Source organism: Arsenicibacter sp. R0_47, assembly GCF_057652235.1.
The window spans coordinates 1-57,671 of sequence record NZ_JBYFCJ010000037.1; the positions used below are offsets into that span (position 1 = coordinate 1).

General features: G+C 51.0%; 50 protein-coding genes (1 of these 50 running past the window's edge). 23 read left to right on the forward strand and 27 right to left on the reverse strand.

All coding sequences use genetic code 11. The features are described from left to right. The first annotated feature begins 116 nt into the window (after window positions 1–116). The 4 genes from AC23NW_RS32115 to AC23NW_RS32130 are packed head-to-tail and all read left to right on the forward strand — an operon-like array spanning window position 117 to window position 3,390. Window positions 117–677 carry a hypothetical protein gene (locus tag AC23NW_RS32115; RefSeq protein ID WP_487454702.1) on the forward strand — a complete coding sequence of 187 codons (561 nt, stop codon included), beginning with the start codon at window positions 117–119 and terminating at the stop codon, window positions 675–677. Between the two features lie 5 nt (window positions 678–682). Then, window positions 683–1,174 carry a peroxiredoxin family protein gene (locus tag AC23NW_RS32120; RefSeq protein WP_487454704.1) on the forward strand — a complete coding sequence of 164 codons (492 nt, stop codon included), beginning with the start codon at window positions 683–685 and terminating at the stop codon, window positions 1,172–1,174. A 45-nt stretch (window positions 1,175–1,219) separates the two neighbouring features. Beyond that, window positions 1,220–2,968 carry a peptidase domain-containing ABC transporter gene (locus AC23NW_RS32125; RefSeq protein WP_487454706.1) on the forward strand — a complete coding sequence of 583 codons (1,749 nt, stop codon included), beginning with the start codon at window positions 1,220–1,222 and terminating at the stop codon, window positions 2,966–2,968. Continuing rightward, on the forward strand, window positions 2,902–3,390 hold the full coding sequence (locus tag AC23NW_RS32130) for an ATP-binding cassette domain-containing protein (RefSeq protein ID WP_487454707.1): 489 nt from the start codon (window positions 2,902–2,904) through the stop codon (window positions 3,388–3,390). Before AC23NW_RS32125 ends, AC23NW_RS32130 begins: the two co-directional genes overlap by 67 nt. A 104-nt stretch (window positions 3,391–3,494) precedes the next feature. Here the strand turns inward: AC23NW_RS32130 and AC23NW_RS32135 are convergent, their stop codons facing one another. From AC23NW_RS32135 to panC, 5 genes are all read right to left on the reverse strand, one after another. Beyond that, window positions 3,495–4,184 (reverse strand): zinc metallopeptidase, encoded by a 690-nt coding sequence (locus AC23NW_RS32135; protein WP_487454709.1) that lies wholly within the window; start codon window positions 4,182–4,184, stop codon window positions 3,495–3,497. 129 nt (window positions 4,185–4,313) lie between these two features. Continuing rightward, the gene (gene rfaE2, locus AC23NW_RS32140; protein ID WP_487454710.1) at window positions 4,314–4,793 is read right to left on the reverse strand and encodes a D-glycero-beta-D-manno-heptose 1-phosphate adenylyltransferase; all 480 of its coding nucleotides are present in this window, start codon (window positions 4,791–4,793) and stop codon (window positions 4,314–4,316) included. 11 nt (window positions 4,794–4,804) lie between these two features. After that, entirely contained in the window at window positions 4,805–5,863 is a 1,059-nt protein-coding gene (locus AC23NW_RS32145; RefSeq protein WP_487454712.1) for a lysylphosphatidylglycerol synthase transmembrane domain-containing protein, read from the reverse strand. Between the two features lie 145 nt (window positions 5,864–6,008). Beyond that, window positions 6,009–6,362, reverse strand: coding sequence for an aspartate 1-decarboxylase (gene panD, locus AC23NW_RS32150; RefSeq protein ID WP_293833663.1), 354 nt, complete (start codon window positions 6,360–6,362; stop codon window positions 6,009–6,011). Between the two features lie 95 nt (window positions 6,363–6,457). Beyond that, window positions 6,458–7,300, reverse strand: coding sequence for a pantoate--beta-alanine ligase (gene panC, locus AC23NW_RS32155; protein ID WP_487454714.1), 843 nt, complete (start codon window positions 7,298–7,300; stop codon window positions 6,458–6,460). Between the two features lie 182 nt (window positions 7,301–7,482). Between panC and AC23NW_RS32160 the strand changes: the two genes are divergently transcribed. The 3 genes from AC23NW_RS32160 to glmS all read left to right on the forward strand — a co-directional run bounded on the left by AC23NW_RS32160 (window position 7,483) and on the right by glmS (window position 11,654). Next, window positions 7,483–8,295, forward strand: coding sequence for a glycogen/starch synthase (locus tag AC23NW_RS32160; RefSeq protein ID WP_293833667.1), 813 nt, complete (start codon window positions 7,483–7,485; stop codon window positions 8,293–8,295). Next, window positions 8,240–9,676 carry a DUF4270 family protein gene (locus tag AC23NW_RS32165; protein ID WP_487454716.1) on the forward strand — a complete coding sequence of 479 codons (1,437 nt, stop codon included), beginning with the start codon at window positions 8,240–8,242 and terminating at the stop codon, window positions 9,674–9,676. The genes AC23NW_RS32160 and AC23NW_RS32165 overlap by 56 nt, the downstream gene beginning before the upstream one ends. A 139-nt stretch (window positions 9,677–9,815) precedes the next feature. Then, entirely contained in the window at window positions 9,816–11,654 is a 1,839-nt protein-coding gene (glmS, locus tag AC23NW_RS32170; protein WP_487454717.1) for a glutamine--fructose-6-phosphate transaminase (isomerizing), read from the forward strand. A gap of 46 nt (window positions 11,655–11,700) precedes the next feature. Here glmS and AC23NW_RS32175 read toward each other — a convergent pair whose 3' ends face one another. Then, window positions 11,701–12,642, reverse strand: coding sequence for a LysR substrate-binding domain-containing protein (locus AC23NW_RS32175; RefSeq protein WP_487454718.1), 942 nt, complete (start codon window positions 12,640–12,642; stop codon window positions 11,701–11,703). A 161-nt stretch (window positions 12,643–12,803) separates the two neighbouring features. Here AC23NW_RS32175 and AC23NW_RS32180 point away from each other — a divergent pair, with 161 nt between their 5' ends. From AC23NW_RS32180 to AC23NW_RS32190, 3 genes are read left to right on the forward strand one after another with little or no spacing between them, the layout of a single operon-like run. Continuing rightward, a complete protein-coding gene (locus AC23NW_RS32180) occupies window positions 12,804–13,598 on the forward strand; it encodes a hypothetical protein (RefSeq protein WP_487454720.1) in 795 nt (264 codons plus the stop codon). 38 nt (window positions 13,599–13,636) lie between these two features. Further along, the gene (gene hemH, locus AC23NW_RS32185) at window positions 13,637–14,701 is read left to right on the forward strand and encodes a ferrochelatase (protein ID WP_487454722.1); all 1,065 of its coding nucleotides are present in this window, start codon (window positions 13,637–13,639) and stop codon (window positions 14,699–14,701) included. A gap of 32 nt (window positions 14,702–14,733) precedes the next feature. Further along, window positions 14,734–15,321 carry a Uma2 family endonuclease gene (locus AC23NW_RS32190; protein WP_487454723.1) on the forward strand — a complete coding sequence of 196 codons (588 nt, stop codon included), beginning with the start codon at window positions 14,734–14,736 and terminating at the stop codon, window positions 15,319–15,321. A gap of 57 nt (window positions 15,322–15,378) precedes the next feature. Here AC23NW_RS32190 and AC23NW_RS32195 read toward each other — a convergent pair whose 3' ends face one another. The 3 genes from AC23NW_RS32195 to AC23NW_RS32205 all read right to left on the reverse strand — a co-directional run bounded on the left by AC23NW_RS32195 (window position 15,379) and on the right by AC23NW_RS32205 (window position 17,929). Then, window positions 15,379–15,969 carry a carboxymuconolactone decarboxylase family protein gene (locus AC23NW_RS32195; protein ID WP_487454725.1) on the reverse strand — a complete coding sequence of 197 codons (591 nt, stop codon included), beginning with the start codon at window positions 15,967–15,969 and terminating at the stop codon, window positions 15,379–15,381. A gap of 117 nt (window positions 15,970–16,086) precedes the next feature. Continuing rightward, window positions 16,087–16,641 (reverse strand): peroxiredoxin, encoded by a 555-nt coding sequence (locus AC23NW_RS32200; protein WP_293833678.1) that lies wholly within the window; start codon window positions 16,639–16,641, stop codon window positions 16,087–16,089. A 238-nt stretch (window positions 16,642–16,879) separates the two neighbouring features. Continuing rightward, entirely contained in the window at window positions 16,880–17,929 is a 1,050-nt protein-coding gene (locus tag AC23NW_RS32205; RefSeq protein WP_487454727.1) for a hypothetical protein, read from the reverse strand. Between the two features lie 251 nt (window positions 17,930–18,180). Between AC23NW_RS32205 and AC23NW_RS32210 the strand changes: the two genes are divergently transcribed. Next, complete coding sequence (locus tag AC23NW_RS32210) at window positions 18,181–18,918, forward strand: OmpA family protein (protein ID WP_487454729.1); 738 nt, start codon at window positions 18,181–18,183, stop codon at window positions 18,916–18,918. 15 nt (window positions 18,919–18,933) lie between these two features. On the opposite strand, the gene AC23NW_RS32215 is transcribed toward AC23NW_RS32210, so the two are convergent. The 4 genes from AC23NW_RS32215 to nadE are packed head-to-tail and all read right to left on the reverse strand — an operon-like array spanning window position 18,934 to window position 23,880. Continuing rightward, entirely contained in the window at window positions 18,934–19,809 is an 876-nt protein-coding gene (locus AC23NW_RS32215) for a DMT family transporter (protein WP_487454731.1), read from the reverse strand. A gap of 15 nt (window positions 19,810–19,824) precedes the next feature. Next, on the reverse strand, window positions 19,825–20,481 hold the full coding sequence (locus AC23NW_RS32220) for a hypothetical protein (RefSeq protein WP_487454733.1): 657 nt from the start codon (window positions 20,479–20,481) through the stop codon (window positions 19,825–19,827). Beyond that, window positions 20,478–21,764, reverse strand: coding sequence for an AAA family ATPase (locus AC23NW_RS32225; RefSeq protein ID WP_487454735.1), 1,287 nt, complete (start codon window positions 21,762–21,764; stop codon window positions 20,478–20,480). Before AC23NW_RS32225 ends, AC23NW_RS32220 begins: the two co-directional genes overlap by 4 nt. A 55-nt stretch (window positions 21,765–21,819) precedes the next feature. After that, window positions 21,820–23,880, reverse strand: a complete 2,061-nt coding sequence (gene nadE, locus AC23NW_RS32230; RefSeq protein ID WP_487454736.1) for an NAD(+) synthase — start codon at window positions 23,878–23,880, stop codon at window positions 21,820–21,822. A 441-nt stretch (window positions 23,881–24,321) separates the two neighbouring features. Here nadE and rpoN point away from each other — a divergent pair, with 441 nt between their 5' ends. Next, the gene (gene rpoN / locus AC23NW_RS32235) at window positions 24,322–25,773 is read left to right on the forward strand and encodes an RNA polymerase factor sigma-54 (protein ID WP_293833691.1); all 1,452 of its coding nucleotides are present in this window, start codon (window positions 24,322–24,324) and stop codon (window positions 25,771–25,773) included. Here the strand turns inward: rpoN and AC23NW_RS32240 are convergent. Beyond that, window positions 25,770–26,159, reverse strand: coding sequence for a hypothetical protein (locus AC23NW_RS32240; RefSeq protein WP_293833693.1), 390 nt, complete (start codon window positions 26,157–26,159; stop codon window positions 25,770–25,772). The two genes, rpoN and AC23NW_RS32240, sit on opposite strands and share 4 nt — an antisense overlap. Window positions 26,160–26,278: 119 nt before the next feature. Between AC23NW_RS32240 and AC23NW_RS32245 the strand changes: the two genes are divergently transcribed. Beyond that, window positions 26,279–28,639, forward strand: coding sequence for a penicillin acylase family protein (locus AC23NW_RS32245; protein WP_487454738.1), 2,361 nt, complete (start codon window positions 26,279–26,281; stop codon window positions 28,637–28,639). Here the strand turns inward: AC23NW_RS32245 and msrB are convergent. The 3 genes from msrB to fbaA all read right to left on the reverse strand — a co-directional run bounded on the left by msrB (window position 28,636) and on the right by fbaA (window position 33,242). Further along, window positions 28,636–29,148, reverse strand: a complete 513-nt coding sequence (gene msrB / locus AC23NW_RS32250) for a peptide-methionine (R)-S-oxide reductase MsrB (RefSeq protein WP_487454740.1) — start codon at window positions 29,146–29,148, stop codon at window positions 28,636–28,638. The genes AC23NW_RS32245 and msrB overlap by 4 nt on opposite strands. Before the next feature lie 62 nt (window positions 29,149–29,210). Further along, a complete protein-coding gene (locus tag AC23NW_RS32255) occupies window positions 29,211–31,937 on the reverse strand; it encodes a DUF5686 and carboxypeptidase regulatory-like domain-containing protein (RefSeq protein WP_487454741.1) in 2,727 nt (908 codons plus the stop codon). A gap of 225 nt (window positions 31,938–32,162) precedes the next feature. Next, entirely contained in the window at window positions 32,163–33,242 is a 1,080-nt protein-coding gene (gene fbaA, locus AC23NW_RS32260) for a class II fructose-bisphosphate aldolase (protein ID WP_487454743.1), read from the reverse strand. Window positions 33,243–33,357: 115 nt separating this feature from the next. Between fbaA and AC23NW_RS32265 the strand changes: the two genes are divergently transcribed. The 4 genes from AC23NW_RS32265 (at window position 33,358) to AC23NW_RS32280 (ending at window position 36,209) form a co-directional block, all read left to right on the forward strand. Beyond that, on the forward strand, window positions 33,358–33,555 hold the full coding sequence (locus AC23NW_RS32265) for a hypothetical protein (RefSeq protein WP_487454744.1): 198 nt from the start codon (window positions 33,358–33,360) through the stop codon (window positions 33,553–33,555). An 82-nt stretch (window positions 33,556–33,637) separates the two neighbouring features. Continuing rightward, window positions 33,638–34,219: a pseudouridine synthase gene (locus tag AC23NW_RS32270; RefSeq protein WP_487454746.1), complete on the forward strand. Its 582-nt coding sequence runs from the start codon at window positions 33,638–33,640 to the stop codon at window positions 34,217–34,219. A gap of 21 nt (window positions 34,220–34,240) precedes the next feature. Continuing rightward, window positions 34,241–34,771, forward strand: a complete 531-nt coding sequence (locus AC23NW_RS32275; RefSeq protein ID WP_293833705.1) for an AAA family ATPase — start codon at window positions 34,241–34,243, stop codon at window positions 34,769–34,771. A gap of 73 nt (window positions 34,772–34,844) precedes the next feature. Continuing rightward, the gene (locus AC23NW_RS32280; RefSeq protein ID WP_487454748.1) at window positions 34,845–36,209 is read left to right on the forward strand and encodes a sensor histidine kinase; all 1,365 of its coding nucleotides are present in this window, start codon (window positions 34,845–34,847) and stop codon (window positions 36,207–36,209) included. Here AC23NW_RS32280 and AC23NW_RS32285 read toward each other — a convergent pair whose 3' ends face one another. The 3 genes from AC23NW_RS32285 to AC23NW_RS32295 all read right to left on the reverse strand — a co-directional run bounded on the left by AC23NW_RS32285 (window position 36,210) and on the right by AC23NW_RS32295 (window position 39,644). Next, entirely contained in the window at window positions 36,210–36,773 is a 564-nt protein-coding gene (locus AC23NW_RS32285; protein ID WP_293833709.1) for a DUF4142 domain-containing protein, read from the reverse strand. A gap of 433 nt (window positions 36,774–37,206) precedes the next feature. After that, on the reverse strand, window positions 37,207–38,325 hold the full coding sequence (locus AC23NW_RS32290; protein WP_487454750.1) for a DUF4861 family protein: 1,119 nt from the start codon (window positions 38,323–38,325) through the stop codon (window positions 37,207–37,209). A 56-nt stretch (window positions 38,326–38,381) separates the two neighbouring features. Beyond that, window positions 38,382–39,644 (reverse strand): sugar MFS transporter, encoded by a 1,263-nt coding sequence (locus AC23NW_RS32295; RefSeq protein WP_487454752.1) that lies wholly within the window; start codon window positions 39,642–39,644, stop codon window positions 38,382–38,384. Between the two features lie 209 nt (window positions 39,645–39,853). Between AC23NW_RS32295 and AC23NW_RS32300 the strand changes: the two genes are divergently transcribed. The 4 genes from AC23NW_RS32300 to AC23NW_RS32315 all read left to right on the forward strand — a co-directional run bounded on the left by AC23NW_RS32300 (window position 39,854) and on the right by AC23NW_RS32315 (window position 45,729). After that, on the forward strand, window positions 39,854–42,385 hold the full coding sequence (locus AC23NW_RS32300; protein ID WP_487454753.1) for a DUF7133 domain-containing protein: 2,532 nt from the start codon (window positions 39,854–39,856) through the stop codon (window positions 42,383–42,385). A gap of 101 nt (window positions 42,386–42,486) precedes the next feature. Continuing rightward, window positions 42,487–43,551: a sugar phosphate isomerase/epimerase family protein gene (locus tag AC23NW_RS32305; protein ID WP_487454755.1), complete on the forward strand. Its 1,065-nt coding sequence runs from the start codon at window positions 42,487–42,489 to the stop codon at window positions 43,549–43,551. A gap of 47 nt (window positions 43,552–43,598) precedes the next feature. Then, window positions 43,599–44,384 (forward strand): SDR family NAD(P)-dependent oxidoreductase, encoded by a 786-nt coding sequence (locus AC23NW_RS32310; RefSeq protein WP_487454757.1) that lies wholly within the window; start codon window positions 43,599–43,601, stop codon window positions 44,382–44,384. Between the two features lie 28 nt (window positions 44,385–44,412). Further along, on the forward strand, window positions 44,413–45,729 hold the full coding sequence (locus tag AC23NW_RS32315) for an MFS transporter (protein ID WP_487454758.1): 1,317 nt from the start codon (window positions 44,413–44,415) through the stop codon (window positions 45,727–45,729). Between the two features lie 5 nt (window positions 45,730–45,734). Here the strand turns inward: AC23NW_RS32315 and AC23NW_RS32320 are convergent, their stop codons facing one another. Together AC23NW_RS32320 and AC23NW_RS32325 are read right to left on the reverse strand one after the other, a co-directional pair. Further along, a complete protein-coding gene (locus AC23NW_RS32320) occupies window positions 45,735–46,502 on the reverse strand; it encodes a hypothetical protein (RefSeq protein ID WP_487454760.1) in 768 nt (255 codons plus the stop codon). A 575-nt stretch (window positions 46,503–47,077) separates the two neighbouring features. Beyond that, a complete protein-coding gene (locus AC23NW_RS32325; RefSeq protein ID WP_487454762.1) occupies window positions 47,078–48,670 on the reverse strand; it encodes an ABC-F family ATP-binding cassette domain-containing protein in 1,593 nt (530 codons plus the stop codon). A 467-nt stretch (window positions 48,671–49,137) separates the two neighbouring features. Here AC23NW_RS32325 and AC23NW_RS32330 point away from each other — a divergent pair, with 467 nt between their 5' ends. Further along, complete coding sequence (locus AC23NW_RS32330) at window positions 49,138–50,739, forward strand: Na+/H+ antiporter (protein ID WP_293833727.1); 1,602 nt, start codon at window positions 49,138–49,140, stop codon at window positions 50,737–50,739. Window positions 50,740–50,786: 47 nt separating this feature from the next. Here the strand turns inward: AC23NW_RS32330 and AC23NW_RS32335 are convergent, their stop codons facing one another. Further along, the gene (locus AC23NW_RS32335; RefSeq protein WP_487454764.1) at window positions 50,787–51,524 is read right to left on the reverse strand and encodes an SDR family oxidoreductase; all 738 of its coding nucleotides are present in this window, start codon (window positions 51,522–51,524) and stop codon (window positions 50,787–50,789) included. Between the two features lie 58 nt (window positions 51,525–51,582). Next, window positions 51,583–52,185 (reverse strand): TetR/AcrR family transcriptional regulator, encoded by a 603-nt coding sequence (locus AC23NW_RS32340; RefSeq protein ID WP_293833731.1) that lies wholly within the window; start codon window positions 52,183–52,185, stop codon window positions 51,583–51,585. 102 nt (window positions 52,186–52,287) lie between these two features. On the opposite strand from AC23NW_RS32340, the gene fabF reads away from it, so the two are divergent. Then, window positions 52,288–53,532 carry a beta-ketoacyl-ACP synthase II gene (gene fabF / locus AC23NW_RS32345; protein WP_487454766.1) on the forward strand — a complete coding sequence of 415 codons (1,245 nt, stop codon included), beginning with the start codon at window positions 52,288–52,290 and terminating at the stop codon, window positions 53,530–53,532. Window positions 53,533–53,595: 63 nt separating this feature from the next. Here the strand turns inward: fabF and clpB are convergent, their stop codons facing one another. The 3 genes from clpB to AC23NW_RS32360 all read right to left on the reverse strand — a co-directional run. After that, window positions 53,596–56,241, reverse strand: a complete 2,646-nt coding sequence (gene clpB / locus AC23NW_RS32350) for an ATP-dependent chaperone ClpB (RefSeq protein ID WP_487454768.1) — start codon at window positions 56,239–56,241, stop codon at window positions 53,596–53,598. A 345-nt stretch (window positions 56,242–56,586) separates the two neighbouring features. Further along, complete coding sequence (locus AC23NW_RS32355; protein WP_293842949.1) at window positions 56,587–57,216, reverse strand: nitroreductase family protein; 630 nt, start codon at window positions 57,214–57,216, stop codon at window positions 56,587–56,589. A 148-nt stretch (window positions 57,217–57,364) separates the two neighbouring features. Next, a protein-coding gene (locus tag AC23NW_RS32360) for a DsbA family oxidoreductase (protein ID WP_293842967.1) crosses the window boundary here: on the reverse strand, window positions 57,365–57,671 show its 3' portion. It continues 404 nt past the right edge of the window; 307 of the gene's 711 nt are visible here — the last part of the coding sequence; the start codon falls outside the window, past its right edge — the gene reads right to left on this strand; the stop codon is at window positions 57,365–57,367.

Genomic DNA, 57,671 nt, shown 5'->3' on the forward strand with positions numbered 1-57,671 from the left:
GTCATCGTTTTGTAGTTTCGTCACCACAAAAATAGGACATACTGGTTCTTGCCTTTTTTTATGAGAAAGCCCTGGTTGTGCTTTATGGTATATACCTGCTTCTGGCATTACTACTGATGTTTTTATATAACCACGAAGTCTGGGGCGATGAGCTTTACCTGTCGGGGTTTGACGGTACGGCCGAAGCCGCCGCAAAAAAGATGGAATCAATACGGCGCATCGATAACTTCAGGTATGCGTTGCTGCCGGTTCAGATTGCCCTGAAAGTATTTGCCATTTATATCCTGATTTATCTGGGCGAATTGTTTCTGTCTGTTAAAGTAGACAACGTTCATGTTCTTAAAAGTATCATCATTGCTGAGTTCGCTTTTTTGCTGGAAAAGGCGGTAAGTGTAGTATGGTTTATTTTCTTCAACAATGCAGCGACAAGGAAAGAAATAAACTTTTTTTCGCCACTAGGTATTATTCCTTTTATTGATGATCAGGTGTTTATAAAGCAGTTCTCGTACCCGTTGAAGATACTAAGCCTATTTGAAGTATTGTTCGTTTTTTTATTAACCTATTGTCTTTCCTTAGCGGGAAAATACCGTTTCGGGGCAATGCTTAAATTAGTGTTATTAAGTTATGGAGTGGCTGTTTTTATATATCTGTTATTGCTGTTTCTTATAGCAGCCTGAGCCATATGCTAAGAAAACTAATTACCTTAGTGGTGCTCGCTATTTTTGCCTGTTTGCTGTTTGCCCTGTATAAAAAGAAAAGGCTTAACGATCAGGTAAGTAATTTTGTGCATATTGAAACGTTACGCCCAACCTATGTGAAAGGCCTCTTTGAAGAACCGTCAAAAGGTGCAAATGTTCTGGTAATTTTGTTCAGACCGGATTGCGAGTATTGCACAGATGAAGTAAACCAAATTGTCCGGAAATACAGCGCTTTTGAAAAGCACCGGCTATATTTCTTTACTGAGGTTTCGCGGCAAGAAACCGTAAGGTTTATTCAGGAACGAGGTTTGGCACCACTGCCAAATGTCGCTGTCGGTATTCTATCGCATGATGCTTTTTACAAAGCCTTCGGACCTACGAGTGTTCCTCATCTTTTTATTTATGGCCCTGATGGACAGCTACGCCATGAGTTTCGGGGCGAAACAAAGATTGAGACGATCCTGGAAGCGCTCTGAGTATTGGCTTTGTGATGGCTGTAAAGACACCGAACTGATCTTTTCATGAAACATATCCACCGTACCTTTGTCCGCCAACTCGATCAAACCGATTGTGGCGTTGCCTGTCTATTGTCTGTTATCCGTTTTTATGGCGGCGATGTCAGCCGCGAACGCTTACGTGAACAAAGCGGCACAAGCATTGAAGGAACCACGCTGATGGGCTTGCTCCAAAGTGCTTCGGCATTGGGGTTTGAGACAGAAGCATGGGAGTGCGAAGGACTTCATAACCTGGCCGAACTGACAGAACCCGTTATCCTGCATGTGGTTATCGATCAGCGGCTACAGCATTATGCCGTATTTTACCCGACTGCGTCAAAAACGCTGGAAAATCTGTTTGTAATCGGCGACCCTGCCCGTGGTGTTGTTACGATGACAGCCGATGAGCTAGCCACTATCTGGCAGTCGAAGGCATTAATGACCCTAACCCCGACAGACCGTTTTGTCCGTACAGCCGAAGCCCGTAAAACGCAATGGCAGTGGTTTAAGTCGATTATACACGACGATGTATCATTGCTGACAGCAGCGGCAGGTCTTGGCGTGGTAGTGGCTGTACTTGGTTTATCAATGGCATTGTTTTCGCAGCGCCTCATTGATGAGATTCTTCCTAAGCAGGATACCCGAAAGCTACTGATTGGATTATTCGCCCTGACGTTACTACTGGCGTTCAGGGCAGGCATCAGCTACCTCCGGAATCTGTTACTGCTCCGTCAAAGCAAGGCGTTCAATAGCCGCATTACCGGCAGCTTTTTCAATGATCTTCTGCGGTTACCCAAAGCATTTTTCGATAACCGGAAAACCGGTGATCTCATTGCGCGCCTGAATGATACCCGTCGGATTCAGTCAGTAATCAGCTATCTGACAGGGAATGTTGTAATTGATACCTTAGTCATCCTTATAACAGCTGCGTTTTTGTTCAGTTATTCGTGGCCTGTCGGGATCGTTGCTCTGGGGAGTATGCCATTATTTGCCTGGTTGGTATGGCATTTCAACAAGCCGATCATTACCGGGCAACGGGATGTCATGGCGGCATATGCCCGGACGGAAAGTCATTTTATTGATGCGATCAGTGGTGTGGGGGTTATCAAAGCAAACCGGAAAGAATCGTTTTTCGGGCGAATGACCTTGGCAGTGTACGAGTCATTTCAGGGAAAAGTGTATGATCTTGGCGCATTAGGTAACCGATATGCCTTATGGAGCGAGCTTGGCAGCGTAGGCCTGCTGGTAATGCTCGTTGCTGTAACGGGTTGGCTGGTACTGACCAAACAGCTGAGATTGGGTGAAATGATGGCCGTAATCAGTATGGCGAATACATTGATTAGCTCCGTGGCTAAATTATCGACGACCAACATTCAGTTGCAGGAAGCCCGTGTTGCATTTGCCCGTATGCGTGAGTTCACAGAAATAGATAAAGAAAACACGTCGGCAGTACAGGATACGAGTCTGCCCGGAGCGTTAGCTGCATTAAGGGTTGAAGGCGTTTCATTTCGGTTCCCAGGGAGAAAATCATTACTAAAGGATGTGTCATTTACGGCTCGGCGGGGCGAAATTGTGGGTATTATCGGCGAAACCGGTTCAGGGAAAAGCATGTTGCTACAGCTGCTAATGCGATTTTATACATCTGAAAAAGGTACTATTATGGTTGATTTTCAGCGAGATGGCATTGGTTTTGCTGGGGGTGGGGTAAAATGGCAGTTGCAGACATCAAACTGGACGAATGGCGGCGCCGGATTGCGTCGGTTCCGCAAGCTATAAAGATTTTTAATGGTACAATACTGGAAAATATCGCTCTCGGAAGTGTACAGGCCGAAGCAGAAGCCGTATTAGCAATGTGTAAACAGTACGGTTTCGACAGCTGGTTTCACAAGTTGCCGCAGGGATATTTGACGGTTGTAGGAGAGGAAGGCGTAAACTTGTCGGGCGGGCAGCAACAATTGGTGGGCCTTGCCAGGGCGCTTTATCAAAAGCCGGAATTGCTGTTATTAGATGAACCTACCTCTGCCCTTGACCGCCAAACCGAACAGTTTGTATTGACGTTGCTAAACCGGCTCAGAAATGAAATGGCAGTGGTAATGGTTACACATCGCAGTCAATCGGTGCGTATTGCCGACAGGGTGTATGCGCTGGAAGACGGTATATTGCTGGAAACCTCAATGGCTGGAAAAGAAAGCGTATGATTTGGGCAAAGTAATTTTGTTTTATCATCAGTACCTTACGTCAATAAATCAAGCCTTGCCGCTCAAAAACGACAAGGCTTGATTTATTGAATAGTCTATAACATTTAATCGCTCCGGCGGCTGGCACCCATCAGAATGCTAACGTAGTATAGCAAGGTGGCCAAAGAACCTACAGCGGCAACCACGTAGGTCATGGCGGCCCACCATAGAGCATCTTTCGCGTAGCCATATTCACGCTGGGTAACCACACCGCGGTTTTGTACCCAGGCCAATGCCCGGCGGCTGGCATCAAACTCAACCGGCAGGGTGACAAAGCTGAACAGGGTCGTTACCGCAAACAAGGCCACGCCAATCGCCAGCGGAATAGTAGTGGTGTTAATCAGCAGGATACCACCGAGAATAACCCACTGCATCCATTGCGATGAAATGGTCAGGAACGGTACCATGGCCGAACGGAATTGTAACGGGCCGTAGGCTGTTGCATGCTGCACGGCGTGACCGCACTCGTGGGCCGCTACCGCTGCTGCCGCTACCGAACGGCCGTAATACACATCGGCACTCAGGTTTACCGTTTTGTCCTGCGGGTTATAGTGGTCGGTCAGCATACCTTCTACCGAAAGCACGCGGACGTCATAGATACCGTTTTCCTGGAGCATCTTCTGGGCAATCTCGGCCCCGCTCAGGCCGTTGGCCAGCCCGATCTGTGAATACTCGTTAAATTTACTCTTTAACCGCCAGCTGACGATCCAGCTAACGATCATGACAATTATGCCAATTAAATAAGCACCAGCCATATTTTTATCTTCTTTTTAAGGTTGCAGTTAATGATTGACATGTTGGTTACTGCGTACAAATAAAACAATTGTTCGCCAGAAAACGTCCCAAACCGGCGTCCGTTTACATACCTTAACAACCGCTCAACCCTAAAAACTGTTCTTAATCCGGTCAATCAGGGCGGTTGTTGAGTAGCCCTTCACCAGGGAAATGGTCTGAACACTACCACCGTTGGCAATGACAAAGTCGGCCCCCACAATGGTATCGACGGTATAGTCATCGCCTTTCACCAGAATATCGGGGCGAACGGTTTCAATGAGTTCTTTGGGGGTCGGTTCGTCAAAAAGCGTGACCACGTCGACAAACGAAAGTGCGGCCATCAGCCGGGCGCGGGCATATTCGTTTACTACCGGCCGCAGCGGGCCTTTGATACGGCTGACAGACGCATCCGTGTTGAGGCCAAGCACCAGTTTATCGCCCAGCTGGCGGGCTTTTTCGAGGTAGTCAATGTGGCCGAGGTGAACAATGTCAAAGCAGCCATTTGTAAAGACTACGTTAAGGCCGTCGCGGTGCCATTGTGCTACCTGCTCAACAGCTTGCGGGCGGGTGAGAATTTTTGTTTCCGTCATCGGAGAAAAGGTTAAATGCCGGTATTCACTGACGAGTTTTCCAGAACAGGGGCGGTTTTGCGGGGAGCTTTCAGCATCACCACAACAAAGCTGATGCCGCCGAGAAGCAGAACCGAAATGGTCTGTACGGCCCAGACAAACGTGGCTAACAAACCGCCGTCTTTACTGTCGAGACCATAAAGTACCAACACACTGCCAACCAGAATCTGAAACGAGCCGGTACCGCCGGGGGTAGGGGTGGCCATCCCGATAGAGCCTACTACCAGAAAGGTTAACCCCGCGAGTAAGCCCAAATGACTGGTTTGCGGAATCGCAAAGAACAGGATGTATGACATCAGGTAGTATGTTGTCCAGATCAGTATCGTATGGAACACAAACAATCCCGGATTTTTCAGCTTCCGCACGCTGGTCAGTCCCTCGAGCAGGCCAATCGCAAATTTTTCAATTTTCTGGTAGAATGGTTTCTGCTGTAGTACGTCCTTGTATTTCTGAAATAATACCCAGGCAACAATTGCCAGACCCAGCAGGCCGCCGGCCAGATATAGCAGCACAGGCGAACTACCGGCAGGTTTGCTGCTGCCTCCACCTAATTTAGCTGAAAAAAAATCGATAAAAAACGTACTGAGCCGCTCAAACTCGAGCAGGAAAGTAGCGCCCAGCAGTAAAAGCAGCATCAACACGTCGATAATGCGTTCGGCCACAACGGTACCAAAACTCACATTGACCGGCACATGCTCCAGCCGGTTGAGCGTACCGCAGCGCGTTACCTCACCCAGACGCGGGACAAGGGTATTGGCAAAGTAACCCGTCAGAACGGCCAGAAATGCGTTGCTGCCGGTTGGTTTGTAGCCGACCGGTTCCATCAGCATACGCCAGCGGAGCGCACGGCTATAGTGCGCCACAATGGTAAGCGCGCCCGACAGCAGGACAACACGGTAATCGGCCTGCTGAAACCGTTCGACAATTTCGTCGACACGGATACCGCTGTACGTGAAAAATAACCAGAGCAGACCAACTGCCAGGCCGAGTGATATCAGAAGCTTGAGGATGCTTTTCAGATCAAATGTCATAACAAAAGGGGCGTCAGCCCGTCGGATAAACAAAGAGGGTAAGCAGTGAACGATGTTAATACAAGAAAAAGCCAAACCCCGTCGCAAAGTAACAGGGTTTGGCCAAATCTGTCGCGTTAATATTTCTGAGCGGAACGAATCCGGGCTACCCCTTTACCAGCCGGTTATTTTCATCGGGGAAAACTACGGTTGGCTTGTGCGAGCGGGCTTCTTCCGGGGTCATCATGCCATAAGCGATAATAATCACGATATCACCGACCTGAGCCCGCCGGGCGGCTGCGCCGTTGAGGCAGATAATTCCCGAACCCCGTTCCCCTTTGATAACATAGGTAATCAGTCGTTCGCCGTTGTTGTTGTTGACGATGTGAACCTGTTCATTTTCCAGGAGTCCGGCGGCGTCCATTAAATCCTCGTCGATAGTAATACTTCCGACGTAATTCAATTCTGCCTGTGTAACCTTAACCCGGTGCAGTTTTGATTTCAGTACGTTAAGAAACATGATTTGTTGTAGTTGGCGCGCAAAGGTAATGTAAAATCAGGCGCTCACCTGCATGCCGTCAGAACAGTAAACCACGTCCTGCGGGTTCCATTGTCTTAAAACACTAAATTATCAATTAACCGGACATTGCCCAGATTGGCGGCGATACAGATCGCCGTCTGACCGGGCGCCTGCACTTCGGGGACCGGTTGCAGCGTATCCGCATTGGCTACCTCTACATACTCCAGGGTGAAGCCGGGACGCTGGCTGAAAAAGCCCGTAACCGATGCTTTGGCTAAGCTCGGGCTCTGGCCTTCGGCCATCAGCTCATGGGCCATGGTAAGGGCTTCGAAGAGAGCCGGTGCAGCAGCACGGTCTTCCGGTGAAAGCAGCCGGTTACGCGATGACATCGCCAGCCCGTCGGCCTCGCGGACCGTATCGCACCGGATCAGTTCGACCGGGAAGCTCAGGTCACGGATCAGACACCGGATGACGGCTACCTGCTGGAGATCTTTCTGGCCGAAATAGGCTTTATCGGGCTGAATCAGATTGAACAGTTTGGCCACCACAATGCCGACGCCGTTGAAATGCCCTGGCCGGAAAGCACCTTCCATAACGGTTTCCAGATCGCCGAAATTTATCCTCAGCCTTGCCTGCTCGCTGTACATTTCCTGTGCAGACGGCGCAAAAACAAGGTCACAGCCGGCGGCTTCCAGCATCTGCTGATCAGCTTCCAGCGTACGCGGGTACCGTGCCAGATCGTCGGGATTATTAAACTGAATAGGGTTCACAAAAACACTGCAAACCACAAGATCGCATTCGTGGCGGGCACGGGTTACCAGGGCAATATGGCCTTCGTGCAAGGCACCCATCGTCGGGACAAGGCCAATCCGCTGGCCGGCTGCCTGAGCCGTGCGTATGTGTTGCCGGAGGTCGTATACCGTATGAACTGTGAGCATGTTGTCAAGTGTAAGTTCGGGGTCAAAGGTCGGGACAACATCCTCGTTTTACAAACACTACCGGATAAATCACGCCGCGCAGGCAATCTTTTTGCGCATTTCTTATTGAAATACGAGAAAAAATTGTATAATTTTGCAGGTTTTTTAGGTCAAGCGTTTGGACTTTTTCCCTCCCATTGTCTATGAGCAAACTTCGTATTTTGTACGTTGCCAGTGAAATTTATCCTTTTTTGAAGACATCAGAAGTCGCCGACTTTGTGCGTAAGTTACCCCAGGCCATGCAGGAGCGAGGAATGGAAATCCGGATTCTGGTGCCACGTTTCGGGCTTATCAACGAACGCAAGAACCGGTTACACGAAGTCGTACGCTTGTCGGGTATTAATATTTCGGTTGGTGACGAGGAAAAACCACTGATTATCAAGGTGGCATCTATCCCAAGCGCCAAGTTACAAGTTTATTTCATTGACAACGAAGACTATTTCCAGCGGAAGTACGTTTTCTTTGACAAAGAAGATCGTTTCTATGCAGATAACGATGAACGGGCTATTTTCTTCTGTAAAGGTGCATTAGAAACTGTAAAAAAATTAGGCTGGTCACCGGATATTGTTCATTGCAATGACTGGATGACGGCGCTGATTCCGTTATATCTGAAGACGACGTATAAGAACGATCCGATGTTTAAGGACACCAAGTCGGTGTTCACCATTTATAACAACAGCTTTGAGCACCGGTTCAATCAGGATGAGCTTATTGAAAAAGCCAAAATGATGGACATCGATGACGAGATGCTGGCTCATCTGAAATCAGCCGATTTCGAAGGATTTGTCCGTCTGGGTGCAACCTATGCGGATGCCGTTGTTAAGGCAGAAGATGAAGTAAGTGAAAGTTTGAATGCTATCCTCAATGACATTCCCAAAAATAAACTCGGTCGTACAGAAGATGACAAAGATGTTGCCAGCCGTTACTACAACCTCTACACGCAGCTTGCTGGCTAAGGCCACGCTGTTTGCAGGAAGTATCGTGGCGCTGGCTGCCTGCCAGGAACCGAAAGAAATTGGTTTAGACCCAACCACACCAGTGGGTGTTTTTTATACCGATACCTTAACGATTAACCGCTCAACGATTCTTTTCGATTCAGTTCGTACCAATAAGGCCGCCGCTTTGCTGGTTGGCCGTTATACGGATCCGGTATTTGGTCCGGTAACTGCCAGTGCCTACACACAACTGTCGCTGGGCAGCCAGTTTATCGTCCAGGATTCCCTTAAAGTGGATATTCCTGCAAGTCAGATTGTCCACGATTCTACCTTCCTGTTTTTGCAGTATACCTACGCGCCGGTCTACGGCGGTGATACCCTGCAAACGCATGAAGTAGCTGTTCACCGCCTGACAGAAGACCTGTCGCGTACCAAAAATTATAACTATAATTCCTCTATTGGCTATAGTGCACAGCCATTGGGAAAGTTAGCGTTTAAGCCTACACCGGGCAAGAGTGCGTACGTTAAAATTCCGATTGATGCGGCGTTTGGGAAAGAGATCGTAGCGGTAGCCAATAAAGACGCCGGTAAAGCAGACAGTATTTTCCAGCAGTCAGTAAAGGGAATTGCCTTGATTCCGGGTACCGCTAACCCGTCCGTACTGAACTTTGGCGCTATGGGTAGTTCTTCTGCCTATACAACTGTATTACAGGTATACTACCACATCCAGGGGAAAACGACTGCACTGAGCCAGACTCTGATGGTAAGTGGGGCACAGGGCCGTTTTAACCGGATTGTACCAAACCGCGCCGGTACACTGCTTTCGGGTCTTAAAGCAGGACAGGCTACTTCGTCAACTGCTACCAAAGGGCAGACGTTTGTACAGCCGGGTACCGGTGTAACGACAAAAATTCAGATTCCGGGCCTGGATGATCTGAAAAAGCGTCGTGTAGCCATTAACCGTGCCGATCTGGTGATTACGCCGGTAGCAGCACCTAGTGCACAGCTGGATCTGCCGCCATATCTGGTATTGGCAGAAGCCGGCGCCCAAAACCAGCTGCTGCGTTATCCGTCAACGGATCTTATACAGTTTGCGCCGATTGGTACTGCGGTTTTTAACCGCTCAATTTCCTCATGGTATTATCCGCAGGTAAGCAGTTATAATACGCGTAATAAGTCCTATACCTTTGACATGACGGCCTATTTCCAGACAATTATGTCGGGCCTGACGCCGAATAATGGTTTGTTGATGATGACACCAAGCACGGGTAATCTGGTGGATGTGAGCACCGGCTCGGCGGCTAATCAGGCGCCTTACTATCTGAACGACCGTCTGTGGCGGATGGTGCTGGATGGGAATGCAAGTGTTAAAGTCGTTGTGTTTTATACAAACACGCTGTAGGCTATACTGGTAGTAAAATATAAGCCCGGTACACCAGCTAAGGTGCACCGGGCTTATATTTTTAGGTCAAAATAGTACATCTTTTAGGCCATTTCACCGGATTGCTGTTACTTTACAGCGTCTACTTAACAAGAAAATCATGTGTGGAATTGTTGCCTATGTCGGGCCGCGCGAAGCGTGCCCGCTGGTGTTAAAAGGATTAAAGCGACTGGAATATCGGGGGTACGACAGTGCCGGGGTAGCCTTGCTGAACGGGGATGGCCTGAAGATATACAAGAAAAAAGGAAAAGTTGCTGATCTTGAACACGAACTGACCGGAAAAGACCTGCACGCTACAATCGGGATGGGACACACGCGTTGGGCAACGCACGGCGAACCGAACGATGTTAATGCACACCCGCACTACTCCTTTCACCGCGGTCTGGCCATTATTCACAACGGCATTATCGAAAACTACGCGGCTATCAAAAAAAGCCTGATCAAAAAAGGCCGTGAATTTCGCTCGGAGACCGATTCGGAGGTACTGATTCAATTCATCGAAGACATTCAGGAAAATGCCGGTTGCTCCCTGGAAGAAGCAGTTCGGTTGGCATTGCAGGAAGTCGTAGGCGCCTATGCTATTGTCGTCATGTCAGAAGATGATCCGACACAGTTGATTGCTGCCCGCAAGGGTAGTCCGCTGGTGATTGGCGTGGGCGAAAATGAGTTCTTTTTTGCTTCGGATGCCACACCGATTATCGAATATACGAAGGAGGTTGTGTATCTGAACGATTATGAAATCGCAATTGTACGCAACGGAGAACTCAAACTCCTGACGCTGGACAATACGCAGACCGTGCCGTATGTGCAGACAGTCGAGCTGGAGCTGGCAGCCATCGAAAAAGGTGGTTTCGACCACTTTATGTTAAAGGAAATCTTTGAACAGCCGCGCTCTATTGCCGATAGTATGCGGGGGCGTGTGCAGGCGGCCGAAGGCTACCTGCAGTTGGGCGGCCTGCGCGACTACATGGATCAGCTGGCGAATTCGCAGCGGATTGTGATCATTGGCTGTGGTACATCCTGGCATGCCGGTCTGGTGGCTGAATACATTTTTGAAGAGCTCGCCCGCATCCCGGTAGAGGTAGAATACGCCTCAGAGTTCCGGTACCGGAACCCGATTATTAAGGAACGGGATGTGGTTATTGCCATTTCGCAGTCGGGCGAAACGGCTGATACACTGGCTGCCATTGAACTGGCAAAGGCCAAGGGTGCCACAATTTTCGGCGTTTGTAATGTGGTTGGCTCGTCAATTGCGCGGGCAACCCATGCAGGAGCATATACACACGCCGGCCCGGAAATCGGAGTAGCCAGCACGAAAGCGTTTACCGCCCAGGTCACTGTGCTGACGCTGATGGCCCTGGCGGCTGCCGAACGGAAGGGAACGATCTCAAACAGTCTTTTGCGGCAATTACTGGCCGAAATGGACAGTATTCCGGCAAAGGTGGAGAAGGTGCTGGAAAGTGCGGCTAAAATCCGCGAAATCGCCCAGATCTTTACATACGCCCGGAACTTTATTTATCTGGGCAGGGGCATGAACTTTCCGGTGGCACTGGAAGGCGCCCTTAAACTAAAGGAAATCTCGTATATCCACGCGGAAGGGTATCCGGCGGCTGAAATGAAGCACGGTCCGATTGCCTTGATTGATGAGGACATGCCGGTGGTGGTTATTGCGACCAAAGACAGTTCATACGAGAAGGTTGTGTCGAACATTCAGGAGGTGAAGGCGCGTAAGGGCCGGGTTATTGCCATCACGACTGAAGGAGATAAACACCTGCCGGATATGGTCGATTTTGTCATCGAAATTCCGAAAGTGCATGAGGTACTGTTGCCGCTGGTGTCGGTTATTCCGTTGCAGATACTGGCCTATGACATTGCCGTTATGCGGGGCCGGAACGTTGATCAGCCAAGGAACCTGGCCAAATCGGTTACGGTAGAATAAAACAAAAAGGGGATTGACGGGTGCCAATCCCTTTTTTGTTTCAGCATTATTTTATAGCCACTACGTGGTTGCGTTTGGGTGTCAGCAACTCACGGGGAACATGGGCAATGATTTCGCGTTGCAGGGCATCAATCAGTTTCCGCTTCAGAAACCGGCGATGCACAACCAGGCTGACCTCCCGAACCGGTTGCGGGTCAAGAAAGGGGCGCAGTCGTTTTTTACGGGCAGGATCAAGATCTAACGTTGCCAGATAAGGCAGTAGCGTAAAGCCGTCCTGTTTGTCAATGAGTTTGATAAGCGTTTCGAGCGAACCCGTTTCGTAATGGAGCGAATGCGTATGCGCATTCGACATACGTTCTGTACTACAGAGATTAATGACCTGATCCCGGAAGCAGTGTCCTTCGGTCAGCAACCAGAGCCCTTCATTATTCAGATCATTGTCGCGCAGCACTTCTTTTTCGGCAAGCGGGTGATTATCTGAGGTATAGACAACAAACGGTTCATGAAAAAGCGGTTGTTCGTAAAGCCCTGATTCGTGTAAAGGCGTTACGACAAGGCCCACATCCAGCAGTCCGTTCCGCAGCTTTTCCAGAATCTGCTCGGTAGTAAGCTCCTGAATCTGAACCGTTACGGCTGGTCTTTTTTCGATAAAACTACCAATAAAGTAAGGGAGAAGGTAGGGGGCCAGCGTAGGAATAATTCCTAGCTTAAGCTCTCCGCTCAGATCATTATTCGCATCCCGTACGATTTCAGGTATACGGCGCGCAGCCTGTATCACTTCACGGGCCTGGGTAAGAATCAGCTGACCGGTTTCGGTCGGAACAACGGGCTGTTTGGAACGGTCAAAAATCAGAATACCAAGCTCATCTTCAAGTTTTTGGATTTGCATGCTTAAGGTAGGCTGGGTTACGTGACACGTTTCCGCAGCAGCAGAAAAATGGCGGTACGTGTCAACGGCAATAATGTACTCGAGCTGTGTAAGAGTCATACGAATGGCCCGGCAACGAGGTGCTCCTGCGGACAAGTTTTTGAAAAAGGGTGCGAAAAAAGAAAAAAATTCTTTACCTGCTTTGCTTAATGTTACAAAATAACCGATAAACGCAAAACAAAGTGCCACATTTGTTAATTTTAAAAGAAAAACTTCGTTCCATGAAGCCTGTTACGTGTATTCCTGTACTACTTTGCCTTTATTTTTGTAGTGTACTGACTGGTTTCAGTCAGTCAGATAAATCAAATCCGCCCGCTGAAGGTTTCGATCTGGCTGGTTCTGATGCTAAAGCCATTGAACTGGCAGACGGGGCCATGAAAGCCATGGGAGGGCGTAAAGCGTGGGATAATACGCATTTTCTTGCATGGAATTTTTTTGGTAACCGCCGTCTCATCTGGGATAAATGGCGTGGAAACGTCCGGATCGATAACCTGAAAAATGACCAGACTGTCATCCTGAATATTTTCACCGATAAAGGCCGTGTTTTTAAAAACGGAGCAGAACTCACTGATGCTGACTCGGTAGCGAAATATGTTAAACAGGGGAAAGCAGCCTGGATCAATGACTCGTACTGGCTGGTGATGCCCTTCAAACTCAAAGATTCCGGTGTGACGCTGAAGTATCTGGGTGAGGAAAATACGCAGGAGAATAAACCGGCCGACGTGATCCAGATGACCTTCAAAAGCGTTGGCAATACCCCCGACAATAAATACAAGGTCTGGATTGATAAAAACACGCATCTGGTTTGTCAATGGGCCTATTATCCCAAATTCACCGACGAAAAACCTGGTTTTATCCGTCCGTGGGGTGATTACCAGCGTCATGGCCAGATACTGCTGGGCGGCGACCGCGGTGATCGTGACATTACCGATATTATGGTATTTACCGGATTGCCGGGTGAGGTGTTTACGGATTTTCCGAGAACCGATCTTACGCGTTATCCGCAGGCAAAATAGTGAACTAATCGGCGCCTGGATACCTTACTTACATACGTATGGAAGCTACTGTTTTACAAAAACCTGCTGCAACTAAACAATTAGGAAAAACCGGCGTATTGCTGGTAAATTTAGGAACTCCCGATAGCCCGTCGGTGCCGGATGTACGCAAATACCTGCGTGAATTCCTGATGGACGGGCGGGTAATCGACATTCCGCTGATTCCCAGAACACTGCTCGTGAATGGTATTATTGCACCGTTCCGTGCCCCCAAATCAGCCAAAACCTATCAGGAAGTCTGGACCGAAAACGGTTCTCCGTTGAAATACTACGGTGAAGTGGCTGAGCGTGAACTGCAGCGCATGCTGGGCGATGATTTTGTGGTGAAACTGGCCATGCGCTATCAGAGCCCCGGTATTCAGACCGGTCTGGAAGCGTTTCAGAAGCAGGGCCTTACCAAAATAATTGTTATTCCGTTTTTCCCGCAATATGCTTCTGCCACGACCGGATCGATTCACGATAAGGTAATGGAAATTGTGCGGGGATGGCAGATTATTCCCGAACTTTCCTTTGTCAGCAGTTTTCTGGACCATCCGAAATTTGTCGAGGGGTTTGTCCGGAATGCACAGAAATTCATTCAGCAAACCGACTACGATCACTTTGTATTCAGCTACCACGGCCTGCCCGAGCGGCAAATCCGGAAAGGTGACGTGACGAAGGGCCAGGTCTGTAAGCTAGGCAGTTGCTGTGACTCGCTCAATGCCATGAATCAATACTGCTACCGGGCACAGTGTTTTGAAACAACACGCCGGCTGGTTAAGGAACTCGGCATTCCGGTGGGTAAGTACACTACCTGTTTTCAGTCGCGCTTAGGTAAAGACCCCTGGATTCAGCCGTATACCGAAGATCTGGTAAAGGAACTACCGAAAAAAGGCATGAAGCGGGTGCTGGCGTTTTCCCCGGCGTTCGTTGCCGACTGTCTGGAAACAACGATTGAGGTCGGAGAAGAATACAAAGAGCTATTCGAAGAACATGGCGGCGAACAGTGGGATCTGGTTGAAAGCCTGAACGATAGCCCGCTCTGGATCGAGCTGCTTGCCGATTTGGTTAAATCGCGGGTATGACGTTTATTTCAGGTCTGTAACTCGTATGAAGTATGGAAACTGCAATCAAAGACCGGAAAGCGTATATAAGCGTTGAGGAATACGTTTCCTTATTACGTGAATCGCAAACAAAATGGGAATATGTCGATGGTCAGGTATATGCCATGGCTGGCGGAACGCCGAACCATAGCCTCATTTCTGCCAATATTACAAGAGAATTAGGCAACACACTTAAAGGAACTTCGTGCCGTGCGTATAATGCTGATCTTGAAATTGCCATTTCATGGAGCCGGTACCTGTTTGCGGATGCCAGCGTGGTGTGCGGACCGGTAGAGACATTCGAGGTACATAAAAATGCCGTGAAGAACCCGACGCTTATTGTTGAGGTTATGTCGGACTCGACAAAAGGATACAATAAAGACAAAAAGTTTTTCCTTTATCAACAGATACCAACCCTTCGTGAGTATGTTCTGATTGATCAGGAGGAGCCAATCGTTATTGTTCACTACAAAACTGATGCCCATCTGTGGCGTTATTCTGCCTATCAGAAAATGGATGATCTGGTACTGCTGGAATCGATAGGGGTTCAGATTCCGGTATCGGAAATTTACGAAGGTATTGAGTTCAATACTTCTGTTTAGCTAAAAAATAAGGGCGGGTCGCAAGACCCGCCCTCTGCATATCTGTACCAATTGCCTTTACAGCACAGTAATCAATCCTTTAATCACGGCACCTAACCGGATCGCTTCGAAAACACGGGCCTCGCTGGCACCATGCTTCAGTACGCTTTCCTCGTGTGAACGAACGCACATCTCACAACCGTTGATCGTCGACACAACCAGGCTCATCAGCTCAAAGAACTCCTTGCCCAGCACCGGATTCATCATGATGCTCATCCGGATACCCGCCTGTGTGTTGTTGTAATAATCTTTACCAACAAAATGACGGAAACGGTAGAATACGTTGTTGGTACTCAGCAGCGATGTACAGGCGAGTGTTTCCGCAATCTGTGCATCTGTAGCACCTTCCTGCCGGGCAGCCTCGCTTAACGAGTCGATCAGCGGCTGGTGCTTTTCGTTGGCGGCTACCGATAACGCTAACAACCGGGCTTCCTGTTTGCTCAGTTGCTGGCTGCTGTTCAGGGCATTGCCAACGTTTATCTTCAGGTCGCGCAGAAACCGGCTGTCAGATTTGCTCAGCGCATCCAGTACCGGATACTCAGCCGCCGCTGCATCCAGACCTACCAGTCCCAGCAGTGATACAACCGTTTCGTTTTGTGTTGAAACCATACTTATTGAGTGATTGAGTAATTGGGCGAATGAGTGAACCGCCAATTACCACGTATCTTGAAATAGTGGAAGAGGTATATATACACCACTTAACGGTTACCATTCGCTCAATCGCAGTTAAACGGTAAGCGTTTCCTGACCTTTAACCCAGTTGCATGGGCAAAGCTCGTCAGTTTGCAGGGCGTCCAGCACGCGCAGGACTTCGTTTACGTTACGGCCTACTGACAGATCGTTAACCGATACCCAGCGAACGATGCCCTGTGGATCAACGATGTAGGTTACACGGTAAGCTACCTTCTCGTTTGCTTCCAGGATACCCAGTTCTTCCGCCAGTGACTTTGACGTATCAGCCAGCATCGGGAAACGCAGGCCACGCAGGTCGTCGTGGTCTTTACGCCATGCCAGGTGAACAAACTCACTGTCGGTAGATGCACCGATCAGAACGGCATCACGGTCAGCGAAGTCTTCGTACTTGCTGTTGAACTCTGCGATTTCTGTCGGGCAGACAAACGTAAAGTCTTTCGGCCACCAGAACATCACCAGCCACTGGCCGTTAGCTTTGTGGTCTTCAGAAGAGATTTCGTAAAACTCGTTGCCTTTTTCAAGCGAAACAACGGCTAATTTCTTGAACTCAGGGAACTGAGAGCCAACTGAAATAATGTGATTTTTCATAGTTATTTATCAGATTGTATTGAACTGAAGCATATTCGACTGTACAAAAATAAGTTATAACGAATTTTAAACCTTATTGGTTTTGTCTATGAGCGATAGATAAAATCAGTCAACTTTTAAAAATGAAAACGAATGTTCACAGAGTACCAGATTCGTCTGTTGAAATATGATTATTCATATATAAAAAAAATAGCCGGATGGTGTTTCCGGCTATAGTTCTGATAAGAATCATATTTGATTAAGCAGCCATTCTGGGATTAGACCGTCCGATTGCGTGCTGTTTCGGGCCGTTTTCGGGGTTACCCAATATCGGCAGGATGATCGACTGTAACCGCTCCCGCACAAAGTTTTCCTGTAAATAAGCAGGAAGCTTACTAATTAGCTGCTGGTATGCCTCCAGTCCGAGTGCCTTTGCAACATAGATTTCGTGTACGGCATTGATGTGCGAAACGATGTTCACCAGACTCTGATGAAACAGCCGTACATCAATGGATGAATCCACAAAACGTTCGATCTCGCGGTTATTCGATGAAATCCGCAACCGGCTGAGCATGTCAAAAAAGGTTGTGTACCCGATCTGACGCGCCAGCACCTTGTATTGCTCTACGCCGAACTTCTGAAGCACTTCGCCGGTCCGCTCACTCCGGAAGGCTGTTTTCGGGTTATTCTGAATAATGGTCCGCAGCGCCTTTACACGCTGGTCACGGGTTGTTTTCAGGAATTGAGCCACTTCAGCCTGTGCCTGATTGGCACGTGACGGCAAAGCCAGCTCCGGCTTGTATTTCGCCATCGGCAGCCGCTGGATCCGGTAGTTATTGTATGGTCCCAGGGCATAATAGCCAACCGAAGCGGGGTAGAAGCCACGCACCACACTACTGCCGATCCGCTTCCGGATCAGCTCTTCATTGCTGACGTTAATGCCCTGAACCGTTAGAAAAGCCCGTGCACTGAACAGTACACTATAATAAGCTTGTGGAAATGTCCAGTGCAGTGAGCTCTGTAAATATTGTTCGTCATTAACGACAGGCGTAATACGCAACGCATATTCAGCGCTCCAGCTGTTAAGCAGGAGTTTTTCGAGTGCCTTGCGCTGCTCATCCGAAACCGTCGAGGTGAAGTCCTGAAAAACGGGAAATTTCATCAGTTCAAACAGGTCGTTCTGATGCTGGATATGGTAATCCATGGCAAAAAAATGGTTCAGAAACACCTGTGCCGGTATGCTCTTCCGCCAGTTTTCGTCCATCATCTGACCGTTGGTCAGAGGCACTTGATTGTTTACTGTGTTCATCGCCAGAAGTATTGTTGTTTACCTATAAATTTAACAAAAAAACGCGGAATTCTGTTCGGTTTAATGTGATAAATATTGGTATGTAATTAGTTGATTTTTAGAGTATTATGATTAAGTTTTGCATATGAAAAAATCCGGTAAAACAGCCGCTGCCAGAAGACCGTTTTACCGGTAATTGCTGAGGTCCGGGAGCCGTTTACAGGCTCAATAAAAGCCGTATTGTGAGAGCCGGATACGTAAACGGTTTATCTTTGACTAACGGACTAATCTATGGGGCTATGTACACGGTAGGCGGGTGGCAAAAGGTATGTATTACAGGGTGGTTTTGTCTGTGGCTGCTGGGATGGGGGCAGGTATCCGCACAGACCGGGCAACCCGCAATGGCCTCCGTTGAGGGGTTTGTCGTGGACCGGCAAACGGGGCAGCCGATTGCCTTTGCCAACCTGTCGGTTCAGAATGAACAAGGCCAGACCGTTGCCCGTCAGCAGACTGCCGCCAACGGAGCGTTCCGTATGCGGCTAAATCCGCAGCAACGCTACACGGTTGAGGTACAGGCAGAAGGCTATCAAAACGGACAGGATGTGATTGATTTCACCGTTCCCTATGTCCGGCAGGTAACGGGAAAGCGCTTGCAACTCTCGCCAGTAACCGGAGGGAAAACGCAAGCTTCCGGCTCCTCGGCTTATTCTGTTTATTTTCAGGCCCGTAGTGCGGTATTGTCCCCGGCGGCGCCTCAGTTGCTGCAACCCCTGCTTAAACGCCTGACGGCTTCTAATGAGCGTCTGGTACTTACCGGTTTTACCGACGGCCAGGGTAACATAAGCCTGAATGAATTACTGGCTGGTGATCGTGCAGCAGCTGTAAAAACCTTTTTTCTCCAAAATGGCATTCGCAGTGAGCGGATTACTATTCGGAACGCCAACCTTGCGCAAACGGAGCCGGACGTACCCTTAGCGCAAAAACGGCGTGTAGACATTCGCATTGAGTAACTGCCCCGACACGTTTTACTTCTTTGCTGACCGCCCAAGCCATAAACCACCGATTACGAGTGCCGTGCCGGCGACCGTATATACCGTAATCGGTTCATGCAACAGGACTGATGAGTAAACAAAGCCAAAAATCGGGCAGAGGAACAGCCAGAGCGAAGCCTGTACTGCATCCTGCCGGACAAGGTAAAACCAGAGTTGCAGTGCCGCTACCGATACCGGCAGAATAAGCCAGAATACCGAAAGCCAGAACGTCGTATTAAAGTGACTCTGGCCGTAATCGGCGGTCAGGAGGGTGACGGGAAGGAGCAGGAGGCCGCCGATAAATACCTGCCAGCCATTGATGACTACGTTCGGTAACCGCCATTCGAAGCGGGCATAATAGACCGTAGCCAGCGATACCGACACCATGGCGAAAAGCAGAATCAGCAGCCCCTGCACGGTAGCATAGGCTTTTTCGAGCAGCGGATAAGTGGCCACCGCCACACCCAGCAGCCCGAGCAGTAACCCGATGCCTTCATTCAGCCGTAACGGCCGCCGCAGCCAGATGGCCGACATCACCGAGATAAACAGCGGATTGGTAGCCGTTGAGAGGCTGCCAATCCCTGCCGAAACCTGCTCGAGGGCCAGCACGTAGGCACCGAGGTAAATCGTTGTATTGAGTAAGGCGAAGATGGTCAGGCGTTGCCATTCCGTCCGGGTTGGCCACGCGTTTTCATACCGTTTGATGGCGTAGGCAAAGAGCAGCATGCCACCACCGGCAATGAAAAAGCGGACATTAGCCAGAATGAACGGGTGGGCCACCTTAACGCCGAACTTGGTAGCTGCCGATGCCGACGCCCAAAGGGCAGCGAAGAGCAGGCCGGGGAGCGTATATTGTACAAACTTGTTCATAAACTTGGCTTCCGGCTAGTCAAAAAAATCAGGAGGAAGGTTTTCAACTGCTTCTATAGAACGCATGAGCATTGTAAAATGACTTTCGCGGGATAATAGCTTCTTTAGCAGTAATTCTTTTGTCAGCAGTGTTTTGTGTGTGCTTTCTGTTAGTGAGCTATCTTGCTGCCCGGCGATTTTGTTTCTGGCATTGTACCATTCCGCCACGGCGTTGACAATTTCGTGATGTTTGTCTTTTATAGCAGGCTTAAGGTCTTTGTGGAGATTATTGAGTAGCTTCGCCGTGTTGACAGCTTTAATGTTTTGAGGGTTACGTGCTTTAAACAATGCATTTCCGCCAAACTCAACAACATATACGATTTCTTTTTCAACGTCATCCTCTGAGTTACAAGGGTCAAGATAGCCGCCTTCAGGTGTACTTTTCGGTCTTTGCTTGTTCGCTCGCTGGCTAATAGGGTACAGGTTTGTCCAATCATAAATTTTACCCGCGTCCTCACTTTGCGTAACAAAATGGTCAATCTCCATTTCTTCAGGATGATTGAAAAGACTTTCTGTTAAATAGCATTTTCCTTTAAAAATCCGGAAAAGTAAGTCAATTACGTCTTTGTTACGATAGGATTTTTGAAGTAAGAGCGAATCCGGAGCCGCTACATCACGTGTAACATTTATCATTCAGCCGCAGAGATGTTAGATTGATACTTCGCTAATAGTAACTCAAGCTCAATTTTTAACGTTGGTGATAGAAACTTACTGCTATCATCATATATTTTTTGAAGCTCTATATGGCGTATTGCCGGGTTAAGGCTGCGATTATTCAGAACAGTATTTACTTCTTTAATAATCTCATCAGCAATGTTAGAATACTCATTATCAAGTCCGAAATGAGTCATCATCAGGTCAGAATAGCTTCTTCCGGCAACTTCATCATTTTTGGCTTCTTTCGTTGTTAAGTCAAATATGGTAGCGTGTTTAATACTGGATATCACTGCCGGTGAATGAGTTGCGGCAATAAACTGAATATTTGGGAATAAGCTGGTTAATATTGGTAAAACCTGTTCTTGTAATTGAATATGTAAGTGTGTTTCGGGCTCATCAATCAGTACTATGCCACATGGGTCAACTAAGGGTGAATTACGTTGGCTTCTTATTAGATCAACTCTCATGAGTAAATCAATTATAACACTTAACAATGATGAAATACCATCAGATAATTCATTGAAGCTTACTGATCTGTTGTTAGATAGCTTGATTTGGAAATCAAAACTATCTTGAATAAAATCTAGTTCTAAACTATCATCTTCAAATACTTTTTTAAGTATGTTTTCAATATCATTGAAAAAAGAAGAAATTTTATTTATAGACTCATTGTCATTTTTTAATTGTGCAAAGGCTTGACTAATTTTTTTATTGACTAGGTATTGTTTAAATTTTTTAGTAAAATATTCGGTTGAGTTACTTGTTAAGAAAGATTCAATGAAATCCTGTTCTTTAGTTACACTATTTACAGCAGCTGGGTTGCTTTCTCGTTTAGCTATCAAGAAAGAATATAGACTTTTATATTTATTGTTAATCCAAAACTCCTGAGGGTTTTTGCTATATGATATTGTCAGCGCTTTAAACCTATCTAACTGATTTTGTAATTGAGTCACCTCTGAGTGCCCTTCGCCAAATTGTAAAAGTTTATTGGCTATTAAGTTCTGTAATGTATTAATGTGGCCTTCTATACTTCCACTAAGATAATAACTTTCATTTGACTTATTTGATCGCCAAGCTACGACCTGATTATCTATTGCCTTTAATATCGTACTCTTTCCCGATCCATTCTTTCCTGTCAGAATTAAATGGCTGAATGGCTTATCCGGATAGTCGAATAGATTGATATCGAAATTTTGATAAGTGTAACAATCGTTAACGTGTATCGACTTTATGTATGGGAATTCCTCCGGCGTTAGCATGACTTATGTCGTTTTACGAAACTTCTAAAAAGGCAGGCCCGCAGGCCTGCTGTGACTAAAATCCGATTTTCCCCTTGCGCCCTTTACCGCTTTCGCCCGCTGCCCATTCCTTCATCTGCGCAATTTCCTTATCGAAACCGCCCGACAGAATCGGGAAACGGCACCAGGTCCGCGGATCAAGGTTATGGTCGTCGAGATGGAACGATGGCGCGTAACGCTCCCGTTTCCATTGATTGCGGCTCCACAGCCGGAAAAAACGCTCTACCCAGAGCATCAGCCGGTCACGCGTATAGACCCCATCGAAATGTACTTCCATCAGTTTCAGGACATCAACCGGCGGCTGCTTGTCACGGATAGCCGCATTTTCGATCTGGTTCAACACGTCATACGGCATCAGGTCATCTTCGTCGGTTTGCTTTTTGTCAAGCGGGCGTAGTTCGGCCGTTGGCTGGAGGTTGTTCACACGGTGCAGACCGGCCAGCCTGATGGCCGTTTCTGCCGACGGGGTGCTGGCAATATTCAGGCCCGTTGTTTCGAGCCAGCGCAACCACCCGCGCAGAAAATGCTTGTCGATACCGGTAATCGGGCTGATACTGCCTGCCGTATCACCATCCATAGTCGCATAGCCGACAGCGGCTTCCGACCGGTTCGAAGTCGACAGCAGCAGCGCGTTCTGTATGTTGGCCAGCATCCAGACGCCCGGAGCACGTACCCGCGCCTGAATGTTCTGCAACGCCAGATCGTCGGTGTCCCAGCTTAGCTTACGGCCCAGTTGCGCTTCGATTAACCCGCGGTAGGTTTCGACCAGTCCGTTAATGTTGATGTTGTAGAACGTTGCACCGATGCTCTCCGCGAGCTCTTTTGCCGACAGATATGTATCATCCGACGAATTTTCGGTACCCTGATAAATTACCGTCAGCAGTTTCCCGACCAGTTCTTCGGCCGTCTGGCAGTCCTGTATTGCGTTAATGTAGCTCAGTTTGCGCTTGATGCCGTCAAGGCCAATGTTTTCGATTGCCATCCGGACCATCAGGAACACAGTGGCGGCAATGGCCGATGAGTCAGCGCCACCGCTCAGGGACAGTACATAGCCGTGTGACCGGCTTTTGCGGAGATAATCGAACAGGCCGAGCGCCACGGCACGGGCAAATTCTTCTTCTTTGATGTAGCCGCCCCGTTCCCACGACTCGAGTTCGGCGCGTTGCAGGACCGGCCGTACGTCAGGGAAATGAAACAGCGACTGTACTTTCAGATTCGGGTAGGCCATGGCCATGTTGACCCGGTTCTGGGTCTGACTCAGCCGGGTATTGTCGACATCAATAACGGCCGTAACAATATGGTGATCTTCATAGCTGAGGCGCGGACTCGATACCAGCAGCTCACCGTTAGAAGCAATCATCGCATCGCCGTCGTAGATCGCCCGGCCGGATTCGTTGCCCAGCATATTGGTATAGACGTAGCTGACACCGAACGACCGCGAGGCATCGATCACAAACCGCTCGCGGACGACCGATTTATTAAAGCCGAAATGGCTGGCCGACGGGTTCATAATGATATCGATACCGCGTTCATACAACGCCCGTCCCGGACGGCTCGCAATCCAGGCGTCTTCGCAGATTTCGAAGCCGATCCGGATGCCTGACAGGTCAAACACAAGGTCGCCGATGGGGTACGACATCTCGCTGTGGCCGGGAGCCGACAGCCGGATTTCGTCCCGGAAGCCTAATGTCCAGGGCTGAAACCAGCGGGTTTCGTAATGGATGCCGTTATTGGCCAGATTCTGCTTACAGGCAAAGCCCAGAATCTGTTTGTTAGCCACCAGACAAACCACATCATACGTCCGGTTGTTATAGCGTAAGGGAAGGCCAAGGGCCACGGCCATGTCATGCGTGTGCTCCGCAATCTCGAACAGTGAAGCAACCGACTGGTCAATGGTATTCTGCGCAAAAAAAGCGTCTTCGCAGCCGTAGCCGCAGATGCTGAGCTCAGGCAGACACAGAATACTGACCGCTTGCTGACGGGCCGTTTCGATGGCCGCAATGATATTTTTCTGGTTATGTTCCCACGCCAGCGGAGTCTGATTCAGTACGCCGGCTGCAACTTTTATCAATTTCATACGTAACCCCAACGGGTGTTTGGCAGTTAATACAGCGTTATAACAAGCCTGTCTGCAAAAAAAGCACAGAATTTAATCCTGTGCTAACGATTCAGTGATTCCCGGCAAACTATCCGCACAAGAATAACCAAAACTACAGGGTTGCCCTGTTACTATTACCGTTTGAGTTGTATTAATCAATCGGTCTATAGGTATACTTATTTTTGAGTACCATTCGATCAGAAAATAAAACGATGGCAAAAGGAATAATGTGACGTAAATCAGGAAGTTGAGGTCTATTACAGGCTACAGTGTCAGCTATACACAAAAAGATATTTAGAGATAATTTTTCGCAGCAACCAAAAAAAACGTAAAATTGGTCTAATAATTGTGGATGGGCGTAAATGCAGCCCGCTTCATACGACTCAACGTTCGATAAGACCTTAATCCCGTTTATGTACTATGCAGAAATTGAGCCTAAACCAGTCGTTGCAACAGAAGCTGTCCCCCCAGCAGATACAGTTTATCAAACTGTTGCAAATACCGACGGCCGAGCTGGATGCGCGAATTGAGGAGGAATTAGAAATTAATCCAGCCCTGGAGGAAGGCGCAGACGATTACGACGACAATAGCCAGTCGGATGATCCGTTCGCGGATGATTATGATGATGATTACAAAGACCGGTCCGACGATTTAGACATTGACAACTACCTGCATAACGAAGATTATACAGGCTACAAAATGCAGGGTGATGCTTACGGTGATGAAGACCGTGAAATGCCTATTGCCATGCGGTCAACGCTGTCGGATTCACTGATTCAGCAATTCGGTTATCTGGGCTTGGGTCCTGAGCAACATGCAATCGGATTGCAGCTGATCGGCAGTATCGAGAGCGACGGTTATATCCGGCGGTCGTTGCAGGCAATTGTCAATGACCTGGCGTTTGCGCAGGGCATTTATACCGATGTCGAGGAGCTGGAACTGGTGTTGAGAAAGGTGCAGACCTTTGACCCGCCCGGCATTGGTGCCCGTACCTTGCAGGAGTGCCTGTTGCTGCAGCTGGACCGCAAAGACCAGACCGACGAATGTGTACGGCTGGCGAGCAAGATCATTCATGAGAGCTTTGATGAATTTTCGAAAAAACACTTCGATAAGATTCAGAAGCGGCTTAATATCAGCGATGAAACGCTGAAAAAAGTGATTGCCATCATCACCAAACTGAACCCGAAGCCGGGCTCAGTAGAGGGGGAGGACGGAACGGCACAGTACCTGATTCCGGACTTTATCCTGACCAATAGCGGTGGTAAGCTCGAACTGACCCTGAACTCGAAAAACGCGCCCGAGCTGAAAATCAGCCGTTCGTTTGCGGAGATGCTCGATACGTATGACAAGAGCACTAAGAATAACAAAAACCTGCGCGAAACGGTAACCTTCGTTAAGCAGCGCCTGGATGCAGCCAAGTGGTTTATCGACGCCATCAAGCAGCGCCAGCAAACGCTGCTGAAGACGATGAACGCCATCGTGAAGTTTCAGTACGATTTCTTCCTGACGGGCGATGAATCGAAACTGCGGCCAATGATTCTGAAGGACATTGCGACGCTGATCGACATGGACGTGTCAACGGTTTCGCGGGTGGCAAACAGCAAATCGGTGCAGACCGAGTTTGGCATCTATCCGCTGAAATACTTCTTCTCGGAAGGGATTTCGACCGATTCAGGCGAGGATGTCAGCAGCCGCGAAGTGAAAAATATCCTGAAGGAACTGATTGATAACGAGCCGAAAGTTAACCCGCTGTCAGACGATAAGCTGGAGAAGATGCTGAACGACCGGGGCTACAACATTGCCCGCCGGACGGTGGCTAAATACCGCGAACAACTGAACATTCCGGTAGCCCGCCTGCGTAAACAACTTTAAGTCGACGAATCATTTTGCTGATACCAATGGCGAATCACTACTTTTTGTAATTCACGTTTAATAATCAATTCTGCGATCACTGGTAAGGTATCGCCCTGATGGTTATGCAGGGCCTGCCTTACCAGTTTTTCTGTTAAATCAACCCGGTAAAAAACGTTCTGGAGCTGAGCAGAGTGCGGTGCCTGATCGCGCAGGGTGTCGGCAATAACCTGCCTCAGCCGTTCAAATGAATAGGCCTCTTCACAAGCGACGGGCAACTGCACACGGGCCATCGAAAAATCCTTGATCAATTGTTTTAACAATGCCTGTAGCAGCGCAGGCGTATGCAGATAAGGTTGCAGATCGCTACCGGAAAGGGGCGTTATGTCGTCTGGCTCGGAGGTCATACAGCAGTAAATAGCCGGTTAATACTAAGGCTTTTTTGCTGATTTGCCAAGCGCTAATGCCGAACGGTAGGTATTTATCGGCTGAATTTTATCTTTACAACAGACAACTGCTTCATCCGATGCTGAACCGCTACCTGCTCCTGTACTTACTCTGTTTTGCCCTGACAACCGGTGTTGCACAAAAGCTTCCCGGTCTGCAACAACCGGTCGAAATCATCCGCGACAAATGGGGCATTGCGCACATTTACGCCCAAAACGAACACGATCTGTTTTTTGCCCAGGGCTATTCGGCCGCTCAGGACCGGCTGTTTCAGTTTGAGCTATGGCGCCGGCAGGCGACCGGTACCGTGGCCGCACTACTGGGCCCGCAGGAGCTGAAACGCGACATCGGAACGCGGCTGTTTACCTTTAGAACCAATGATCTGGATGCTGAATTACGGCACTATCACCCGCACGGGCCGGTCATTGTCCGGGCCTTTGTCGAGGGGATCAATGCCTATATCCGCGAGATACTGAAAACGCCGGAGAAGCTTCCTTTCGAATTTAAAGTGCTGAACACTAAGCCTGGTTTCTGGACTCCTGAAGTGGTAATCAGCCGGCATCAGGGGCTGCTGAGCAACATCCGCGAAGAGCTGAACTACGGGCGGCTGGTGCACCTGCTGGGTGAAAAAAAAGTAAAGGAGCTGCAGTGGTTTCATCCGGTTACCAGAGACGGTGAGCCTGACCTGAAGCTGCATGTCGACGGCGAGGCTCTCTTCCAGCCGATTCTGGAGCTTTACGAAGCGTTCCGGCTGCCGCTGAAGTTTCAGAAAGAGCAGGGGAAGGTAGGGTTATCAGCGCAGGAAGTACAGGAATGGTTCGATACCGAAAAGCAATATGTGGGTTCCAACAACTGGGTGATCGACGGAAACCAGTCGGCGAGCGGGTATCCGATGCTGGCCAATGATCCGCACCGCACCCAGTCGACGCCCTCGCTCCGGTATTGGGTGCACCTCGATGCCCCGGGCTGGCATGTAGTCGGCGGGGGAGAACCTACGCTGCCGGGTATCTCTATTGGCCACAATGACTACGGTGCCTGGGGGCTGACAATTTTCGATACGGATAATGAAGACCTTTACGTATATGACATTAATCCCGGCAATCCGGCGCAGTATCGCTACAAAGGCAGGTGGGAAACCATGCGGGTACGGAAGGAAACCATTCAGGTAAAAGGCCAGCCGGATGTATCGGTCGAACTGAAATATACCCGCCACGGACCGGTTGTGTTTGAGGATAAAGCCCGCCATAAAGCATATGCCGTGCGGGCAGGATGGCTCGAAAAGGGCTGCGCGCCCTATCTGGCCAGTCTGCGGATGAATCAGGCGAAGTCGTGGACGGAGTTCCGGCAGGCCTGTCTGCTGAGCCGGATTCCGGGCGAAAACATGATCTGGGCCACACGGCCTGCGGCGGGGCGCAAGCCTGAAATCGGCTGGCAGGCAGTAGGGCTGGCTCCTGTCCGGAAAAACTGGACGGGACTGGTGCCGGTGCCGGGCGATGGCCGCTATGAATGGTCGGGCTACCTGCCCATCAGCCAGTTACCGCATAAGGAAAATCCGGCCGATGGCGTAATCGTTACGGCCAATAACAACCTGACGCCGGTAGACTATCGGCACCGTAATGCCGTGGGCTGGATCTGGTCGAGTCCGTCGCGGGCGCACCGGATCGAAGAAGTCCTCAAAAACGGGCAGCGTAAAACCATGGCCGATTTCATGCAGCTACAGTCCGACTACCTGTCGCTGCCTGCGCGGACGCTGGTGCCGTTTCTGGCCCTGCTGTCGTCATCCGACGATAAAACCGAACGGGCGTTGAGTTATTTGCGCCGCTGGGATTACCGGCTGGAGCCGAATTCGGTACCGGCTGCGATGTATGTAGCCTGGGAGGGTCAGCTGCGGCGGTTGCTGTACGAAGAAGCGGTGCCGGAAAAGGCCCGTACCTATTTTACAAGCCTGCCCACTAAACGGATGATTGATTGGGTGGTGGCGGCTCCGGTCGCCCGCCGCGACAGCCTGCTGTTAACCAGTCTGACACGGGCCACGGATGAGCTGGCCAAACGGCTTGGCCCCGATATGGAGGAGTGGCAGTATGGCCAGACCAAAAACAAACACATTACGCTGACCCATCCGCTAAGTGGTCTGGTGGATGCGGAGATGCAGAAAAAAATCAATCTGGGACCGGTGGCGCGGGGAGGCTATGCCGAAACGCCGAACGTGACGGGGCCGGCGCTGAACCAGACCCACGGCGCGTCGTTCCGGATTCTGGTCGATACCGAAGACTGGGACCGGACAATGGGTATTAACACGCCCGGGCAGTCCGGCGATCCCGACAACCCGCACTACCGCGACCTGTTCGGGCTGTGGGCCGAGAACGGGTATTTTCCGGTGTATTTCTCGCGGGAAAAAGTGCAGTCAGCCGCCGAAAAAACAATCCGGCTGACCCCTTAGCGGGCGGGTTTGAAGGTCAGGGCGATTCCGTTCATGCAGTACCGGAGTCCGGTAGGGGCGGGGCCTTCCTGAAAAACATGGCCCAGATGCGCATCGCAGACCGAACAAAGTACCTCGGTGCGGCGACCGTCGAAGTCGGTATAGATGGCATTCGGGACGATGGGGGCATAAAAGCTCGGCCAGCCGGTGCGGGAATCAAATTTGGTCTGATCGCTGAACAGCGGGTTCCGGCAGCAGACACAGGCGTAAACGCCTGCCTGATGCAGTGGCGTGAGCGGGCTGCTGTTACGGCCTTCGGTACCTTTCTCCCTTGTTACATAAAACTGCGGAGCCGTCAGGAGTTCTTGCCATTCTGCATCCGTTTTCACAATGCGGCGACCATCGGGCGGCACCACGCCGGAGCGCTCGAACGCCGATTTGCGGACCGGTTCCGGGTGTAGCCACCGCCAGCCAAGTATCCCGCCGATCAGCAGCAGGCCGGCAATAAGAAACAGGTGATTGGCTTTCATGCTTAGGTAATTGTTTCAACTCCCCGAAAGTTCAAACCTTTCGGGGAGGTATGGCAGTCTACTTAATTCCTGCCAAACTTCAGCGTTGTCCCCACCCGGAAGCCGAGGCCTTTGTAGGTCGTATTTTGCCACTGGCTGATGACCTCAACGCGGAAGAACGGCAATACGCCCGGAATCAGGCCGTCTAGTCCGTAACCGACTTCGGTGTATTGCGGTGAACGTGGCGTCGCCAGATAATGCACAAACAGGTTTTCTTTCAGGCCGACCAGACGGGCCACGGTCAGTTGCGTAATCAGGAATTTGCGGTGCTCGCTCAGCACGTGGGCTTCGAAAAAGCGTTTGCCGGTGCTGTACTGGTAATACGGCAGCATCCGGAATACACTGACCGGGTCACCCTGTTGCAGGAAAAACTCATTGCCCATGAAGTGCTTAAAATCCGGTGCGTATACCCGCTGGCTGGTCAGGAAGGCACCGGCGCTCACATCATAGCTCAGGCGGCTGCGGATACCCGTCTCGAACGAGTGGCCGATACGGGCCTGCAAAAAGTCGTAATTTGAGGCTTCGCTGTTGAGCAGGCTGCCAAACGAGCGGCGGTAATTGACCGTCAGTTCAGGTGCGTCGCGGTTCGTCCGGGTAATTTTCCGGCCGTTGCGGATGTAGTAGTGCGGAGACGCCAGCCGCATGGTAGCCGAAAGGTTCAGGACCAGGGCCTCATGGTTCGGGAAGGCCGTGGTGCCGATTTCGTTATTCGGGACACGGTTCGGCGTATAGGCGTAGTTTTTCCAGTCGATCCAGGGTTTCAGGTTTTCGCGGTAATTGGCAACTTCCGTGCGGTTGGCATATTCCAGGCTACCGTTCAGTTTAAGCCGGCCTTCCATCGGTTTGACCGCCACATTGAGCTGGACATAATCCTTTTGGTAGAGCTTCATCAGGTTCCGCTCAAACAGCAGTGTGGTAAACGAGTTCATCTGCGGACTGATCGGATTTTCCGGATTCAGCTGCGACATGAACCGCCCGCCTGTCAGGTCAACCGTTGTGTTTTTGAACGCATAACCAGCCTTTCCGTAGCCGACAAGCTGTTCACGGCCAAACTGGTAACGGGCATTGCCGCCTATATACCAGCGGGGAGTATTAATGGCAGGGTAGACCGTCTTGCCGTTGATTTGCCGCCCTTTTGTTGAATCCACCCGTATACGGCGGTAATTCAGCTGTAAACCGGCCGTAGCGTGGTAGCCTTCAACCGTGTTGTAGTTAATGGTGGTCAAAATGTCTTCCCAATGCAGCGAAGTCGTTTTACTCAGCCGCCAGGTATTGCCGGTCACCAGGTCAAACGGCGAAAACTTGTGTTTACGGTTCGGGTTTTTTATGCCCGGATTTTCTTTTTTCACGCTGTCGGTTTTAGCCTTTACCTCGCGGACAATCCGGACACTGTCGCTGCGGACATAACTTTTCAGTTCGGCCGTCGTCAGCGGCACCGACCGGAGTGAGTCCCAGAACGAACTGGCCCGTTTGTAGGCCAGCGTGTCAATGCTGACAGAGTCATTCCGTGTTACGGCCACATCTTCCTTCTTTTCTTTCCGTTCCTTGTACTCCTGTTTTTCGTACTCACGGACCATTTTTCGCAGGTTCTTTGTCGAAAACTCCTTTTGTTTGGCTACGAGTTCATCCAGCTTTTTGCCCTTGATGTCGCGGTTAGCCAGCACGTTCGCCGGTTTGTCGATCTTCTCGTCAATCACCTGTACTTCTTCCACAAAAGCCGGATTGATGGTAAAGTCCTTGTAGGTCAGGTTAATGACATACTGACCGGTAAACTTAGCGCCATAGAACGACCCCTTGGCATCATACCGCTGATTGGTCGGCATCCAGACATTCCGGACAGGGTTGTAAATCTGCTTGATGCTCAGGTTGATTCCCGGCGGGATATGTGTTTCCAGCTGAAGGCTGTGAATGGCCCAGGTGTTTTCGATGATGTAAATAAAGCCTCTGAACACCCCTTCGCCGTATGACCGCGGGATGACGTTGATGCGGCTGATATCAACGCCCTGCTCGCGGAATGTACCTTCGTATTCAAACTTGTAGTAGGCAAACGCTTTAGGGGAGAGCGGCGATACCACATTGGCTACTTCAGGCTGGTAAAAGCTGCTCTGGTAGAAGCCATTGACAGCCACCTTAACCCCCTGTGTATTACGGTTGGCAATCACATGCTCGCGGTAGGTATTCGGTTGTTTAAACGTCACTTCCGACACCGATTCGTTCAGGATCGGGACCCCTTTTTTGAAGTTGGCTTCAGTTTCGGCTTCCTTCAGCTGCTTTTTATACAGGAATTCCATCGGCAGCTCCGTTACGGTTACCGATGCCTTGGTATAGACGCGGGCGGTATAGCTCTGCACCTGTAGCTGGTGAAATTTCGCCTTGGCAATGGCCCGGCGCATGATGGTGTAGGCCGGGTCTTCGTTGCTTGTTTTGGCGTTAACTTCCTGTAGGGTGTACACCTGCTCTTCCAGGATGATATCCAGGTTAACAAATCCGTTTTCGATCTCAATAGCTTTCTGCTGACTCTGAAAGCCAAGGTACTGGAACAGAAGCTGATATTTGCCCGGCGCAAGGGTCAGCTCATAACGGCCTTCTGCATTGGAGATTGTTCCGTTCTGGGTGCCTTTTACCGCGATGGCGGCGTAGGGCAGCGGATCACCGCCCTTGGTTTTAATCGTGCCCCGGATACCGGTCTGGGCAAGAGCAATGGTTTGAATAAACAGGCAAATACATACGATCGTTAAACGCTGAATCATGTTATGCGGTGTTAGTGCGATGACAAAATACGACAGAATGATGGTTAAATCATCTACTTTTCAATGAAAGGACGCAGCCCATGGTTGAGCGGAGTCCTTTATCAATAGATGCTGATTTAGCCACGCGGGTTGTCTGGAGCGGTTCTTAAAACATGTTAAAAAAAAATCCCCGTCTCGGTTAAGACGGGGATCCTGAAGCGGACTATGTAGCCGCTTATATGCCTGTTAGGCCAGACGGTTGATGCAGTTCAGGTCTTCGAAAGCAACTTTCAGACGCTTAGACATGCTTTCTTCGCCTTTACGCAGCCATACGCGCGGGTCGTAATATTTTTTATTCGGCGAATCCGGACCTTCAGGGTTACCCAGCTGCGATTGCAGATACGCTTCTTTAGCCTGATAGTAATCCTTAATGCCTTCCCATGTCGACCACTGCATGTCCGTATCGATGTTCATCTTGATGGCACCGTACTCAATCGCCTCGCGGATTTCTTCGCGGCTTGAGCCTGAACCACCGTGGAATACGAAGTTAACCGGCAGCGGGCCTGTTGCGTATTTCTCCTGGATGTAGTCCTGTGAGTTTTTCAGGATGATCGGCGACAGTTTCACGTTGCCTGGCTTGTATACACCGTGTACGTTACCAAACGCAGCAGCAATCGTAAAGCGGTCAGAGATTTTCTTCAGCTCTTCGTAAGCATAAGCCACTTCAGAAGGCTGTGTATAGAGTTTTGAATCATCGACGTCAGAGTTATCCACGCCGTCTTCTTCGCCACCAGTTACCCCTAATTCGATCTCCAGCGTCATACCCATTTTCGCCATGCGCTCGAAATACTGGCAGCAGATTTCGATGTTTTCGTGCAGCGGCTCTTCCGACAGGTCGATCATGTGCGACGAGTACAACGGCTTACCGTGCAGGTCAAAATATTTTTCGCTGGCAGTCAGCAGGCCGTCAAGCCACGGAAGCAGTTTTTTGGCGCAGTGGTCTGTATGCAGAATCACCGGAACACCGTAGTATTCAGCGATATTGTGTACATGCAATGCACCTGAAATGCTACCGGCGATAGCTGCCTTCTGGCCTTCGTTTGACAGGCTTTTTCCGGCGTAGAAAATCGCGCCACCATTGGAAAACTGAATGATTACCGGTGAATTTACCGCTTTCGCTGTTTCCAGAACAGCATTTACCGAGTTCGTACCCACGACGTTTACGGCCGGTAACGCGTAGTTGTTTTCGTTAGCGTGACGGAAGATTTCAGAAACGCCATCACCCGTAATAACGCCAGGTTGGAAGCGCGGAGTTACTTCGCTCATAGTAGGTTATTATTGTAGAATAAAAAGAAAAACTTTACTAATGTATAGAACGGTGGCTGATGAAGGGTAAATCACTGCAAAGTACTATTTTTTGGATTACCCCGCTAATTGTACTTTGTTTACTGTCATACAAAGATTGACTTTTACCTTTGCTGTTCCGGATTGTTCCGTGTTGCCGGATGGTTCCGGTTGTTCTGAGTTGCTGAATGGTTCTGGTGGTTCTGAGTTGCTGAATGGTTCTGGTGGTTCTGAGTTGCTGGATGGTTCCGGTTGTTCTGAGTTGCTGAATGGTTCTGGTGGTTCTGGTTGCTGAATGGTTCTGAGTTGCTGGTGGTTCCTGATACTGGATGGTTCCAGGTTGCCGTCGCTCAATCACACAATCGCTCAATAGAAATATGTATTACCTGATTTATAAGCCGTACCTGATGATGTCGCAGTTTAGCCGCGAGGGCGATAAGCCGACGCTGGCCGACCTGCCCTTTGCGTTCGGCAAAGATGTGTATCCCGTCGGGCGGCTGGATGCCGACAGCGAGGGGCTGCTGCTCCTGACGAGCGATAAACGCCTGAATCACCGCCTGCTGGACCCTAAGTTTAAGCACCAGCGTACGTATTACGCGCAGGTTGAGGGTGAAGTGACTGACGACGCTTTGCAACAGCTGTCGGCAGGCGTAACGATTTCGGTCGACGGTAAGGCCTATCATACCTTACCGGCCCGGGCAGTGCGTATCGGCGAGCCGGACTTGCCGGAGCGGAATCCCCCCATCCGGTATCGCGCCAATATTCCCACCAGCTGGATTGCCCTGACCCTGCACGAAGGCAAAAACCGGCAGGTACGCCGGATGACGGCGGCCGTTGGCTTTCCGACCCTCCGGCTTGTGCGCTGGGCCATCGAAGGGGTAACCGCCGCCGGAATGCGTCCGGGCGATGTGCAGGAGGTCGGACGCAGTGCGCTTTTACAGACCCTGCACATTCGATAATGATTTATAACAACCTGATTAATGGCTATTGATAAACCTGTATTGATCTGTCTGTACGGTCCGGAAAGTGTTGGTAAAACTACGTTGGCCCGTCAGCTGGCCGAACACTACCAGACTATTTTTGTGCCCGAGGTTGCCCGCGATCTGATTACGTCCAACGACCTTACCCCCGACGATTATGTCCGGATCGGCGAAGCACAGACCGCTGCTGTAAAAAACGCAATACCGCTGGCGAATAAATTAGTAATTTGTGATACCGATCTCATTACAACCGAATTGTACGCAGAGATTTATCTGGATGAAGTACCGCCGGTTTTGTATGAACTGGAGCAGGAGATTACCTATGACCGGCATTTTCTGCTCAATGTAGATGTCCCCTGGATTGCCGACGGGCTGCGTGATCTGGGGCACCGCCGTCAGGAAATTTACAGGATGTTTCAGGAGGCGTTAATCCGGCGGGGTATCAATTACGTAGATGTTTCCGGAAGCTGGGAAGAACGCAGGACAATCGTGACGGGAGAAATTGACAGGTTACTCAACAAAGACAGGTAGAAATTGCTGTTTGTCCGCCGGATCATACAACCGTTTCTACATTGATCTTGTCTGATATTGAAAGCAAGTAAAGATGAAGGAGGTATGGCATAGCTATGCGCAGTTGCGGATACTGCTGGATGGGATGCTGATCATGATGGTGCTGTACGGCTTGCTGTCGTACTGGCAGCAGCGCAAGGCTATTTACTGGCAATATGCGCTGTACATCGTCTGCATGATGGTAACGTTCCGGCTGCTGGACGGGGATTACAGCAAGGCAGAGTACCTGCCGGGTATGAACTATAAGGTTGTGTTCATGGAAACATTTGCCTTTAGTTTTTACATGCAGTTTGCCATCCTGCTGATGAATATCCGTGAAAACGACCGGTTCAGTTTCCTGTTGCTGCGGGGCATGATCGGTGTGTTGGTGGTGCATCTGTTTATCGACAGTATACTGGTGCTGGCCGGGGTGCCGGATGCAATCCGCAGTGAGATCTACACGATTGACCGATACCTGCTCGGGATCGGTGCACTGGTGATTGTGCCGCGGATTATCCGGTTGCGGCATCAGGTCATGGTCTACTTCATCGTTGGCTCCTTTTTCTTTATTTTTGCCTGCATTTTCGCCCTGTCTACCAACTTCTTCCCGACGGTGTTTATCCGCCGGCCTGAGTTGCCGTTCGGGTATCCGGTAACGTACATTGAACTGGGCGTGGTGGCGGAGGTGCTTTGTTTTACGCTGGGAATTTCGCGGCTGAATCACCTGACCGAGCTGGAAAAAATCAGTGTACAGGCGCAATTGATCGATCAGTTGCAGGAGAATGAAAAGAAGCAGCAGAAAATCAGCCGGATACGGGATGAGATTGCGCGTGATCTGCACGACGAAGTGGGTTCTGACCTGAGTGCGATCACGATGCTGAGCCGGTCGGCCCGGAAGCTGGTGTATGATCAGCCGGAGCAGGTCAGCGAAACGCTGCACACCATCGGCCAGACCTCGAAAAAAGTATTAAGTGCCATCCGCGACATTGTCTGGAGCCTTAATTCGTCGCAGCGGACCTACGAAAACCTGACGTTCCGGATGCGCGAAATGGCGTATAGTCTGTTTGAAAAGACCACTACCTCGCTTTACTTCGATTTTATGGCCATTGCGCCGGATGAGCTTATTCCGGTTGACCAGCGGCGTGACATTTTTCTGTTTTACAAGGAGTCACTGCATAACATCCTGCGGCATGCCAGGGCCGGCACCGTATGCATACGGCTCTCATTGACTGACGATAAGCTGGTACTGGAAATTACTGACGACGGGGTCGGGTTTAATGCGGCTGCACAACGCGGGGGCAACGGACTTCTGTTTCTGCGGCAGCGGGCGGATTCACTGGGTGGTGTGCTGGAAATTAATTCGGTAGCCGGGCAGGGAACGTTGATTGTGCTCACCTGCCCGGTTGGTATTCCGGCCTGATTACATCGCTTTATCGATGTTTTTGATCGCATCGTAATGCTTCTGCAAGGTCGGCAGTGTTTTAGCGGCAAATGCCTTGATTTCCATATCTTTGGCATCGTCGGCTGCTTCCTTGAAATGGTCGATGTCTTCTTTGTGATCGTCCACCATCATTTTTACGTATTTCTTGTCAAATTCAGCGCCCGACAGTTTGCTCAGCTCATCGACATGTTTCTGGTGATCTTCGCCCATAGTCGACGGCAGAATGATGTTTTTGCTGGTTGCCAGTGTTTTGAGTTCTTCGTTTGCTTTTGAGTGGTCTTCCACCATCATGGCACCGAAGTCTTTGACGGCCTGGCTCTGCGCTTTTTGCTGCGCCAGACGGCCCAGTTCAACTTCCATCATACCGCCGCTGGCTGCCTTCACGGCAAATTCAGCGTCATCATCATCTTTAGTCGGCTCGTTGGCCTCGTTCATGTCTTCAGCCTGTTCGACACTATCTTCGTTTTTCTTTGATTCTGAACTACATGCCTGGAATGTGAAGACACCAAGCGAAAAAAAGAATAAGAGGGTCACTCGTTTCATGGTCATATCTGTTTTGTTGAGTCTTGAATCAAAACAGCCTATCGGGTAGATAGTTTTTTTGCCACCGGTTAATTGAGTGAACGGGAAAGGGGGAAACAAAAATAGCTACCGCTAAGGACCCGGTAGCTATTATGAAACACCTAAAAATCTATAACCTGAATGATGATTCGTTTGTAAAAGAAAAAAAATAGCCACCTGGAAACGCCAGATGGCTATTCAAATCAGACAGTAAGTAAATAGACGTGTTACCGGTGTTTACCACTGTGCTAACCATATTGCTAACCACCTATGTACGAAGTCTATACGGCACTATATCCTTCGTTTAGAATGCATGGTACAAGATTACGGCATCAGGGTTAGACCGTGATTACAAAAGAATTAGAAATAAATTAGATTTAGGCTTCGTCGGGGAAATGTGGTTTTCCGGCCTGTTTCAGGGGGTAACCTGCACCAGCAGTGGCGTCTGTAGCTGTTGGCTGAAGCTATGGAGATACGCCATCCACGCCTGACCGGACGTAATCTGGCCGCCCTTATCCCAGGCTCCACCCGAATAGTAGGTAACTGTTTCGCCCGACGGAATGCTTACCTGCGCCAGTCCGTGCTGGTATTGCCTCCGCATCGGGACGCTCCCTTTGGTGAATACGCAGCCAACCCCGATGGTCCCGTCTTTGTTGTGCTGTGGTTCCCAGTAGGCCAGAAAACCGGCCTGTTCGTTCAGCAACAATTGCCCTGGTTCGGGACGCAGCGTAATGCCGGCCACCAGCGGCAGGGGCTTGCCGTAGGTGTGCTGCATGGCGACCACAATTTTGCTGAGCTGCGAACCGGCGTCCAGTGAAATCGTTTTGGTGGTATTCACCGTCACGCCCTTGAAGACATACGGCGCATAGGTAACGCGGAATGTTGACCGCAGCGGCCCGTTGTCGAGCACTTCCCAGGTTTGGTAGTTATGCACAAACTGAATCGAATCGTTCAGGAAAACACCGATGTCACCCGCGCCGAGGGTCAGGCCAACGTGATAGTAGTCAAGGCCTTCGCCGTGGTCTTTGTGGTAGTCGTTTTGTTTATACCACTTGTTAAGGATGAGCTGATCGGTACGTTTGGCCCAGATGTCGCTGCCATAGGCATTGTCGGAGCGGCCGTTCAGGGCTTTGCCGTAAATCCGGAACGCCACCTTGTCGTTTTCCCACGCAAAATCATCGTAGCGTTCGGGAACATAACGGCAATAGGTTTTAGCGGTCACCGGTGCCGGTTTACCCTTGCGGAAGGTCAGCGTAACGGTTTGCTTCGGGGCTACCGAGAGTTGCACGAGCAGATTCTGTACAGCGGTTGTCCCTTTGCGTTCAAACTGATAAGGAATGGCCTTGTCACCCAGCAGTACCTGTAACTGACTGGTGTCGGCCTTCGGGAAAGCGCTCAGCACGGCCGGCCACGGAATGTCAACGACGGCGTCGGTAAAGGCAGCATCGCTGTTGTTGGTAATGGTTACCGGCTTTTGCGCATAGACAGTCAGCGCGCAGACACTGGCTAACAGGAGAGAAAAGAAACGTTTCATAGGCGTAAAAAACGTGCTCCCGTTGAGGAGAGCACGTCCGGAGCAGGAGGGTTAAGTTATTTCGATTTCGAGAATTTGGCGCCGAACAGGAAAATAACGGCGTAGCAGATAATCGGCAGGTAGTAGGCCGTTGCTACATCGGTTTCGGCTACGCGGCCCATCAGCGGCGGGAACAAGGCTCCGCCGACAACCCCCATCACAATAAACGAGGAGGCTTGCTGTGTGTGTTTGCCCAGGTCTTTCAGCCCCAGACTGAAAATTGTCGGGAACATGATACTGAAGAAGAAGTTGAGCATCAGCAGTGCGGCAAACGACGGCCAGCCCCAGCTTTGGGCAATGATCACGCACATGATGATGTTGGCCAGCGCAAAGCCCGCCAGCAGACGATTCGGTGCGATAAACCGCATCAGGTACGTACCGACAAACCGGCCGATCATCATCATGATCATGCTGGCCGAGAAATAGTAAGCCGCAGATGTTTCGGGCAGCCCCATTTTCTCAACTCCGTAGTTGATAAAAAAGGCCCATGTGCCACCCTGAGCCGCCACGTTAAAGAGCTGCGCAATGGCAGCCCAGATGAAATGCCGGTGCTGGAACAGTCCTTTCGATGCTTTCAGGTCGTCGGGAGTCGTCGGAACAGCATAGGCATCGGCTTCTGCCGGTTCGACCGCATGGGCGTCCTGTACCGGCGGCACTTTCACAAACGTAAAGGAAACGGCAATTGCCAGAATAACGGAGCCGATCACTACATAAAGCAATTTAACCGAACCCAGATCGTCGGTACCGGTTGTATTACCGCCGAGGATAAAATAACCACCGATGGCGGGCCCGATTACGGCACCCAGTCCGTTAAAGGCCTGCGCAAAGTTGATCCGCTGATCGCTGGTACGTACATCGCCGAGGCCGGCCACAAACGGGTGCGCCACGGTTTCAAGCGTAGCCAGACCGCAGGCCAGAATAAAGAGCGCGATCCGGAAAAAACCGAACGATTCGGCATTTGCCGCCGGAATGAACAGGAACGCACCGGCCGCATACAGCGTCAGGCCGAGCAGTACTCCGTTCTTGTACCCGAAACGCTTCATAAATAAACCGGCGGGAATACCCATCACGGCATAGGCGCCGAAAATCGAAAACTGCACCAGGCCCGATTCGGCTTTGCTGACGTGCAGTACGTTCTGGAAGTGCCGGTTCAGCACATCCCCCATGGTAATGGCAATGCCCCAGAGCATAAACAGGGACGTGACAAACACGAGGGTGGTGATGTATTTTTTTTCGGTAAAAGCGGCCGGTTGGCCGACCGCAGCAGGCGTTGCTTGCATGGAAGAATCGGGTTAAGCTTTAATTAGTGTTACAAGGTCAATCTAGTATAGGCAAAAAACAGGATAATATACCCTAACCAGACAGGTATAATCCGAAAAACAACCGGAAATAGTGTAAATAATTGTAAATTTTGTAGAAGAATTAGGAGTATCCGGCCCCTTGCCTGCGCTTTATCCGGTAATGTGTCATGTAGCCTGACTGATATGGCATGATCAAGCCTGTAGTATCACTTACGTTATTAGGTATAGGGCTGGGCTCGCTGCTGAGTTTCGCCCCGAATTTCCGGACAGTATCCGGCGACGAACTGTCGCCCGTACGGACACCGGCTGACGAATTGGCGACGTTCCGGCTGGAACCCGGTTTAGCCGTGCAGCTTGTTGCTTCGGAACCCATGATACAGGATCCGGTGGGGATCAGTTTCGACGCCGACGGCCGGCTGTGGGTGGTGGAAATGCGTGGGTTCATGGCAACCATCGACGGCAAGGGCGAAAACCTGCCAACGGGCCGGGTATCGGTACTCGAAGACCGGAACGGCGATGGCCTGATGGACAAAAGCACCGTTTTCCTGGATAGCCTCGTCATGCCCCGGACGCTTGCCTTTGCCAAGGGTGGGGTACTGATCGGCGATTACCAGTCGCTCTGGATTGCCGAAGACCTGAATAATGATCTGAAAGCCGACCGGAAAACGCTGATCGACCCGAAATACGCGGCGGGTGGCTTGCCCGAACACGCCCCGAACGGCATGTGGCGGAATATCGACAACTGGTATTACAACGCTAAATCACGAATCCGGTACCGGTTGTCGGCTAACGGTGAGTGGCAGCGTGATACTACTGAATTTCGTGGCCAATGGGGAATCAGTCACGACAATAAAGGACATCTCTACTATAACTACAACTGGTCGCAGCTGCACGCCGATCTGGTGCCGCCCAACTACCTGAACCGGAATAAATACCATACGCCGACGACAGGCATTGATTACGGCGTGACTGCCGAACGCCGCGTGTATCCGATCCGTGCCACACCGGCCGTCAACCGCGGATATATTCCCGGAACGCTGGACAAAGAGGGACGTTTGCAGGAGTTTACTGCTGCCTGCTCGCCGCTTATCTACAGGGGCACGGCCCTGCCCGCCACCTTTCAGGGGAATGCATTTGTGTGCGAACCGGCGGGTAATCTCATAAAACGGAATATTATTAAAGAGGCTGGTCTGTTTCCGGCGGGACACGATCCGCATCCGAGGCGGGAGTTTCTGGCCTCAACCGACGAACGCTTCCGGCCGGTGCAGCTGGCAACCGGCCCCGACGGAGCCTTGTACGTAACTGATATGTACCGCGGGTTGATTCAGCACGGTGCTTACATTACGCCCTACCTGAAAGAACAGACCCTTGCCCGTAAACTGGATGCACCGGTGCACGGGGGCCGTATCTGGCGCATTGTTCCGGAAAACCGGCAACCGGTAGCCCCGAAAAAACTGTCGTCGGTGTCGTCCGGCGAACTGGTGCGTGAACTGGCTAACGCCGACGGCTGGCACCGCGACATGGCCCAGCGGCTGCTCATTGAGCGGGCCGATAAAAGCACTCAGGCCGCGCTGGTACAGCTGGCGCAGAAAGGGACGAATGAATACGGACGGTTACAGGCGCTCTGGACACTGGATGGTCTGGGCCTGAGTCAGGCCCCGGTACTGATCCCGCTGCTGACTGATAAAAGTACCCTCATTCAGGCAACGGCCCTGCGGTTGCTGGAACCACTGGCAAACGCAAATGCTGCCGTGAAAGCTCAGGTCGCCGGCCAATTAATGAACCGCGTGAAAGCAATGCCGGTTGATGTGGCGCTTCAGGTAGCACTGTCGGCGCGGTCGCTGGATACTAAAGCCGCTCATGGCCTGCTGGCGGAGCTTGCGGCCCGGTTCAACGATCAGGCCCTGATCCGGGATGCGGTCATGAGCAGTTTGCAGGATCAGGAGCTGGTGTTTCTGCGGAAACTGCGTGAATCGCCGTACTGGCGGAGCCGCGAAGCCGGTAAGGAGATCCTGCTGGAGATGCTGACCTCGGCCATTATCCGTAAGGCAGATGCTGCTGAAATGTCGGCCATGCTGCGTCTGCTGGAAACGACTACACCGGCAACCGGCTGGCAGCAACTGGCTATCTGGAGCGGTATGAGCGCCTATGCTAATGATAAACAACGCAAACCGACAAAACTGGCAACGGCGCCTGCCTTACTGACGCAAAAGCAAAAAAAACTTACGACCGAACAGCAGGCTGCGCTGAACGGCCTCTTTGAATGGCCGGGACACACGGCACAGGAAAGACGGTCGGCGAAGCGGTTTGCCTTGTCGGCCGAGGAGCAGAAGTTATTTGTGCTGGGTCGCCAGCATTACCTGACTACCTGTGCAGGTTGCCACGGCAGCGACGGTAACGGCCTGAAGCGGTTTGCGCCCCCGCTCAATGGCTCCGACTGGGTAACCGGCGACGAAAAGCGGCTGGCCCTGATTGTGCTGCATGGTCTGGAAGGACCGATTGAGGTGGCGGGCAAAACATACGATTCGCCCGATATTCTGCCGGTCATGCCCTCGCTGGCAACGATGGACGATGCGGCAATCTCGGCCGTACTGATGTACATCCGGAATGCCTGGAGCAACGACGGCGGCCCGATCAACCGGCGGACCGTAAGCATGACCCGCGTATTGTCGCAGGGCCGCGTAATGCCCTGGACCGCCAAAGAATTAAACAACCAATAACCCGTACGGGCGACCCCACGTGGTCGCCCAATTAATACACGTGGTCGCCCTTTGGAATTAAAACACGGCATCGCCCCCAAAAACAACAACCCTGAAACCCGATGAATAGACGGACGTTTTTGCATCAATCAGCACTCGGAGCAGCTGCGTTCTCGGTGCCCGCATGGCCGACGGCAGGCTTTGCCAAAGAAGTACCGATGGGGGTGGTAGTTCATTCCTACGGCTTTCGCTGGAATTCGAAAGCGGATAGCCGGACATACCCGGGGTTTACCAACGCCATTGACCTGCTGGAGCATTGCCACGACATCGGGGCCGGTGGCATTCAAGTAGTGGTCAAGGACTGGAGCGCCGATTTTGCCAGTAAAGTGCGTGACCGGCGCGAAAAACTCGGCATGTACCTCGAAGGGTCAATCGGGATGCCGAAAAAAGCGGAGGATGTCCCTGCCTTTGAACAGGATGTACAGCGGGCTAAAGAGGCTGGCGTGCAGGTGTTGCGGACAGTCAGTCTGGGCGGCCGCCGGTATGAGACCTTTAAAACGCTTGATGAATTCCGGCAGTTTCAGAAGGCCGGTCTGGCAGCGATGCAGCTGGCCGAACCGGTGTTGCGGAAACACAGGGTAAAACTTGCGGTCGAAAACCACAAAGACTGGCGGGCACCTGAGCTGGTGGCCGTCCTGAAACAGGTCAGCAGCGAGTATGTGGGCACAACGATTGATTTTGGCAACAGCATCGCGCTGCTGGAAGACCCGATGGAGGTCATGCAGGCGCTTGCGCCCTACGTGATGAGTACCCACATTAAAGACATGGCTGTAGCCGAATATGCTGACGGCTTCCTGCTGTCGGAAGTACCGCTCGGCACCGGTATCCTTGACCTGCCGAAAATGGTCGCCCTGTGCCGGCAACATAATCCGTCGGTAACCTTTAATCTCGAAATGATTACCCGCGATCCGCTCGAAATACCTTGTCTGAAAAAAGAATACTGGGCCACGTTTGCCGATGTGCCGGGGTCAGCGCTGGCACGTACCCTGCACATGGTCAGGACACATAAGCCGGCGCAGGAACTGCCGCGTACGACACCATTGTCGCCGGAAAACCGGCTGGCCGCCGAGGAAGCAAACATCGTTTCCTGCCTGACCTACAGTAAGAATCAGCTGGCCATGCGGTGATGGCAGACACATTATACATTTTTCATTACTCATTATTCATTAAAACAATGCCCCACGAACCACTGCCCGGACTAAAACAATTTGATCTGACAGGACGGGCTGCCATTATTACGGGCGGCTCAAAAGGCCTTGGCCTGGCGATGGCCGCCGGACTGGCTTCCGCCGGTTGCCGGATTATGCTGGTAAACCGGAATGCTGCCGAAGGAGAGGCCGCTGCCCGGCAACTGGCCGATGACTTTGGCGTTGATACCCGCTCGTTTGCCGCCGATATCACCGATCAGGCTCAGACAGAGGCCATGGCACAGGCGGCTATGGATGCGTTTGGCCGGATCGACATTCTCATTAATAGTGCCGGTATCAATATCCGGGGCGCCATTGATGAGCTGACGCAGGATGATTTTAACAAAGTCATGCAGGTGAACGTGAATGGCACCTGGTTGTGTAGCCGGGCCGTAACGCCGTTTATGAAAGCACAGCAACGGGGACGTATCATTAACCTGGCCAGTACGCTTGGGCTGGTGGGGTTGTCGAACCGGACACCCTACACGGCCAGTAAAGGCGCCGTGGTGCAGATGACCCGCTCACTGGCGCTTGAGCTTGCCCCGTTCAACATCAACGTGAATGCCATCTGTCCAGGCCCGTTCCTGACCGAGATGAACCTGCCCATTGCTGATACTGACGAGGGGCAGCGGTTTGTGGTTGGTGCAACCGCGCTCGGACGTTGGGGGCACATGCGTGAAATCCAGGGTGCGGCCATTTTTCTGGCCAGCGACGCGGGAAGCTACATGGTTGGCTCCATGCTCACCGTCGACGGCGGCTGGACGGCGCGGTAGGAAGGAAATGTAAAATGCATAATGTAAAATGAACAATGTAAAACCGATAATGGGCGGGCGGACCCGTGTACGTTACGGCATGTTGGCACTGGTGTTTGTCAACGTTGTCATCAATTACCTCGACCGGACGAATCTGGCCGTGGCGGCTTCGTCGCTGAGCAAAGACCTGCAACTCGACAAGGTCGAAATGGGGCTCATTTTTTCCGCCTTTGGGTGGGCCTATGCGTTGTTACAAGTCCCTGGCGGCTTACTGGCCGACCGGGTGCTGCCGAGGATATTATATGCCTTCTGTTTGATTACGTGGTCATTAGCCACGATCGGGCAGGGGTTTGTGCGTGGGTTTGCCAGTCTGTTTGCGTTGCGGGTAGCAACGGGCACCTTCGAGGCACCCTCGTATCCGATCAATAACCGGGTCGTAACGAGCTGGTTTCCGGAGCATGAGCGCGCATCGTCGATTGCGTTGTATGTGTCGGGACAGTTTATCGGTCTGGCCTTTCTGACTCCCGTACTGGTTACGCTGCAAGCCTACGCCGGCTGGCAGGGACTGTTTGTGGTGACGGGGCTGGTCGGGATTGTCTGGGGTGTTGTCTGGTACCTGTTTTACCGCGACCCGCTGGATCATCCTAAGGTTAATGAAGCCGAATTAACGTACATCGAAGACGGCGGCGGCCTGTTTCGCGGCCAGAAAAAAGGGAGTGCATCGGTCTGGAGCTGGCATAACCTTCGGCAGGTGTTCAGTAACCGGACGTTGTGGGGCGTTTATACCGGGCAGTTTGCCGTCAATGCTACCCTTTGGTTTTTCCTGACCTGGTTTCCGACGTATCTGGTGGAATACCGTGGCCTGAGTTTTATCAAATCCGGTTATCTGGCGTCGGTGCCGTTTTTGTCGGCCTGTGCCGGGCTGCTGCTATCCGGCTTTTTATCCGACCATTTTACCCGCAAAGGCATGTCGGTGAGTGTTGCGCGTAAAACACCGGTTATCGCCGGTTTGCTGTTATCCGTGAGCATCGTCGGCGCCAATTATAGCGACGATACCGGAATGATTATTTTCTACATGGCACTGGCGTTTTTCGGGTCTGGTATGGCCTTGATTTCGTGGGTGTTCGTATCAATTCTGTCGCCAAAACACCTTATCGGCCTGACGGGCGGCGTATTCAACTTCATGGGCAATCTGGCGTCTATCGTGGTACCGATTGTGATCGGGTTTCTGGCTAAAGACGGTGATTTCAAGCCTGCGCTGGTATTTATCGGTGCCCTGGGACTGCTGGGTGCGTGCTCGTATATTTTCCTGGTCGGTAAAATTGAGCGGGTACAAGTTCGGGAAGAGCCGGTTGCAGTGGTCTAACCAGATTACCGTCTGGCTGGCGCATAGATGCGGGCCGCTGCAACGTTGATCAGCGCATTTACCAGAAATGCCAGTAAAAACGAGACACCTACCGGAAATTCACGGAGTAGAAACGCCTGCAAAAACAGAAAGGTGGTAAAGCCCAGCAGGCCGATGACAATACCGCGCATAGTGGCTACAGTAGCGTCGCTGCCTTGCAGAATGTGGGAAAAAATCGCCAGAATAGACGTCAGAATCGGGAAGGGCGTTAGTACACCGCTCCAGGTCGGGCCCAGTAACTCAGCCAGACCGGTAATGACCAGCGTAAACAGCGTGGCCACTACCATGCGGATCAGGATGTCGTATTTCAGGCGTTTACCCGCTTTGGGAATCCCTGACGGAACCGGAAAAAAATAAAGCGCGGCGACAATGCTGAGCATGGTAACGGCATAACTGGCCGCTAACGGCAAGGCAAGGTAGTTGAGCGACAGGGCTGTGAGCGTATAAACAAGGTACGACAGCGTGAGTGTCATTACCCATTGGTACCGGCGGGAAAACCACGCATAGCTGAAACAGAAGGCCAGTAAGGCAACAATGCCCGTCATAATGCCCTGAACGGCATTAATGCCGAATTGAACACCTTGCTCCAGAATGAAGAACAGCAGGATGGCCCCTGCTACCCACGGCATACTGCCGATCAGGCCGCCGATCTGGTGCCCCCAGCGCCGGATTGCCAGCGTAATCAGGGCGACAACCGAAGGCATTAAGGTGAGTTTGAGCAGGAGAACAGGCATGAAAAAACAGGATAAAAGAGCTCCCGCCATGTAGCGTGGGCCGATTAGCCTGCAAAATAAAACAAATTATTCAGCAGTAAGGAATATTCACTGCGGGGGGGCGGCATAGTGCAACCCAATAAACAAAAAAAGTCAGACTCAATATGGTCTGGCTTTTTTAGATTACTTGCTTATTCCCTGTAAGCAGTGGTGGTTAACAAATCGACAAGTTGAGGATGTTTTGCATTGCCTTATGTTTGGTCCACAGTGAGAGGATCTGGATTAATGTCAATTTGCTTAACTACTTGTTAGGGAGTGTAAGTATGTAAAATATATATGAAAGTATAATTATATATATGAAAATTATTTGTGTATATCATCTTTACTGCGCTCATTAGTAAAAAAAACAGCATGAATAGAGTATGTAAATATCTGAAAAACATGGGTATGTTGCTTGTTTTTGTCTGTTGGTGTAATTTTTTTCTATGGTTTGTTGGCTGAACTTGCTTTTGTAGGGAATGGTGTGGCCGAAAAACATTTTACGGGATATATATTCTATATTTTTCAGCGTAGAAAGCTTTAGGAAGTACATAAAATCAGAGGAGCTTTATGGCTGATTGTATATCAATCTCCTCAATAAAATGCTGATCATGCGAAATCACCAGCAGCGTTCCGGTAAAGCCTTTAACCGCATGAATCAGTACATCCTGACTCTGGCGGTCCAGATTGTTGGTTGGTTCATCCAGAATCAGCAGCCCGGGGGTGTGGCGGTCAATGATCAGACAGCAGAGGGCGAGTTTCATTTTTTCACCTCCGCTCAGGTCAGCGCATGGCCTGTCCCACTCCTCCCTGGTAAACTGATGATAATGCAGGAGCATTTTCAGGTCATGTTCCGGTAAGAGCCGTGTATTAAATTGCTGCACCTGTTCAATGACCGTCAACCCGTTCTGAATAAGTGAGTATTCCTGATCCAGATAGGCATACGACACCGGTGCAAGCGTCAGCTGGCCAGACACCGGCGTTAACTGTCCGGTCATGAGTTTGAGTAAGGTGGTTTTACCTGAGCCGTTGTTTCCTTCGATCCGGATGCGGTCGCCGGAGCGCACCTGAAATGTAAGCGGCTCCGGCCAAAGTTCGCGCTGGCCAAACCGGAACTGAACCGCCTGTGCATCAATGAGCAGCTTGCCGCGATGCAGTTCTGAAGGCCCGAACCCCGTTTTGAGCACCTGCGAAGCCTGAATTTGTGCCTTTAGCTGCCGGCGGCTATCGGCCAGATCCTGTAATTTATCGCCATGTACTTCTTTCAGCCTGGCCGTACTCTGTTCGGCGTGGCGTTTCAGGTGACCGGCCACAATGCGGGGCAGCCCCTGCGTCTGGCCCTGAGCTTTGCCGCGGATTTCCTGCCGCTGGCGCTGTTCAGCCAGGTCCTGCGCTTTTTGCTTTGCCTGCTTGAGCTGCTTTTCCTGTTCATCGAGCTGGTTATGCAGCGCATTGAGTTTTGCTTCTTTTTGTTCGCGGTAAAACGCATAGTTGCCGCCGAAGACTTCGATACCCGACGGGCTGAGTTCAAGAATCTGGTTCAACTGATTCAAGAGTACGCGGTCGTGGCTGACGACCAATACCGTACCTTTAAACTGTTGAATCATAGTGTAGAGCAACTGCCGGCTACCCGCATCCAGGTGATTTGAGGGTTCATCCATAAGCAGAATGGAAGGCGTATGAATGAATACACCGGCCAGCAGAAGCTTTGTCTTTTCGCCGCCCGATAAGGTACTTACCGGCTGATCCAGCGCCAGATGCTGCAAGTGCCAGTAAGCCAGGGCAGCGTCAATACGTTCTTCGATATCCCAGTCGTCATTCAGGGTGGCAAAATGGTGCTCTGCTGCGTCGCCGGCCAGAATGGCCTGCAAAGCCTGTAATGCCGGCTCTACACCAAGCAGACCGGCAATCGTCAGGCCGTCGAACTGGCCGGTATGTTGCGGGATATACCAGTATGGTCCGGTCAGCGAAATGGTACCGGCCGTTGGCGGGAGCGTACCCGCAATCAGCTTCAGCAGTGTAGATTTGCCGACGCCGTTATTCCCGACAAGAGCCGCTTTATCACCGGCATTAACGACAACCGTCAGACCGTCAAGCAGTAACTCCCGGTCGGGATGAGTATAGGTAAGTGCGTTCACGATAATGGACATAATCGTAACGGAAAATAGAATGGAACAAATGGACTATAGCTGTGCCGCACTGAACGGGCAGCAAAGGGGAGTGCAGGCTCCGGAAAAAGGTTGGATTACATGACTGTTAAGTAATTGCCGGTTAACACACGTATGCGTTAACGGCGGTTGACCATTGTTTGTCAAAACGTTCTGAGGTAGCCGAACGCCGGATAAATCCCTGTTTACTTAATTCTCACATGCGGAAGGATGTCTTTATGCACTTGCCCTGACCCGACTCGTAGTGGTAAAAGATGGTGGCAAGCTATCTGGAATAGTTAAAACAGATGCGGAAAGTTCCCGAAAGCCTGATTTTGACGAGCTGAAAAAGACACTCCAACGGGTCATTAAGTGACAAACCGATTTGGGGTACTGCTTTTTTGCCGCTAATGCGGTATCTTCGGGGTTGTCAAATACCACTGTTGTAGCAAGCTGATTCCCACGCACGTATGCACGAAACGTTACTACTCTGTTTATCGCTCCTGTTATTGGTAATGGTGCTGGTTATGCTGGCCCAGCGCCTGCGGGTGTCTTATCCCATTTTTTTAGTCCTTGGCGGCTTGCTGATCAGCTTTATCCCGGGCGTTCCGGTCATTAAAGTTGACCATGAATTAATATTCCTGATTTTTCTGCCGCCGCTGCTCTATGAAGCGGCCTGGTTTACGTCCTGGAAGGCCTTCTGGAAATGGCGGCGGGTTATTTCGACCAACGCCTTTCTGCTGGTCATGCTGACGTCCTGTGTGGTGGCGATTGTAGCACAGGCGTTTTTGCCGGGCTTCACGCTGGCACTGGGCTTTTTGCTGGGCGGGATTGTCTCGCCACCCGATGCGGTGGCCGCTACATCGGTGACCAAAGGGCTGAAGGTACCAAAGCGGGTCGTGACGATTCTGGAAGGCGAAAGCCTGGTTAATGATGCGTCCAGTCTGATCATTTTCCGGTTCGCGCTGGCAGCCGTGCTGTCCGGAACATTTATCTGGCAGAAGGCGGCGACCGACTTTGTGCTGGTGACCGGCGTCGGGATCATTGTCGGGCTGGTGATTGCCCACATTTTTTATGTCATCCACCGCTGGCTGCCGACCACGCCCAGCATTGATACGGCGCTGACGGTCATCGCACCGTACCTGATGTATCTGGTGGCCGAAGAATTTCATTTTTCAGGGGTAATGGCGGTGGTCAGCGGCGGGTTATTCCTGTCGTACCGGAACCATGAGATTTTCTCGTACCAGACCCGGATGCAGTCATACAGCCTGTGGGCCACCCTGGGGTTTGTGCTCAACGGGACGGTATTTATCCTGATTGGCCTTGAACTGCCGGTTATCGTTGATGAACTGGGTGAATATTCGAAATGGGAGGCAATCGGCTATGGAGTGCTGATTACAGGCATTCTGATTGTGACCCGCATGGCGGTGGCGATGGGCACGTCGCTGTTTACCCGGTTTATGAGCCGGTTTATCTGGGTAAATGACGCGAATCCCGGCTGGAAATATCCGCTGGTAATTGGCTGGGCCGGTATGCGGGGTGTGGTGTCGCTGGCATCGGCGCTCTCTATTCCGCCGTTGCTCGATAATGGTCAGCCGTTTCCGCAGCGAAACCTGATCCTGTTTATCACGTTTGTGGTAATTCTGCTGACGCTGGTTGTACAGGGATTGACCTTACCGGCGATCATCAACTTTGTGAACCTGAAAGAACAAGATATGGCGCCGGAAGAAGAACAGGAGGCCGAAATCCGGGTGCGGCTGGTGAAAGTGGCGATTGAGGCGCTGGAATCACAGTACGCCGACGAAATGGCAAGCAACGAGTGGGTGAAAAACCTGCGCCGCCGTATGGTGGCCGACCACGGGCATGCGGAGGGCTATCTGGCGGCCGTGACCTGTATTCCGGAGCAGAAAGAGGCCGTAAGCCGGTACCGCGAAATCCACGCAGACCTGCTGAAAATCCAGCGCCGTGAGCTCTACAAAATGCGTAAGCGGACCGAACTCGACGACGAGGTAATCCGCAAGCAGGAAGCCCAGATGGACCTCGACGAAGCCAGTCTGTCGATGCTGCACTGAGGTGATCAGTGGTGGCACGACTGCCAGTCGTGCCACCACTAAACAACTTACGCGTTCAGAGCGGCGAAGGCCTGGGCGGGAGCCGACCGCGACAAAGCATATACGGCAGCCGTGTCGCCAATGTGTACTTCGTAGGTGTCGCTGGCAAGGGCGTTGAGCAGTTCCTGTGCCACAACTGCCGGTGAGATACCTTTTTCGCCGCCAATATCCTGCGAAAAATCTGTGTTTACGAGCGGCGGCATTACGTCAAATACCTTAACGGCCGATGTGCGACTGAGCGCAAACCGGAGCGATTTTGTGTAGGAATGCAGCGCCGCTTTACTGGCCGAATAGGTCGATACCTGGCTGATGGGCACAAACGCCACAATAGACGATACATTGACAATGGCCGCTTCCGGCTGCTGCTTCAGGACCGGCAGGAGCTTTTCAGTTAACCGGATGGCAGAGAGGTAGTTGGTCAGCATTTCTTCACCGGCTTTGGTATAGGCATCGGGTTGTTCGTCCAGATTATAGGCAAACGCTTTACCGGCGTTGTTAATCAGCACATCGAGTTGCGGAAATTCCTGCTCAATCCGCGCTGCCAGACGATTTACATCTTCTTCCTTCGTAACATCGCTGACAATGGCCGTCGCGTTTTTGAGCTGAGCAGCAGCCTGTTGCAGACGGGTTTCATCCCGACCGGTGATAATGACGTGATTACCTTGTTCATCAAAGGCTTTTGCAAAGGCAAAGCCAATACCGGCACTGCCGCCGGTAATCAGGATCGTATGCTGTGTAGTTTTCATGGGAATTCTTCTGATTTTCTAATAAAATACCGATCGGTATATTTTAGTTCAAATTTTTTTAATTTTTCTGATGCGTGATTAAAAACGCTACTGTTTTCAGCACCTTGTTCAGACTGTTGGGGGAGTTGGTCGCTTTGGCAATCATGATACCCCCTTCGATCAGGGCAATGATGGAAAGAGCCAGTTGCTCGGGGTGTGTATCGGCGCTGAACTCACCTGCATCCATACCGCCTCTGATGAGATCGATGAGTTGTTTTTTCCAGACCAGAATGGCTTTGGCAGCGCGGTCTTTCAGCAGATTATTTGTGTCATCAGCATCAACCGCCGTATTCAGAATCGGACAACCGCCTTCCGGAAACTCAATGCCGGTCATGCTATGGTAAGCCTGGACGTAGACCAGCAGTTTATCCGTAAAACTGCCGGCTCCGGAAATGAGCTGCTGTACAGCCGTGCTGATCTTCGCCAGATTATAATCGAAACAGGCCAGGGCAACTTCTTCCTTGTTCTCGAAATTCCCGTAGATACTGCCTTTCGTCAGGCCGGTTGCATCGGTCAGGTCAGAGAGCGACGTGCCGGCGTATCCTTTTGTATTAAAGATACCGGCCGTCTTTTCAATGATCAGCTGACGGGTGCGCTCCGCTTTGGAAATTTCACTTTTCATGCTCAAAAATACTGATTGGTATATTTATTTCCTACTTTTGCGCCCACTTTCAGTTTGTTCAATGCAGACTGGCCTATAAAACGCAGGTAGAGAATAGAGACAATGTTACACAGAGTAGTCATTACAGGCATTGGGGCTGTTACCCCGGTGGGTAATAATGTACCGGCGTTCTGGCAGAATGTGGTGGCCGGACGCAACGGATTCGGACCAATAACGCACTTTGATGCGTCGCTCTATAAAACGCAGTTCGCGTCTGAAGTAAAAGCGTTCAATGCTGTTGAGTTGTTGGGGCGGTCTGACGCAAAGCGGACAGATTTGTTTACGCAATATGCGCTGGCGGCTGCCGATGAAGCGATCCGGGATGCCGGTTTTGATATTAACCGCATGGACCCGTACGATGTCGGCGTAATCTGGGGGAATGGTCAGGGTGGTATGGAAACCTTTGAAGAACAGGTAATTGAGCATACCAAAGGAAGCGGGCAACCCCGGTTCAGCCCGTTCCTGATTCCTAAGTTTATCCCGAACATGGCGTCGGGTATGATTTCGATCCGCAACGGCTTTCAGGGGATAAACTATACAACCGTTTCGGCCTGTGCATCGTCGAATACGGCGTTGATGGACGCGTTCAACTATATCCGGCTGGGCAAAGCAACGGTTATCGTGGCCGGTGGGTCTGAAGCGCCGATCACCCCGGCGTCGTTCGGTGGCTTCAGTGCATTAAAGGCCCTGTCAACCCGCAACGACGACCCGGCAACCGCTTCACGTCCGTTTGATATTCACCGCGACGGGTTTGTGATGGGCGAAGGGGCCGGCGCATTGATTCTGGAAGAATATGAGCACGCCGTACAGCGGGGAGCCACCATCTATGCCGAAATGACGGGAGCAGCCATGACCGCTGATGCCTATCACATGACGGCGTCACATCCGGATGGGGCAGGGGCAGCCAAAGGTATGGAACTCGCCCTGCGTGAAGCAAAACTGTCCATTGATCAGCTCGACTACCTGAACGCGCATGCCACGTCGACGCCGGTTGGTGACCTGTCGGAAATGAACGCGCTTACCCGGCTGACAGGCGGCAGGGAAACGCGGCTGCAGATCAGTGCTACCAAATCGACAACCGGCCACCTGATGGCAGCAGCGGGCGCCATTGAAGCCATTGTGTGTCTGCTTTCGATCCGTGATCAGCTGATCCCACCGACTATGAATACGACGGAGATCGACCCGCAACTACCCAATAAACAGGCAATTGTTCTGGGTGAGGCCCGCGAAGCAAAGGTCAGGACGGCCATGAGCAATGCCTTTGGGTTTGGCGGTCATAACGGGATCGTCGTCTTTCAGGCGGTATAACTATCAAAAAAAAGCCCGCCCGGCCGGATGGCTGAGCGGGTTTCCGAACGCAAACAACAAATACTAACTTAATTCCGGTACTATTTTATTGAGATTGTAGAAGATGATATCGGGGTTTCCGTTTTCGTCTTCGTTCATCATCATACCCACCACGGCATCTTTCTGAATCCGGCCGGCCAGAATCTCTTTCGACAGCGCATTCAGCACCCGGCGTTGCAGTACCCGTTTCAGCGGACGGGCACCAAACTGCTGGTCAAACCCTTCGTTACCAATGAAATCGAGTACTTCGTTGTCGGCCTCGATGGCAATGCCCTGCTCGGCCAGCCGTTGCTGAATCTGCTTGAACTGGATGTTGACAATCTTGCGGATCTCCTTCCGGGTCAGCGGCTGGAACATCACAATTTCGTCGATCCGGTTCAGGAATTCCGGCCGTATGGTTTGCTTCAACAGCTCAAACACTTCGTCTTTGGTATCCTCAACAACCTGTTCTTGGTTATGCGCATCGATCTGAGCGAAACGATCGCGGATGATGTGCGAACCAATGTTCGAGGTCATGATGATGATGGTATTTTTAAAGTTCGCCACCCGACCTTTGTTGTCCGTCAGACGACCGTCGTCCAGCACCTGCAACAGGATGTTGAACACGTCGGGGTGCGCTTTTTCAATTTCGTCCAGCAAAATTACGCTGTATGGTTTCCGGCGGACGGCTTCGGTCAACTGACCGCCTTCATCATAACCCACGTAGCCCGGAGGTGCCCCGATTAACCGGCTTACGGCATGGCGCTCCTGATACTCAGACATATCGATCCGCACAAGGGCGTTGTCGTCGTTGAACAGGAATTCGGCCAGAGCCTTGGCTAATTCGGTTTTACCAACCCCGGTGGTACCCAGGAAGATAAACGAGCCGATCGGACGTTTGGGATCCTGCATACCGGCGCGGCTCCGGCGAACGGCGTCGGCCACAACCTGAATCGCTTCCTCCTGACCAGCCACACGCTTGCCAAGTTCGTCTTCCAGGTGCAGGAGTTTTTCCCGCTCGCTCTGCATCATCCGGCTGACCGGAATACCGGTCCATTTGGCCACTACCTCAGCAATATCGTCGGCGGTTACCTCTTCCTGAAGCAGGGTTTTGGCATCCGTATCGTTGTCTTTCTGGGTCAGGTTATCCAGACGGCTCTGCATTTCCGGCAGGCGGCCGTAGCGGATTTCGGCTACTTTCCCGTAATCGCCCGAGCGTTCGGCCTGTTCGGCTTCCAGCCGCAGCTGATCCAGTTGCTCCTTAAGCGAACGCACTTCATTGACTGACTCTTTTTCGGTTTCCCAGCGGGCTTTGAGGCTGTTCCGCTGCTCGTTGAGGTCAGCAATCTGCTTGTTCAGCACCGACTCTTTATCAATGTCATGTTCACGGCGGATGGCTTCGCGCTCAATTTCGAGCTGCATTACCCGACGGTTCAGTTCATCCAGTTCTTCGGGAACCGAGTCGATTTCGAGCCGCATTTTGGCCGCCGCTTCGTCCATGAGGTCAATCGCCTTATCGGGCAGGAAGCGGTCCGAAATATACCGGTTCGAGAGTTCAACGGCGGCAATCACGGCATCATCCTTAATCCGGACCCCGTGGTGGAGTTCGTATTTTTCCTTGATGCCCCGCAGAATCGAGATCGCATCCTGCACGTCCGGTTCATCGACCAGTACGGTCTGGAAACGGCGTTCGAGGGCTTTGTCTTTCTCGATGTATTTCTGGTATTCCTTCAGCGTGGTGGCGCCGATGGTATGCAGTTCGCCACGAGCCAGTGCCGGTTTCAACAGGTTGGCAGCGTCCATCGCGCCATCACCGGCTCCGGCACCAATCAGGGTGTGGATCTCGTCGATAAACAGGACGATTTCGCCTTCCGAATCAGTGACTTCCTTAATGACAGCTTTCAGGCGTTCTTCAAACTCACCTTTATATTTAGCCCCCGCCACGAGCAGACCCATGTCGAGCGAAACAATTGTCTTTGATTTCAGATTCTCCGGCACGTCGCCCTGCACAATCCGCTGGGCAAGTCCTTCGACAATGGCGGTTTTACCAACGCCCGGCTCACCGATCAGCATCGGGTTATTTTTAGTCCGGCGGCTCAGAATCTGGAGCACCCGGCGGATTTCTTCGTCCCGGCCAATCACAGGGTCAATTTTACCTGCCTGGGCCAGTTCGTTTAAGTTCTTGCTGTACCGTTCGAGTGAGCGATACTTGGCTTCTGCGTTTTGATCTTTCACAGGGTTGTTTTTACCTCTAAGTTCTTTGATCGCTTCTTTTATAGCTTTTTCGCTGAATCCGGCGTCCTTCATCAGCGTGGCAACGGAATCTTTACCACCGGCCAGACCAACCAATAACACTTCGACACTGACGTATTCGTCGCCGAATTCCTTGAGCAGGCTGGTGGCCCGTTGCAGCGTAGCATTCAGATCGCTGCCCAGATAAATATTGTTCGATCCGCCCGCACCTACCGACACTTTCGGATAACCATTAATGATGGCGTCGAGCGCTAAGGTTAACCGGTTAGGCGAGATACCTGTTTTTTTGGCAAGGTAACCAATGGTATTCGGATCTTCGTCCAGTATCGCTTTCAGTACGTGCCCCGTTTCAACGGCCTGCTGCTGGTTTCCCTGCGCAATCTGTGCCGCCTGCTGGATAATTTCCTGGGCTTTTATCGTATAGTTATTAAAGTTCATGGCCTTGGGTCTCCTTAATTTTTATGGATTTGTTGTTTGTTACAGCTATACAAACAAATCTCAGGCCAGGGCGGTTTTGCTGACAATTTGACCAGAAATAGCGGATTTTTGTTTTAAAATGTGTCAATTTGACGGTTGGCTATGTGCAGTGCGGTCAGGACGGCGGTAATGTGTATCGTAGAGCCGCAAGATATTGCGGCTCGGATGCCGGCAGGATGCAGAAATGGCACAAAAAAGCCGCAAAATGTTGCGGCTCTACAACGGTTTAAAAAAAGCCGCAATAATATGCGGCCCCGGTTCATTGAATTGGCATCAAAAAAAGCCGCAAGATGTTGCGGCTCTACGTTATGCGGCGATGAACAGTTCTTCGGCCGGCCGGCGCACTTTCGGCGCGCTGGACAGAAAATCGCGTTCGGTGTCGCGGTAACCTAATACCAGAATCGACACGCTGCGGAGGCCTTTGGCCGGCAGATTCAGAAGCTCGTCGAGGGCGGCGTTGTTGAAGCCTTCCATAGGGGTTGCGTCAACGCCTTCAGTGGCTGCAGCAACCAGTCCGGTACCTAAAGCAATATAAGACTGGCGCGCCATCCAGTCGGCATTCTGTTCCGGTGTACGGTTGAGAATGTTGCCTTTGATGGATGTCGCAAAAGGAGCTAGTTTTTCAGGGTCCTGATGGCGGGTATCGGCAATCAACTGAATGTAATCATCGATTTGTTTTTCTTCCAGCGTTGTCCACGACGCAAATACCAGAACGTGAGACCCTTCAACAATCTGCGGTTGCGGGCAAGCCTTTTCGTGGATTAATCCTTTCAGCTCCGGACTGTCGATTACAATCACATTGTATGGCTGCAGGCCAATGGATGAAGCGGAAAGCCGGATAGCTTCCAGGATTGTGTTGATTTTGTCGTCCGGTACTTTTTCACCGGTCATTTTTTTGGCAGCATACCGCCAGTTTAATGCATCAATTAATTCCATAGGTTTAAAAAATCTTGTTTTCCAGGTAATATGAATTATGGGGAGGCGTGGTATTAATGCATAATGGTTGATGAATACTGTATAATGGTTAACTATGCTGACAGTATGAAGCCAAGACATTAGTCATTTTACATTATCCATTAGTCATTTAAATAGCACATCCGTCTTCAGGGGTGCAGGTAGCGGCATCGTCATTTAGAAGAACGGGCTTCGGCTGCGTCTTTTCCCATTCAGACCAGGACGTTTGTAAGGCATTCAGAAATGTTTGAGGCTGTTGAGCACCGGAAACCGCATAGCGCCGGTTCAGTACAAAAAACGGAACACCCCGCGCACCCACCTGCTGCGCTTCATAGACTTCGCGCTGAACGTCTTCCAGAAAGCGGTCTGACTGTAGCACGGCATCAACATCGTCCTTCGCCAGACCAATTTCAGTCGCCAGTTCAACGAGCGTGTCA

Excerpts from the sequence above, each read along its gene's own strand:
- AC23NW_RS32115 (WP_487454702.1), top strand. The coding sequence starts at position 117 with ATGTTTTTATATAACCACGAAGTCTGGGGCGATGAGCTTTACCTGTCG.
- AC23NW_RS32120 (WP_487454704.1), top strand. The coding sequence starts at position 683 with ATGCTAAGAAAACTAATTACCTTAGTGGTGCTCGCTATTTTTGCCTGT.
- AC23NW_RS32125 (WP_487454706.1), top strand. The coding sequence starts at position 1,220 with ATGAAACATATCCACCGTACCTTTGTCCGCCAACTCGATCAAACCGAT.
- AC23NW_RS32130 (WP_487454707.1), top strand. The coding sequence starts at position 2,902 with ATGGCAGTTGCAGACATCAAACTGGACGAATGGCGGCGCCGGATTGCG.
- AC23NW_RS32135 (WP_487454709.1), bottom strand. The coding sequence starts at position 4,184 with ATGGCTGGTGCTTATTTAATTGGCATAATTGTCATGATCGTTAGCTGG.
- rfaE2 (WP_487454710.1), bottom strand. The coding sequence starts at position 4,793 with ATGACGGAAACAAAAATTCTCACCCGCCCGCAAGCTGTTGAGCAGGTA.
- AC23NW_RS32145 (WP_487454712.1), bottom strand. The coding sequence starts at position 5,863 with ATGACATTTGATCTGAAAAGCATCCTCAAGCTTCTGATATCACTCGGC.
- panD (WP_293833663.1), bottom strand. The coding sequence starts at position 6,362 with ATGTTTCTTAACGTACTGAAATCAAAACTGCACCGGGTTAAGGTTACA.
- panC (WP_487454714.1), bottom strand. The coding sequence starts at position 7,300 with ATGCTCACAGTTCATACGGTATACGACCTCCGGCAACACATACGCACG.
- AC23NW_RS32160 (WP_293833667.1), top strand. The coding sequence starts at position 7,483 with ATGAGCAAACTTCGTATTTTGTACGTTGCCAGTGAAATTTATCCTTTT.
- AC23NW_RS32165 (WP_487454716.1), top strand. The coding sequence starts at position 8,240 with ATGACAAAGATGTTGCCAGCCGTTACTACAACCTCTACACGCAGCTTG.
- glmS (WP_487454717.1), top strand. The coding sequence starts at position 9,816 with ATGTGTGGAATTGTTGCCTATGTCGGGCCGCGCGAAGCGTGCCCGCTG.
- AC23NW_RS32175 (WP_487454718.1), bottom strand. The coding sequence starts at position 12,642 with ATGACTCTTACACAGCTCGAGTACATTATTGCCGTTGACACGTACCGC.
- AC23NW_RS32180 (WP_487454720.1), top strand. The coding sequence starts at position 12,804 with ATGAAGCCTGTTACGTGTATTCCTGTACTACTTTGCCTTTATTTTTGT.
- hemH (WP_487454722.1), top strand. The coding sequence starts at position 13,637 with ATGGAAGCTACTGTTTTACAAAAACCTGCTGCAACTAAACAATTAGGA.
- AC23NW_RS32190 (WP_487454723.1), top strand. The coding sequence starts at position 14,734 with ATGGAAACTGCAATCAAAGACCGGAAAGCGTATATAAGCGTTGAGGAA.
- AC23NW_RS32195 (WP_487454725.1), bottom strand. The coding sequence starts at position 15,969 with ATGGTTTCAACACAAAACGAAACGGTTGTATCACTGCTGGGACTGGTA.
- AC23NW_RS32200 (WP_293833678.1), bottom strand. The coding sequence starts at position 16,641 with ATGAAAAATCACATTATTTCAGTTGGCTCTCAGTTCCCTGAGTTCAAG.
- AC23NW_RS32205 (WP_487454727.1), bottom strand. The coding sequence starts at position 17,929 with ATGAACACAGTAAACAATCAAGTGCCTCTGACCAACGGTCAGATGATG.
- AC23NW_RS32215 (WP_487454731.1), bottom strand. The coding sequence starts at position 19,809 with ATGAACAAGTTTGTACAATATACGCTCCCCGGCCTGCTCTTCGCTGCC.
- AC23NW_RS32220 (WP_487454733.1), bottom strand. The coding sequence starts at position 20,481 with ATGATAAATGTTACACGTGATGTAGCGGCTCCGGATTCGCTCTTACTT.
- AC23NW_RS32225 (WP_487454735.1), bottom strand. The coding sequence starts at position 21,764 with ATGCTAACGCCGGAGGAATTCCCATACATAAAGTCGATACACGTTAAC.
- nadE (WP_487454736.1), bottom strand. The coding sequence starts at position 23,880 with ATGAAATTGATAAAAGTTGCAGCCGGCGTACTGAATCAGACTCCGCTG.
- rpoN (WP_293833691.1), top strand. The coding sequence starts at position 24,322 with ATGCAGAAATTGAGCCTAAACCAGTCGTTGCAACAGAAGCTGTCCCCC.
- AC23NW_RS32240 (WP_293833693.1), bottom strand. The coding sequence starts at position 26,159 with ATGACCTCCGAGCCAGACGACATAACGCCCCTTTCCGGTAGCGATCTG.
- AC23NW_RS32245 (WP_487454738.1), top strand. The coding sequence starts at position 26,279 with ATGCTGAACCGCTACCTGCTCCTGTACTTACTCTGTTTTGCCCTGACA.
- msrB (WP_487454740.1), bottom strand. The coding sequence starts at position 29,148 with ATGAAAGCCAATCACCTGTTTCTTATTGCCGGCCTGCTGCTGATCGGC.
- AC23NW_RS32255 (WP_487454741.1), bottom strand. The coding sequence starts at position 31,937 with ATGATTCAGCGTTTAACGATCGTATGTATTTGCCTGTTTATTCAAACC.
- fbaA (WP_487454743.1), bottom strand. The coding sequence starts at position 33,242 with ATGAGCGAAGTAACTCCGCGCTTCCAACCTGGCGTTATTACGGGTGAT.
- AC23NW_RS32270 (WP_487454746.1), top strand. The coding sequence starts at position 33,638 with ATGTATTACCTGATTTATAAGCCGTACCTGATGATGTCGCAGTTTAGC.
- AC23NW_RS32275 (WP_293833705.1), top strand. The coding sequence starts at position 34,241 with ATGGCTATTGATAAACCTGTATTGATCTGTCTGTACGGTCCGGAAAGT.
- AC23NW_RS32280 (WP_487454748.1), top strand. The coding sequence starts at position 34,845 with ATGAAGGAGGTATGGCATAGCTATGCGCAGTTGCGGATACTGCTGGAT.
- AC23NW_RS32285 (WP_293833709.1), bottom strand. The coding sequence starts at position 36,773 with ATGAAACGAGTGACCCTCTTATTCTTTTTTTCGCTTGGTGTCTTCACA.
- AC23NW_RS32290 (WP_487454750.1), bottom strand. The coding sequence starts at position 38,325 with ATGAAACGTTTCTTTTCTCTCCTGTTAGCCAGTGTCTGCGCGCTGACT.
- AC23NW_RS32295 (WP_487454752.1), bottom strand. The coding sequence starts at position 39,644 with ATGCAAGCAACGCCTGCTGCGGTCGGCCAACCGGCCGCTTTTACCGAA.
- AC23NW_RS32300 (WP_487454753.1), top strand. The coding sequence starts at position 39,854 with ATGATCAAGCCTGTAGTATCACTTACGTTATTAGGTATAGGGCTGGGC.
- AC23NW_RS32305 (WP_487454755.1), top strand. The coding sequence starts at position 42,487 with ATGAATAGACGGACGTTTTTGCATCAATCAGCACTCGGAGCAGCTGCG.
- AC23NW_RS32310 (WP_487454757.1), top strand. The coding sequence starts at position 43,599 with ATGCCCCACGAACCACTGCCCGGACTAAAACAATTTGATCTGACAGGA.
- AC23NW_RS32315 (WP_487454758.1), top strand. The coding sequence starts at position 44,413 with ATGAACAATGTAAAACCGATAATGGGCGGGCGGACCCGTGTACGTTAC.
- AC23NW_RS32320 (WP_487454760.1), bottom strand. The coding sequence starts at position 46,502 with ATGCCTGTTCTCCTGCTCAAACTCACCTTAATGCCTTCGGTTGTCGCC.
- AC23NW_RS32325 (WP_487454762.1), bottom strand. The coding sequence starts at position 48,670 with ATGTCCATTATCGTGAACGCACTTACCTATACTCATCCCGACCGGGAG.
- AC23NW_RS32330 (WP_293833727.1), top strand. The coding sequence starts at position 49,138 with ATGCACGAAACGTTACTACTCTGTTTATCGCTCCTGTTATTGGTAATG.
- AC23NW_RS32335 (WP_487454764.1), bottom strand. The coding sequence starts at position 51,524 with ATGAAAACTACACAGCATACGATCCTGATTACCGGCGGCAGTGCCGGT.
- AC23NW_RS32340 (WP_293833731.1), bottom strand. The coding sequence starts at position 52,185 with ATGAAAAGTGAAATTTCCAAAGCGGAGCGCACCCGTCAGCTGATCATT.
- fabF (WP_487454766.1), top strand. The coding sequence starts at position 52,288 with ATGTTACACAGAGTAGTCATTACAGGCATTGGGGCTGTTACCCCGGTG.
- clpB (WP_487454768.1), bottom strand. The coding sequence starts at position 56,241 with ATGAACTTTAATAACTATACGATAAAAGCCCAGGAAATTATCCAGCAG.
- AC23NW_RS32355 (WP_293842949.1), bottom strand. The coding sequence starts at position 57,216 with ATGGAATTAATTGATGCATTAAACTGGCGGTATGCTGCCAAAAAAATG.